Below are 56,754 nucleotides of genomic sequence, written 5' to 3'. Positions count from 1 at the left end.
CTGCACGTCACTTCGCCGTCCGCCAGGAAGGCTACGCGCTCCTGCGAATCGTGAAGCACCAGTCGCGCCGGCCAATGCGTATTATCCGAACCACCGGCTTTATCGGGCAGGCTGACAAGGTCGACCCAAGTTGACAGTCCGACGTAAGTTGCCCGCGCATTGCCCGGAAGTTGCGCGCTTTCCAGCTTCGCGGCGTAGCGCTTGAGGTCGCCCTCGATCCGCATGAAGCCTTCTTCGGCATTGGCAATGAACAGCGGATCGGCATCCCCCTGTTTGCGGAAAGTGCAGCCGGGCTTGTCCAGTCCGTAGCGGTCGATATCGATCCGGGTGATGGGCTTGGGGAGGATCGGCTTGAACGGCTCCTTGCTCATCCGTTCGACCATCGCGATGTCGTGCGCATCCTCGGCGTCCTTGCGGGCCGGGCTTCCCTGACCGCAGGCAGCGAGGGTAGCCAGCAGGCTCAAGGTAAGGCCTATCGCGGGGCCCATGCCGGGGATCGTGCGCGGCGTCATTTTCGTCCGAAAAGCTTCTCGATATCCTGGTTGGCCAGTTTAACCCACGTAGGGCGGCCATGGTTGCATTGGCCCGAACGCGGCGTGCGCTCCATTTCGCGCAGCAGCGCATTCATCTCGGCAACCGAGAGCGAGCGCCCGGCGCGCACCGAGCCGTGGCAGGCCATCGTCGCCAGCACCAGATCGAGCCTTTCGCCCAGCAGCAATGCATCGCCGTTCTTGGCAAGATCGTCGGCCACGTCGCGGACCAGCGCATGTACATCGCTCTTGCCCAGCACCGATGGCACCGCGCGCACCAGCATCGCGGAGGGCCCGAAGCGTTCTAGCGAGAGGCCGTAGCGGGCCAACTCAGCGATCTTGTCTTCCAGCGCGTCGCAGGCGGCTTCTTCCAGTTCGACCACTTCGGGCAGCAACAGGGCCTGGCTGCGCACCATGGCTTCCTCGGCACCGGCCGCCTTGAGCCGTTCGAGCACGAGGCGTTCGTGCGCGGCATGCTGGTCGACGATGACCAGCCCGTCCTCGGCCTCGGCCACGATATAGGTGCCTGCCACCTGCCCGCGTGCAACGCCCAGCGGATAGCTGACCGCCTCATCCGCATCCTCGGGCGCGGGTTCGGCGCGGCCCGAGGGCTCGGCCATCATTTCCGCCTCGTAGGAGCGCCAGACAGCTCCGGCTTCGGCCACACGCGGCGCCATCGGACGACTCGGAGTAGGCGCATATTGCCGCGCGAAGAGCGAGCCCAGCGCCGGTGCGGGCTCGGGCGCCACCGGTTCGACCTGCCACATGTTCATGGCGGCGGCCTGCGGGGGCTGCGCGCTTTTCTGCCCGGCCGATTCGAGCGCATGGCGCAGCGCGCCCACAAGGAAGCCGCGAATAAAGGCGGGATCGCGGAAGCGCACCTCGGTCTTGGCCGGATGGACGTTTACGTCGACTTCCTCAGGTGGAATCTCAAGAAATAGCGCCAGCACCGCATGCCGGTCGCGCGCCAGCATGTCCGAATAGGCACCGCGCACCGCGCCCACCAGCAGGCGGTCCTTCACCGGCCGCCCGTTGACGAAGAGGTACTGGTGATCGGCAACGCCGCGATTGTAGGTCGGCAGGCCCGCGACACCCGTAAGCCGCGCGGAACCACGCTCGGCATCGATCAGCACGCCATCGTCAGCCAGTTCGCGAGCAACGAGCCGCGCGACGCGCGACGCCAGTTCCTCGCGCGGCTGTACCGCCAGAACGCGGCGTCCTTCGTGCTCCAGCGTGAAGCCTATGTCGGGCCGGGCCATGGCAAGGCGGCGAACCACGTCCTGGCAAGCGGCATATTCGGACCGCGGCGAGCGCAGGAACTTGCGGCGCGCGGGCACTTTGCCGAACAGATCCTCGACCCGGATGCGGGTTCCCGGCGGCAGCGCGGCAGGCGAATCCACGGCGACCACGCCATGATCGACCACCCGCTTCCAGCCTTCGGAGGCATCGTGTGGGCGGCTTTCGATGGTCAGCCGCGCCACCGAGCCGATCGAGGGCAAGGCCTCGCCCCGGAAGCCCAGCGTCGTCACCAGCTCGATCGCCTCGTCGGGCAATTTCGATGTCGCGTGGCGTTCCAGCGCCAAGGCGATCTCGTCAGGCCGCATGCCGCAGCCGTCGTCCGTCACCTCGATCATGTCGAGCCCGCCTGAGGCCAGACGCACGGTGATCTCGGTCGATCCCGCGTCAATCGCGTTTTCGACCAGTTCCTTGAGCGCGGAAGCGGGTCGCTCGACCACCTCGCCCGCGGCGATGCGGTTGACGAGGTGCTCGGGAAGGCGGCGGATCGTGGGCATTTTCAGGTCTCTGGTTCGGCAGCGGAGGGGTGCTTCGCAGGGCGGTCCTACCGGGACCGGCGCCGCATTCACGAACTGTTCCAGTCCCTAGCGACGAAGCGCGGGGATTTCGAGACAGGCCCCTGCGGATTCCCCCCAAAAAACGACACAAAATTTTGGCGTTTCGCAAATCGATGGTCTAAGGGGCTCACTCTCCTTCAAACAAGCCGGCCACGCCGTCCCCTGACCGGGCGGCAAGCGGCCTGAAAGACAACGGATTACTGATGGCTTCGCTCGTCTCGCGATTCTTCAAGCTCGGCTCCCAGAACATGGCTATCGACCTGGGTACCGCCAATACGCTCGTCTATGTTCAGGATCGCGGCATCGTGCTGAATGAACCGTCGGTAGTCGCCATCGAGACGCTGAACGGCGTCAAGAAGGTCAAGGCCGTGGGCGATGACGCCAAGATGATGATGGGCAAGACGCCCGACAACATCGAAGCCATCCGTCCGCTGCGCGACGGTGTCATCGCCGACATCGAAATCGCGGAAGAGATGATCAAGCATTTCATCCGCAAGGTGCACGGCAAGAAGAACCTGTTCCGCTATCCGGAAATCGTGATCTGCGTGCCCTCGGGCTCGACCTCGGTCGAACGCCGCGCGATCCGTGACGCCGCGTCGAACGCCGGCGCCAGCCAGGTCTACCTGATCCTCGAACCGATGGCCGCCGCGATCGGCGCCGACATGCCGGTTACCGAACCGGTCGGCTCGATGGTGGTCGACATCGGCGGTGGCACCACCGAAGTCGCCGTGCTGTCGCTGCGCGGTCTGGCCTACACCACTTCGGTGCGCGTCGGCGGCGACAAGATGGACGAAGCGATCGTTTCCTACGTTCGCCGCCACCACAACCTCCTGATCGGAGACGCCACGGCGGAACGCATCAAGAAGGACTACGGCATCGCCACCATCCCGGCGGACGGGATCGGCGAAACGATCCACATCAAGGGCCGCGACCTCGTCAACGGCGTGCCGAAGGAAATCACCATCAGCCAGGCCAATGTTGCCGAGGCTCTGGCGGAACCGATCGGCGCGATCATCGAAGGCGTCCGCATCGCGCTTGAGAACACCGCTCCGGAACTCGCAGCCGACATCGTCGATCAGGGCATCGTGCTCACCGGCGGCGGCGCGCTGATCCAGGGTCTGGACGACTATCTGCGCGAAGAGACCGGCCTGCCGGTTAGCGTCGCCGAAGATCCGCTGTCCTGCGTCGCGCTCGGCACCGGCCGCGCGATGGAAGACCCGGTCTATCGCGGCGTGTTGATGTCCGCATAAGCGTTCGCGCGGGCGGCGCGGCCATGAGGGCTCGCGCCGCCCGCATTTGATTCCGGCGAAGGTTTCGTCGGCAAGGCCATTAACGGCGGTGCATCCGCCCATTGTTCAGGAGTGCATGGCGCATGGCGCCGCCCGCAAACAGGCGCTCCAGCTATTCGCGCAGGGCGCAATATTCCACTTTCCTGAGCTATTCTGCGGGCGTGCTGGGCGCGGTCGTGGGCATCGGCCTCGTGGTGGTCTCGCTGGTCAACCCCGACATGTTTTCCTCGCTGCGCGGTTTTGCCAGCGATGCGACCGAGCCGGCCAGCCAGGCTGCGGCCGGCGGGCGGGAACTCGGCCGCAACACCGTGGCCGAGATTTCCGGATTCCTGCATTCCGGCAGCGAGAACGCGCGCATCCGCCGCGAGCTTGACGAAGCCAAAGTGCGCCTCGTGCAGGCACAGGCCATCAATGCCGAGAACCAGCGCCTGAAAGCCCTGCTTGGCATTCGCGACGGTGATGCGACTCCGGTCGCATTCTCACGCCTGACCGCCTCGACCGGCGCCAGCACCCGTCGCTATGCGACGCTGGGCGCAGGCCGCGACAAGGGCGTGATCACCGGCATGCCGGTACGTTCGCCGATGGGGCTCGTCGGGCGTGTGCTCGAAGTGGGTGCATCCAGCTCGCGCGTGCTGCTGATTACCGACAGCGAGAGCCTTGTCCCCGTCCGCCGGGCGACCGACGGCGTCCCCGCCTTCGCGCAAGGCGCAGCCGACGGTACGCTACGGATCCGCCTGATCAACCTCGGCATCAATCCGCTCAAGAAGGGTGACGTGCTCGTAACCTCGGGCTCGGGCGGTCTGTACCGGCCGGGAACGCCGATGGCGATCGTCACCGACCTGCTGCGCGACGGCGCCATGGCGCGTGTGCTCAGCAATCCCTCGGACACCGACTACGTCATGGTCGAAAGAGCATGGGCACCGCCTCCGCCGCCGCCACCTGCGGTGAGCCCCGATGGCAAACCCTTGGGTAAGCGCTGATGTCGTTCAAGACAGCCCGTAACCACGCGCGGCGGAGCATCAACCGTGCGCCCTGGCCGCTGATGGCGCGCACGGTGCCGTGGCTGACGGTCCTGCTGGGATCGCTGGTCCCGTCCTGGCTGATGATCGCGTCCGCCCCGGTGATGCCGCCGATCGGCTACCTGATCTTCCTGTCCTGGCACCAGCTCCGCCCCGGACTTCTGCCGATCTGGGCGGGTCTGCCACTGGGTCTGTTCGATGACCTGTTCTCCGGCCAGCCCTTCGGCTGCGCGGTCTTGCTCTGGTCGGCCTCGTCGATCGTCCTCGATCTTGTCGAAAACCGTCTTCCCTGGCGCAATTTTGTCATCGAGTGGCTGATGGCAAATGGCCTGATCATCGCGTATATCGTGCTCTGCCTCGCTCTGGCCAATTTCGGCGGCGCGGCTTCCCCCATTCGTGTCATCGTGCCGCAGATCGTGATTGCCGTGCTCGCTTATCCGCTTGTTGGGCGCTTTGTCGCCATTTCCGACCGCTTCCGCCTGACCCCGTTCCTGGTCTCGCGATGAAGATCAACTTCCGGCGCCTCATTCAGCCGCGCCACGTCAGCGCCGGTACGCTGCGCAACAGCTTCGACCGGCGCAGCCTGGTCGTAGGCGGCATTCAGGGCGGCATCGGCGTGCTGCTGGCAAGCCGCATGGCCTACCTCGCGATCGGACAGAACGAGAAGTACAAGCTCGAAGCCGAGAGCAACCGCGTCAACCTCTCGCTGATCCCGCCACGCCGTGGCTGGATTCTCGACCGATTCGGCACCCCCCTCGCCTCCAATCGGGCCGACTTTCGCGTCGACGTGATTCCCGAGCGCATGGTGGACAGCGCTCATACGCTGGCGACGCTGGGCCAATTGCTCAGCCTGACGCCGATCGCGATGCAGGATCTGGAAGACAAGATCGACAAGTCGCGCGGATTCGCGCCTGTCGAAGTTGCCAGCGGCCTCGATTTCGAGCGATTCGCCGCTGTCAGCGTGCGCCTGCCAGATCTGCCCGGCGTCGTCACCCAGCGCGGCTTTTCGCGGTATTATCCTACCGGATCCTCGGTCGGCCACCTCGTCGGCTATGTCGGCCCCGCTTCGGCCGAGGAATACGAGAAAGACCGCGATCCGGTCCTCATCACCCCGGGTTACAAGGTCGGCAAGGACGGGCTCGAAAAGTATTTCGAGAAGGATCTGCGCGGCAAACCGGGCGCCCGCCGAGTCGAAGTGACCGCCTCCGGCCGCATCGTGCGCGACCTCGACACGCGCGAGGACGTTCCCGGCAAGACCATCAAGCTCACGATCGACGCCGGACTGCAGGACTATGCCTCCCGGCGCATCGGCCTCGAATCGGGCTCGGTCGTGGTGATCGACTGCACCAATGGCGACATCCTGGCGATGGCCTCGATGCCCAGCTACGACCCCAACAGCTTCTCGGACGGCATCGGCCGCCTCGAATGGAAGATGCTGTCGGACGACGACCACGTGCCCTTGCGCAACAAGGTGCTGCGCGGCCTCTATCCGCCGGGTTCGACGGTAAAGCCGATGGTGGCGCTCTCGTTCCTCGAAGCCGGGCTCGACCCGAACGAATCGGTCGTCTGCAACGGCGGCCTGCGCGTGGGCAACCGCGTATTCCACTGCTGGAACCACCACGGTCACGGCCAGGTCAACATGCTGAAGGGCATCTACCAGAGCTGCGACGTCTACTTCTACAACTTCGCCCAGCGCATGGGCATGGACCCGATCGCGGCGATGGCGCGCCGGCTTGGGCTCGGGCAGGAATTCCCGCTGCCGGTCAGCGGCCAGTCTTACGGCACCGTGCCCGATCCGGCCTGGAAGGAACGCAAGTACGGCAAGCCCTGGGCCGTGTTCGACACCGTCAACGCGACGATCGGTCAGGGCTACTTCTTGGTCAATCCGCTCCAGCAGGCGATGCAGGTCTCGCGAATCGCCAGCGGCAAGAAGCTGATGCCCCGCCTGATCCATGGCGCGCACGATGCGCCGCCCGAATCGCTCGGCGTCAAGCAAGAGCATCTTGACCTTATTCACTCTGCGATGAACGAAGTGGTCAACGGACGCGGTACGGCTGGCAAGGCACGTATTCCAATTCCCGGCGTGCTGATGGCGGGCAAGACCGGTACGGCGCAAGTGGTTGGTCTCAACTTCGGCAACGGCAAGGGCGGCCAGTGGAAGCACCGCGACCACGGCCACTTCATCTGCTTCGCCCCCTTCGACAATCCGCGTTATGCCATCGCCGTGGCTATCGAACATGGTGGTGGTTCGGGCGCGGCCTACCCCATCGCGCGTGACGTCATGACCTACCTGTGGGACAAGCAGAAGGCCATGGAGGTACTCGAAGGCTTCGAGAAGGACTGGGGCGGCACGGCGCAGCAGCGTCTTGAGGCACGCTACCGCAAGTATGCCAACGAATATGGCGTGGGCGCCCCGGCGGTTTCGCCGGAACAGGAAAACCTGGCTGTCCAGCAGGCAGAATCAACAGCGGAAGCACAGCAGCCGATCGTGCGTGACGCCCAGTCGCCCGCTCCCGAACCGGTGGCGGCTGACAATCCGGCGCCGGCCCCCGCGCCTGCGCCCGCCGCCTCTCCCTCTGCCGCCGCCGGTACCGTGCAAACTCCCGGAACTCCGCAATGAGCCGTACCATCGTCCCCGACACCATCGCCCGCCAGCCCTGGGGCATGCTGGTGCCGCTGATGGGACTGGTTTCGCTGGGCGCGGCAGTGCTCTATTCAGCCGCAGGCGGCAGCCTTCAGCCTTACGCGCTCAGCCATGTGCTGCGATTTATCGTGTTTCTGGGCATGGCCATCGTGATCTCCCGCTTCAGCCGGGATTTCTTCCGTACGGTCGCCTATCCGCTCTACGGCGCCATCGTCATCCTGCTGGTGCTGGTCGAGGCGATCGGTGCTGTCGGCGGCGGTAGCCAGCGGTGGCTCAACCTTGGCTTCATGACGCTCCAGCCTTCGGAACTGATGAAACCGGCCATCGTGCTGGTGCTGGCGCGCTTCTACGAAACCCTGCCGCATGCGATGACGGCAAGCTGGCGCGGCCTCGTCCCGGCGGGCCTGCTCATCGTGCTGCCGGTCGCTTTCGTGGCGATCCAGCCCGACCTTGGCACCGCCCTCGCCATCTGTTTTGGCGGCGCGGTGACGATGTTCCTGGCGGGACTGCCGATGTGGTGGTTCGTCGGCGCGGGCCTCAGCGGACTGATCGCGGGCCCCATCGCGTTCTTCACCCTGCTGCACGACTACCAGCGCAACCGCGTGCTGACCTTCATGGATCCCGAAAGCGATCCGCTGGGCACCGGCTATCACATCACCCAGTCCAAGATCGCGATCGGATCCGGCGGCATTTTCGGCAAGGGATTCGGCAACGGGTCGCAGAGCCACCTGCAATACCTCCCCGAGCCGCATACCGACTTCGTCTTCGCCACCATGGCGGAGGAATGGGGCATGGTCGGCGGCTATTTCGTGCTCTTCGTTTTCGCGGTGGTGCTGACCTGGGGCACGCGAGTCGCCCGCAATGCGCCTGATCGCTTCTCCAGCCTGCTGGCCGCCGGCATGACCGCGACGATCTTCTTCTACGTCGCGATCAACCTGATGATGGTCATGGGCCTTGCACCGGTGGTGGGAATCCCGCTGCCGTTCATGAGCCACGGCGGCACCTCCATGATGACCAATATGATCTGCATCGGCACGCTCATGGCGATCAACCGCTGGAGCAGCCGACCAAAAAGCATTTCCTGAAAAAATCTGAAACTACCCCCTTCCCATCCAAATTTTTGCCGCTATAGGAGCCTCTCCGCCGCCGAGGAGGAGCCCGCAAGGCTCTGAAACGGCAGCCCGGCCAGGGCAAAGTGTGGACGCATAGCTCAGTTGGTAGAGCAGCTGACTCTTAATCAGCGGGTCCTTGGTTCGAGCCCAAGTGCGTCCACCAGTCCTGTCCTTACGCGGAAACGTGTGGACGCATAGCTCAGTTGGTAGAGCAGCTGACTCTTAATCAGCGGGTCCTTGGTTCGAGCCCAAGTGCGTCCACCATTTCCGTACCTTACGCGGCAACGCGTGTGGACGCATAGCTCAGTTGGTAGAGCAGCTGACTCTTAATCAGCGGGTCCTTGGTTCGAGCCCAAGTGCGTCCACCACCGCCTCCCTAAAAAGAACATCATCCCGTTTCGGGTTTGTTTGCGAGGCATTCCGGGTGCCGTTCAGGCCCCGCTCCCTTCGTTGCATTCGAATCGGCATCCGAGCGATTTTTTGCGGCATGTCGTCATGCGTGCACGTGCCACCGCGAGAGTTGAAAGCGCCTGAAGGTGTGCTCAGCGTACGAAGAGCGGCGCTCCTGATCGGGAATTTCCCCTGTCGCAGCCTCCACGCGCCGGATTCGGGGAAACGTCCTTAAAGGCCCGTCCCGCTAAGCCTGCGCCTTCACGGACCGCCTGAGCCCTTATTTCGCGGCCCCGACGTCATCCTCATCCGCCGGTACTGCCGAGCCCGAGGCCTGCGCCTCGATCTCCCGCGCCGTCGTATCGATCTTCGCGCGGGCCGCGGCGTAGCGCTCGTCGAACGTCGGCTCGCGGTGACAACCGGCAAGCGCCGCCAGCGATACGACACAGAGGATCGCCCGCCGCATCAGTAGTCCTTCTTGATCTTCACGCTGAGCGAGTTGACGCCCGAACCGCCAGCCTGGCTCAGCACCGACAACCACCGGGTCACGCTGACTTCCAGCTGGGTCGCGGTAAAGCCGCGCGCGTCAGTGATCAGCTCGACATAGATGTCGTCGGTTATGTACTGGCCCGCTGCCAATGCTGTGCCGCGCCCGCTCGCCTCGTCCGGGCTGAGAATACGCAGGCGGTCGATCCCCGTCGCCGAACGCAGCTTGCCCAGCGGATTGAGCCCGCCGCCACTCGCCCGCAGCGAATTGAGCGACGTGGCAAGCTGAACCGCCTGGATCGCAGAAAGGTTGGCGATCGAACTGCCGAACAGAATGCGCGACAGAATCTCGTCCTCAGGCAGGCTCGGCTCGGAGCTGAATTCGATCTGCGGATTGAACGCGCGTCCGGAGACCGAAACCGTCACGTTGACGTCCTCGATCGACTCGGTTGCCGTGATCGCCACCGAGGGATCGATCGTGCGTCCGCCGTTGAACGTGATCTTGCCCTCGGAAATGCTGAACGAGCGCCCGGCGAAATCGAGGTTGCCGCGGATCAGCGTAACATCGCCGGTCATCGTCGGTGCTGCAGTAGTGCCGCCTACCGTGAAGTCGGCGCTCCATTCGGAATCGAGCCCCATGCCCGAAACGTAGAGCTTGTCCGAGGCGCGGAGGTGCAGGTCCAGACGGAGGGTCGAGAATGCGGATGCGATCTGCTCGGCTTGTTCGTCGCCGGTGACGCGCGTTGGGCCGGACTTCGGCTTGAAGCGGACGCCCGTTAGGCGCGGAATTTCCACCGCCCCCTCGCGAACGATCTCGTAGCGGGTTTCCGGCAGCCTCAGTTCGCCCGAGAGCAACGCCTTTTCGCCGGCATGCTTGGTCAGGTTGAGGGTGCCCGTGGCGCTTGCCGACAGTGACGCGCTGCGCGCCAGCCGGGCCCGATCCAACGTGACCGTCAGGGCCATCGGATAGCCTTCTGCTGCCGAAAGGCTCATCCGGCCGCTGGCGCTCACGGTGCCGTTGCCAGCATTGGCGCTGAGTGACTGAAGCTCGAAACTGTTGCCGGTGAAACGGCCTTCGAGGTTCATGTTGGTCAGTCTGGTACCGAAGGCCTGATATTCGTACGTCAGGTCCCGGCCCTTGATAAGGCCATTTACGCAGGGGTCGGAAAGCTTGCACGAGAAGTCGGCTGCAAGCCCGATCGGCCCGCTCAGCGTCTGGCCCGCCTGCCCGATGAAGGAGAACAAGGTATCGGCCGGGCCGTTGTAGCGAATGCCGCCGCCCAGCGGCGCTTCCAACAGACGTGACATCCATGACCCTTCGCCCGGCGGCAGTGGGCGCAGCGTTGCCGCCAGCCGCCCGATCACGCTGCCACGCCGGCGGATCACCGCGTGCGCCTCTCCGCCATCGGGCACCAGCTTGCCGAGGAAGTTGATGTCGACCGGTTGGCTCACCGTATTGGAACTGGTGCGGGTGAAATCGGTAACTGTCAGGCGCGCATCGGCGCGGGGGAAAGTGCTGCTGCTGGTCTGTTCGAAATCGAGGCTGCCGCTCGCGCTGCCGCCAAGGCCGTAGCCCGGCACGAAAGCGTTGACGGCACCGACGTCGAAGGTCTCCAGCCGGCTTTCCAGTTTGATCCCGCCGTCGCCATAACGGCCGGCAACGCGCGCAGTGCCGCGACCGAACGTGAGCGTGGTCGGCAGCAGTTCATAGCCATCCTTGCCCGGCACGATGCGCGCGGGGCTGAGCGTGCGCAACGATTGGCCGCGCACGCGTCCCTGTAGAGCCACGCGCCACAGATCGGGCGCGAGATCGGCATTGACGCCAAGGCGGAACGGTACGCCGCTCACACCTTCGATCAGCGCCTTGGCCTGTCCGCGACCGTCGCGATAATCTACCAGCACGCGCGCGGCAGCCAGATCGAATGCACCGATCCTGGTTCCCGCAAGCTGCGCGTCGGCCACCACAGTAGGCTTGTCGTAGAGGATCGCGCGGCCATCGATCAGAGCCGAGCCCACCGACAGATTGGCCGGGCCCGGGAATACCGCGTCCTTGGCGCGCAAGTTGAAGTCGACCGCCTGATACTTGCCCTCCGCCGCCAGTCTCAAGGCGCCGCCGATGCCATTGCCCTGCGCCGTCAATTCGCCCGCGAAGGGGCCGGCGGCCGTCTGAGTAAGCTGGCCCGCGAAATCGACGCCCCCGAGATTGGCGCTGTTGATCTGCATCGCCAGTTGCGCGCCCATGTGCAGGGTCACGTCGGCCTTCAGCGGCCCATAGTCGGTGTCGCTGGTCAGGTCGAAGCGGTAGCCGCCATGGACGCCGGTGATACGCGCATCAAGGTTGGCAAGGCCGATGCCCAGGCCGGGATGCTCCGCCGTGACATGCGCGTCGGGATTGGCGATCGTGCCGTCCACCCGCACACCGAGCGCGCCGTAGCGCTGCGATGTCCCGCGTGCATTGAGCGAGATCCGGCCGTCGGGTGACCAACTGCCCTGCCCATCGGCAACCTTGAGGTCAGGCGCGTTCAGGCGCAGCGACGAGAAATGCACAATGCCGTCGGAGCCATAGCGAACCCGCGACGAGGCCGCGAAATTACCGCCGAGGAAGTTTTCGAGGCTGGAATTCAGCAGCTTTCTGGAACGTGCCTGAACCGTGCCTTCAAGCGCGAATCCGCTCCGCTCGCTCTTGAGGTCCATATTCGTACGGATGTCGAAAATGCCGACGCTTTCGAGGCGATAATTGTCGATTCTGCCGTCAATTGCGCCCGTATAGAGGCCCTTAGCGACATCGGCGGCAAGGATCAGCTTCGCATCGATGCGATCGGAGCGGATACGCATGTTGTCGGAGAGGATCCGGGTGCCCTGGATCGCCAGATCGCCGTCGAGCCGGACATTGGCGAGCGTGCCGCCGGCCACCGTATCGAGCCCGACGATGCGCTGAACATGGGCCGCGACCGGGATCATGATCCTGTCGGCATTGACACGCGCCGCACCCTCGGCGGTCAGGCCTTCGAGGCCCATGTCGTTCATTTTCAGGCGCGCGGCGTTGATGCGATAGGCAACCCGCGGCCGGGTGAAGGCCCCGTCAAGCGCAAGCGAGGCTGTCAGCCCCGATCCGCTGAGGTTCTTGGCCATGACCGTAGGCTTGAGCAGCACGAACTGAAGCCGCAGGTTGTCAAAGCTGTTCTTCGACAAATCGACCACACCATCCGGCCGCAGCGTGAAGGCATCGCTGGAAACGAGGCCGGACAGCTTTGCCCGCCGCTGATCCAGCGCGGCCGTGAGATCAAGATTGGTGATCGGCCCCAGCAGTCCTGCCGTCGGCCCCGTGAAGAGGCGTGCGATCTGCGTCGGCCCCTTGATTCCGAAAGTGCCGTTACGGGCCGTCAGCGCCAGCCGCGCCATCTCGCCGCCGGCAAGATCGGCTTCGAACTGGCCGTCCCACGCCTTCCAGTCGCCCTTGCCGTCCAGTCGGAACCGCAAAGGCTGCTTGAACCCGCCCAGCGCGGCGATCACGCCGCCGGTCGGGGCATCGAGATCGGCCTTGAGCGCCAGCCGGTTTTTCGCTGGCACTGCATCGAGCTCAAGGTCGAAGCGGTCGCCGCCTTGCTTGCCCTCGATGGCAATCGTTCCGCCCTTGGCAAAGACTTGCGCGCGCCCGTCGGCGATATGCGCCCGGCCATCGACGGTGAGGATGCGCCGTACCCCGGCGACCGGCGGTTCGGCGATAAAACGACCGATCTTGAGGCGGCCGACATCGATATCGAGATCGGGCAGCAGCGGCTCGTTGCTGGGCGGCGTCGGCAGAAACTTGGGCGTGCGGCGCAGGATCATCCGCTCGGTCGTGGCGCTGCGCACATCGACATGTCGGCGCAGATAGGCGAAGGGCCGCCAGTCGACGTCGATCTGGGGAGAGAACAGGAATTCGCCCTGTGGATCGCTCACCGAAAGGTCGTGCAGCGTCATCCGGCTGTAGAGCGAACCTTCGATGCGGCCGACCTTGATGCGCATGCCGTTTTCGAAGCGCAGTCCGGCGATCTGTTCGGCCACGAAGCGGTGGCCCGGACCGGTATCGATCCCGAAAATCACGGCAGCAGCGAGCACCACGGTACCGAGAAACAGTCCGACAATGGTCTTGAGCGCGCGGATGCGCAGACGGCGGCCGAGCGACGGGCGCGCGGGGCGGCTCTGATCGAGTTCCTCGCCGCCGATCTCGTCTTCGTTCTCGGGCGGCAGGGTGTCGTCGTCTTCGACCATCAGAAGGCCTGCCCGATCGAAACGTAAAGATTGAAGCGAGACTCGCCCGGCTGGCGGTCGATCGGCGTCGCAATATCGATGCGGACCGGGCCAAAGTTGGTGTAATAGCGGCCGCCGATACCGACACCGTAGCGCAAGTTGTTGAACTGCGGCGTCGTTTCCCGATAGGCCTGACCCGCGTCGACGAAGGTCACCACGCCGAAGTTTCCAAAGCGGTAGCGCGCCTCGACCGAGGCTTCGTTCAGGCTGCGACCGCCCACGGCCTTGCCGTCCGGCGCCTGCTCGCCAAGCGCCTGATAGCTGTAACCGCGCACCGAACCGCCGCCGCCGGCATAGAGCCGCCGCGAAGGCGCAATGTCGAACAGTTGCGCGCCCTGGATCGAGCCGAGGCGGAAGCGCCCTGCCAGCACGAGGCTGTCGGTCACGGGATAATAGGCAGAACCGTCGAGCCGGCTCCGGACATAGGGATTGAAACCACCCTTCACCGTAGCCTCGGGCTGAACGAGCGCGGTAAACCGGAAGCCCTTGGTAGGATCGAGCAGGCTATCGGTATGGTCGAAACCGGCCTGACCGTTCACGCCGACGACGTAGTAAAGCTTACGGTCACGTGTGCCGGTGGCGATGTTGTAGTCGGTTTCGCCGGTAATCAGGGCTTCGGCGCCATAGGCATACGTGAACTTCTTCTGCCACAGCGGCGTCGAATCGCGGGCCATGCGGACGGCAATGCGGCCGGTATAGGCGCTGTAAGCGTCGTAATCGTTGTGGAATGCCTCTGCCACGACCTCCAAAGTGCGATCGCGCTTGCCGGCATTGGAGCGGCGGAAGGTCGTGCTCAGGCCCTGCTGCCGGGTACCGGCGGTGCCGTTGACGATCACCGCGCCTTCGGGCGGGAACATGTTGCGGTGGGTCCAGATCGCCTGCGCGCTCAGGCCCTCACCCGTGGCATAACCAATGGTGCCCGCAATCGTGCGCGGCGGACCGGCATCCTGCTGGACGTGCAGCGTGACATATTCCGTACCGTCATCGCCCGCCGATTCGCCGGTCTTGCGTGGTTCAACCGAGACGGTCGAAAACAGGCTGGTCGCCACCAGCGCCTTGCGCAAGTCGTCCACCTTGCGGCTGTCGTAAAGCTGGCCGGGCTTGAAGCGTGCCAGCACGCGAATGTGTTTCTCGTCGAAGGCAAGGTCGCCCGAAGTGGTGAAGCCGCCGAACCGCCCACGCGGGCCGACGTCGATCGGCAAAGTGTAGACGCCGTCGCCGGTGTCCTGATCGAGCAGGATGTCGCGGTCGCCCAGTTGCGCGAAGGCATAGCCGTTTTCGGGCAGCGCGAGCGCCACTTGCGCTTCGGCTCCCTGAACCCGCTGGGCGATGATCGGTTCACCGACCTTGAGGGCGAAATTGTCCGCAATGAGGTTCGGAGGAATCGTCGGATCCGCCTTCACGACGATATCGGAGAAGACATAGCGCTTACCGGGATCGACAGTGATAACGGCGGTGAACGCAGCCCCCCGCTCGGCACCTTGTCCGCGCTCGATCCGGGTGGTGATGACCGGCGAATACCATCCTTCGGCTGCAAGGACGGTCTGCATCAGTGCCGCGTCGTCGTTGAGCCTAGACCGCAGCATCGCGACGTTGGCCGCCTTGCCATCACCCTTCTTCAGCGCCGAGTGTGACCTGAACTCGCCTCTGAGATCGATGTCAGCCGCCTGATCGGCGGCGTCCAGTCCATCGACCCGCATGGCATAGGCGATTTCGCTGTCCTTCGACTGCTGCTCGCTCTCGGCGAACTGGACGGGCGTGACTTCGAACTGGTCTATGGGCGGCAGCGGCGCCATCAATTCGGGATCGCGCACGGGCGCTTCGCCGATGGCTTCGGTTGAAGATGGTGCTGGAGCAGTCGCAGTGACCGTCGCCGTGCTCGCGCCGCCCGCGGCGGTCTGATTCGCCTGCTCCCCGGCTGGCTGATTCGCTTGCTGGGCCTGCTGGGCGGTCAGTCGCTTTTCGAACTCCTCGATCGAATCGAGCGGCTTGTCGAGTTCGGGGTCATCGGTGGCATCGAGTTTGGGGATCGACTTGTTGAACTCGTCATCGGGGATGACCGGCTTCACCTCGGGCAGGGTCACATCGGCCGGAGGCGCGGGCACGTCCAGCTTGCCCGCTTGCAGCGAATCGTCCGCCCGCGCGGGCCGATTTCCAGCGTTCTGAGCGCCGGCCTGAGCCGCGGTATTCTGCGGCGCGGAGCCGGTCGGCGGGCTCGCCGAAGGGTCTGCATCCTGCGCATAAGCAGGCACGCCGGAGGCCGCCAGCATCAGTGCCAGCGTAACCAATCCGACGCTTTCACACCTTAGCCGGGAACCGGCGGCGGCGTGATCGCTTGGCCTGGGTATATGGAACGCGATGGAATACCCCCTGTAGAGTCCGGCCCTGTGGAGTTTGACCTGACGAAGCCAAACCTTGTCGAGTCTGGGCAAGAGCCCCTCTCGTGCTTTACCGTATCGCATTGCAACAGCGAAAGTTCCCACCTGCAAGGGGGTACGTGATGGATACCCACGACGGATCATCGGACCGTGGCCAGATAGAGACAATTTCCGGCACCAATCCGGTCGGTGAGCCCATGTCACACCCCGGTTCCGATGCCAACGCACCCTGGGCGCTTTCCGGAAGGGCTTGGTGGCGCGTCATCCGGCGCGTCTGGGTCATGAGCGGTTTTCACGAACTCGGCCTGCTGGCGGCCGGGCTCGCGTTCTATTGCTTCCTCGCGCTCACCCCGCTGATCGCGGCGACCGTGATGACTTACGGCCTCATCGGAGACGTCGATACGGTGCGCAAGCAGATGCAGAGCATCGTCGAAATCGTGCCGCCCGAAGTGGCTCACATGCTGGAAGAACAACTGATCCAGATCGTTACCACCAGCCGGGGCGTGACCGGCTTTGCGCTGGTGATCGCGCTGTTCTTTGCGGTCTACGGCGGTATGCGCGCGGCCAGCGGGATGATCAGCGCACTCAACGTGATCAACGAAGAGCGCGAAACGCGCGGTATCATCGCCCTCACTTTCCGCGCCGGAGGGCTCACGCTTTCGGCCGTGCTGATCGCGTTGACCGGGATCCTTTCCGGCGGCGTGTTCGCATGGCTGCAAACGCAGGCGAGCGCCTTTCTGGGCGACGCGACGCAAACCCTGTTCAGTTGGCTGAACTGGACGGCAGCAATCCTGCTCGGCAGCCTCGGCTTCGCGCTTATCATGCGTTACGGCCCGGATCGGCGCCCGGCGAAGTGGCGCTGGCTGAGCCCTGGCGCCTTGCTGGCGACGCTGTTGTGGATGGCAGTGTCGTTCGGGTTCTCGCTCTATGTCGCCTATATCAGCGACTATAACGCCACGTACGGCTCGCTTTCAGCCATTGTCGTGTTCCTGATGTGGCTGTTCCTCTCGGCCTATGGCGTGCTGCTAGGCGCGCTGCTCAATGCCGAGATCGAGCGGCAGACCGTATGCGACACGACCCGCGGTCCAGCCCGCCCTCCCGGCGAGCGCGGCGCGGTACTGGCGGATGTCGTCGATGACCACGTGCCCTCGCTCGACGACCTGCAACGCAAGCGCAACCGCCGCGCCGACAAAGTGCGGCGCGAGGCCGGTTAGCGCCGCAGGATTTCGACCGGGCGCCGCGCCTCATCCAGCCGGATCACAAGGTCGGCGCGGGCGGGCATCTCGGCCAGGATCATGCGAGTGATCCGCTCGTAATGGGCAATGAAACGCGCGATTTCGGCTTCGGCCATGACCTTGCTGCCCCGCGCAGGGTGTCCGGCCAGATCGCGTTCCTGCTCGGCGCGCCAGCTGTGCACCACCTCGAAACCGGGCGCGGCAAGCAGCACCAGACGGTCCATCCTTGCAAAGAGCCGCTGATACGAATCGCCCAGCATATCGTTGACCCAGCGGCGCCAGCGGCCGTCCGGGTCCTCTTCCGCTTCCAGCGCATTGACCGGTTCCGCCAGTTCACTCGTCCGCTGCGGAAAGGCGCCCACGCACCAGCCCTCCAGCAACAGGACCTCGCAGCCGGGACCGACGATGGGCCAATCGCGCTCCGGCACGCGGTCGTCCCGCGCCTTGTCGAAACGCGGCAGCGCTGCCGGACCGCCGCTTTCCAGCGCATCGAGAACGTCGAGCCCGAGCGCGATATCGTGTGTACCCGGAACTCCGCGCGTCGCCAGCAGTGGATGAACCTCACGCGAGAGGGCCTGACGCTCGGCATGCGTGAGGTAGAGATCGTCGAGCGAAAGCACTGCACTCGCCAATCCTTCGGCGCCGCATTGCCGCCGAACCGCTTCCGCCAGTGTGGATTTGCCCGATCCTTGCGCACCGCAGATGCCGATGACCACCGGCCGGTGCCGGAACGCAGACAGCGCGCCACGAATTTCCGCCATCAGGGCCTCGACCATTTGGGGGGCGGCTTTACTCATGGCGCGAACGTCGCCGCCTGCCCGTGGCACAGGCCCGCACCGTCCATGAGATTCCAGACCACCGCTGGACCGATGCGAAACCGCCGGCCCTTCGCACTGATCCGCACACCGGCGTAGTCGTCGATGAAGCCCTGCGTGGTCACGCGTTCGAGCAGCCGCTGACGCTCTTCCCGCAAAGGGGCTTCGGCGGAAAGTCTCGACGGCATCCCGACAAATTGGGCAGCGTCGCATTCGAAAGCGGCGAGCGCAGCGGCATTGCCGAAATAGAACAGCGGATCGGGCTCAGTCCCATGCGCCACGACGGCGAAAGGTGCCTGCCAGAGCGCCTCGACCGGATCGCCTCCAATCGCGACGAGCGGCTTGCCCAAAAGCCGCTCAAAGCTCTCAGAAACGAGTGCGATCAGCCCGGCGCAACGGGGCTCGCGATAGACCATCGGCACTGGACCTGCCTCCGCCAACACCGCCTGTTCGTCCATTCCGACCTCCCGCCTTTCGCCTGCTCTCGGGTAGCAGCACAAAGCCCCGTTTGCGACCCGCACGGCACCATCGCGACGGCGATCAGCCCGGCGCAAGGTTGAAGCCCCCGCCCCACTGCGACTAGCTACTTGCCGACAAGACATTGGGGCCGGCGTTTGCCCGCGCCCGTGAGAGGAAGGACAAGCGGGATGACCGATATTCTCGGCTATAAGGGCAAGCGCGTAATCGTCAGCGGATGCTTCTCGGGCATGGGCGAAGCGACGGCGAAGCTGCTCGTCGAACTCGGCGCGGAAGTTCACGGTTTCGACTTCAAGGAAAGCGCGGTGCCGATGGCATCGTTCACCCAGATCGACCTGCGCGATCCGGCCTCCATCGAAGCAGCTGTCGCCAAAGTCGGCGGCAAGGTCGACGCGCTGTTCAACTGCGCGGGCCTCGCCGGTGGCGGCGGCTTCCCGCCGCTCGATGTGATGAAGGTCAACTTCCTCGGCACCCGTCACCTTACCGAGCAGGTCGTGCCGCTGATGAGCGAAGGCGCCGCGATCGTCTCCATCGCCTCGACCGGCGGCCTCGGCTGGAGCCGCCGCATTCCGGTGCACATGCAGCTTCTCGCCACCAAGGGCTTCGAGGCCGGCCTCGCCTGGTGCGAAGCCAACCTTGACCAAGTGGCCGAGGGCTATGCTTTCTCGAAGGAAGCGGTGATCGTCTGGACCCAGTTCATGGGCGCGCAGCTCATCAAGAAGGGCATCCGCATCAACTGCTCGCTGCCCTCACCGACCCAGACGCCGATGATGGCGACCTTCCACGCCACCTCGGGCAAGGCGGTGGTCGATGCCGCTGCCGAGCCGCTCGGCCGCTACACCACCCCCGCCGAACAGGCCGGTCCGCTGGTGCTGATTTGCAGCGACCTTGCAGGCGTGGTCAACGGCATCGTCATGCCAGTGGACGGCGGCTTCATGGGCGGCCTTGCCACTGGTCAGGTGGACATCACCAAGATGATGAGCAAGCAGCCCGCTTGACGTCTTACATCATGTAAAAAATTGGAAGGGGCCCGGACGGCATGCCGTCCGGGCCCTTTTACCTATGCGTCAACCTGCTAAGGCGGACGCAACAACGAGGAGCAGGACCAACAGCATGACCGACGCCGTACTTTACGAGATCGACGCCGAAGGCATCGTCACGATCACGCTCAACCGGCCGGAACTGCGCAATCCGATCTCCGATCCCGAAGTGATCGAGGGCCTACTTGGCGCGCTGGAGCGGCTGGACAGCGATCCCGCCGCACGCGTTGCCATTCTCACCGGCGCCGGCAAGGGCTTTTCCTCGGGCGGCAACATCAACGAGATGAAGCCGGGTGGCAACGTCAACGGCGGCGAGCCGATCCGCACCCGCCTCAATTACAAGCGTGGCATCCAGCGCTTGCCTCTCGCTTTCGCCGCGCTTGAAGTGCCGGTGATCGCCGCCGTCAATGGCGCAGCGGCAGGCGCGGGCTGCGACCTCACTTGCATGTGCGATCTCCGCATAGCCGGTGAAAGTGCGCGCTTTGCCGAAAGCTTCGTGAAGATCGGCCTGATTGCGGGCGATGGTGGCTCATGGCTGCTGCCCCGCGTGGTCGGCTGGTCGAAGGCCGCTGAAATGGCGCTCACCGGCGACATGATCGACGCGGCAGAGGCACTGGCCTGCGGGCTCGTGTCCAAGGTCGTGCCCGATCATCAGTTGATGGACGAAGCCCGCGCCCTCGCCCGCCGCATTGCCGCCAACCCGCCGCACGCCGTGCGCATGACCAAGCGCCTGCTTTGGGAAGGCCGCCGCAGCGATCTGGCCACCCTGCTGGAAATGGCCGCCGCCATGCAGTCTGCCGCCCACGCCACCCACGATCACGCCGAGGCGGTCGATGCTTTCCTCGAAAAACGACGGCCCGAGTTCAAGGGGACTTGAATTTCGATGTGATGAGTTCATATCGCGATCACACCACGATGTGAAAATGGATAGACTCATGGCAGGCAATGTGATCGAACAGGTGCGCAAGCTCGTCGCCGAAGGCGGCATGAGCAAGTCGGGCCTCGCCCGCGCGGCAGGGCTCCACGCCAATACGCTTCGCGACTGCACCGAGCCCGACTGGAACCCCACCGCCGAAACGCTGACCAAGCTGGAACGCGTGCTGTTCTCTAACGACGACCGCCAGATGCTCGTCCCCATTGAAGAGATCATCGACGAGGCGCGCAACGGTCGCATGTTCATCCTGGTCGATGACGAGGACCGCGAGAACGAGGGCGACCTCGTGATCCCGGCCCAGATGGCGACCCCGGCGGCAATCAACTTCATGGCTACCCACGGCCGTGGGTTGATCTGCCTGACGCTCACCAGCCAGCGCGTCGACGAACTCGGCCTCGACCTGATGAGCCGCCACAACGGCACCCGCCACGAAACCGCTTTCACCGTTTCGATCGAGGCGCGCGAAGGCGTGACCACCGGAATCTCCGCCGGCGACCGCGCCCGCACCATCTCGGTCGCCATCGACGGCACCAAGAGCAAGGCCGACATCGTCACCCCTGGCCACGTCTTCCCGCTGCGCGCCCGCGATGGCGGCGTGCTGGTCCGCGCCGGCCATACCGAAGCCGCTGTCGACATTTCGCGCCTTGCCGGCCTCAATCCCTCCGGCGTGATCTGCGAGATCATGAAGGACGACGGCACCATGGCCCGCATGGACGACCTGATCGGCTTCGCGCGCATTCACGACCTGAAGATCGGCACGATCCGCGATCTCATCGCCTATCGCCGCAAGCACGATCGCATGGTCGAAAAGAAGAACGAGATCACGTTCCAGAGCCACCACGGCGGCCAGTGGCTCGCCCGCAGCTATTACAACAAGGCCACTGGCGATGAGACCATGGCCCTCATCAAGGGCCGCGTCGATCCCGCCAAGCCGACGCTGGTGCGCATGCACACGCTCTCGATGTTCACCGACGTGTTCGGCGAGGAATCGACCGAGCGCGGCAACCTGTTGCACCGCGCGATGGAAATGATCGGCGAGGAAGGGACCGGCGTGATCGTCGTGATCAATCGCCAGATCGGCAGTTCGATGTCGAAGGTCATGGACATCAAGCAGCAGATCCGTGCCGGCGAAATGCCTGACATCGAAGAACTTCGCGACTATGGCGTGGGCGCGCAGATTCTCGCGGAGCTTGGCATCCACGACATGATTCTGCTCACCAACACCCATCATTCGCTTGTCGCATTGGAAGGCTATGGCCTGAACATCGTCGACGAACGCCCCATTCCCTGCGCCCCCGAAGGAGCGAACTGACATGGCCCGTTTCCTCATCGTCGAAGCCCGCTTCTACGACCATCTCAACGACCAGTTGATCGCCGGCGCCAAGGCAGCGCTGAAGGTCGCCGGCCACAAGGCCGAAGTCATCACGGTGCCCGGCGCGCTGGAAATCCCGGCCGCCATCTCGCTGGCCGATGCCACCGGCGATTACGATGGCTACGTCGCCATCGGCGTGGTCATTCGCGGTGAGACCTACCACTTCGAAATCGTCGCCGGGGAATCGGCACGCGGCATCATGGCGCTGACGATGGACGGTATTGCCATCGGCAACGGCATCCTTACCGTGGAGAACGAGGAACAGGCGCTCGTCCGCGCCGATCCCGCACAAAAGGACAAGGGCGGTGAAGCCGCCAAGGCCGCGATTGCGCTCTACGACCTCAAGGAGCGTTTCGCCTGACGGAGAGTTGAATGGCTGATACGGTTCCGGTCGCGCACGCGTACATCGACGGCATCCCCCTCGTTCTGGGCGGGAACGTCTTCGGATGGACTATCGACCGGGACCGCAGCTTTGCGGTGCTCGACGCCTTTTACGAGGCGGGCGGCCGCATGATCGACACCGCCGAGGGCTATTCCAACTGGGTTCCCGGCCACAAGGGCGGCGAATCGGAAGCGATCATCGGCGAGTGGCTACAGGCGCGCGGCGTGCGCAGTGAAATGCGCATCGCCACCAAGACCGGTCAGGGCGGCGCGCCCGGCTCGCTGATACCCGAAAAGGTGCGCGCGGCGTTCGACGGCTCGCTTGAACGCCTGCGCACCGATTACGTGGACCTCTTCTACGCCCACCGCGACGACGGCACGACTCCGCTCGATGAAGTCGCGGGCGTCTATGGAGACCTGTTCCACTCCGGCCGGGCCCGCGAACTGGGCGCTTCCAACTATACGGCCGAGCGGCTCGCCGCCGTGATCGATGCCGCCGACGCACTGGGCGTCCAACACTTCACCGTGCTCCAGCCGCTCTACAACCTTGTGGCCCGGGATGAATTTGAAGGTCCGCTCATGGCGCTCTGCCAGAAGCGCGGGATCGCGGCCCTGCCCTATTACGGCCTTGCGGCGGGCTTCCTCACCGGAAAATACGCCAGCGCCGGCGAGTGGGAAGGCACCACGCGCGCCCATTCTCTCGATGCCGCAGCAGCCCATGGCGGATGGGCCATTCTCGACGATCTGCGTGCGATTGCGGCCGATTCCGGCGCCAGCCCCGCACAAGTCGCGCTCGTATGGCTGAATGCGCAGCCGACCATTGCAGCGCCGATCGCCAGCGCCACCAGTCCCGAACAGGTCCACGAACTTGTCGGCGCGGCGCGCCTCATCCTTTCTGATGAGTGTTTCAATGCCCTTAATACGCACAGTTAGACCGCGTATATCTACCTATATTCATCAGATACATTACTGAATTTACACAATCAGTTCACTGCAAGGTCAGATTTGATCGGTTAGTCAATCCCGTATGTCCTGTACCCAACTTGGACATAGCCGAATGACGAGTTCCCAAATCTCCGAAATGATGTAGCGATCATAACAGAAATATCCGTTACCGATCCTATTCGGAGCTAACTTCAAACCTCGACACCTCGACACCTCGACGCAGAGGCGGGTCGCAGCCCCCGGCCCAGGGATATCGGGCCCTGTCGCGCCACCAGCCGCGACCGACGGAGTATATGCCAGTGAACACCGAACGAAAGCGTGCCGCGTTGATCGAAGCCCTCATGGCGAAATTGCCGGATCTTGAGGAGTTCGGCGCCTTCGTCGCGGCGGCGCATCTCCAGGCGGCGATCGACGCCCTGCGCGTGCCCTCCAACGCGGAGCAAGAAGACTCCAATTCGGAATAAGCTGAACAAGACGGCCTGTCTTCCGCATGCCACAACCCCGTTCGGAAAATGAATTGCGATTTTGCCGCGCCCGAACCTTCCTGTCGAACTCAGTCAGGAAGCTAATCGGATCGACAAGCAAGGCCAAAATTCATGATCTGCGGGAGTAATTGCTGCGAATAGTATCGTGTTCGGTACCCCCGATCGGCACGGAACCATTGCAGCCAGGCGTTTGGTGGGCTCTGGCTTATGGAGAAGACCGATCAAGTTATGCGCAACCGAGCCAAGGCCATACGCCTTATCGGTATCGCCAACGAACTTCTCGCCATGGCGCGGGAACTCGAAATCGGACAGACTATCGCTACCGACGCCGTGATCGGGACCGAGCGCGACGGCGGCAAGGGCGCCAGCCAGGACCACCCCATCTGGGTTGAACTGGCCCGCCAGACTTATGACGATCGCCGCAGGCGGACCAAGATATTCGGATCGGAGGAGCTTTTCGGCGAACCGGCCTGGGACATCCTGCTCGATCTGTTCATTGCCGCCAAGGAACGCCGCCGCGTCTCGGTGACGAGTGCCCGCATCGGCTCGGCGGTTCCCTCGACCACGGCACTGCGCTGGATCACCATTCTCGAAAAGCAGGGTCTGCTCGTGCGCGAGGCGGATCCGGGGGATGCCCGGCGCGTCTACGTCAAATTGAGCGCGCGGGGCTATGCCGCGATGCTCGAATATTTCGCCCATCGCGTTCCGTCGTGTTGCTCGATGACACTCGTACGGAGTTCTCGGCAATGCGCCCGGTAGCCAACCCGTTTCGCCCCTGGGGGTGGGGATCCGGGCACGGAACCGATGGAGGCGACCGGGTGGTCGCTCTACTGACCCAGGCCGATCACCCGGTTACAAAGTCAAAGAAAAGGCCCGGCTCCCCATGGGAACCGGGCCTTCCTTTAAACGGAAAGTCCGATCAGCGCGCGAGACGGCCGAACGCCGAAGCGCCGGCGAACTTTGCGGCCTTGCCCAGCTCTTCCTCGATACGGATCAGCTGGTTGTACTTGGCAAGCCGGTCCGAGCGGGCGAGCGAACCGGTCTTGATCTGGCCGCAGTTGGTGGCAACGGCGAGGTCGGCGATGGTCGCGTCCTCGGTTTCGCCCGAACGGTGCGACATGACGGCGGTGTAGCCGGCGCGGTTGGCGATCGAGACGGCTTCCAGCGTCTCGGTCAGCGTGCCGATCTGGTTGACCTTCACCAGCAGCGAGTTGGCCATGCCCTTCTCGATGCCCATGACGAGACGCTTGGGGTTGGTCACGAAGAGATCGTCGCCAACCAACTGGACCTTGTGGCCGATCTTGTCGGTCAGTGCCTTCCAGCCTTCGAAGTCGTCTTCGCCCATGCCGTCTTCAACCGAGATGATCGGGTAGGCTTCGCACAGGTCGACAAGGTAATCCGCGAACTGGATCGGGCTGAGCGAAAGGCCTTCACCGCTGATCTCGTACTTGCCGTTCTTGAAGAACTCGGTCGCGGCGCAGTCGAGCGCAAGCTGGACGTCCACGCCCGGCTTGAAGCCTGCCTTCTCGATCGAGGCCATGATGAAGTCCAGCGCATCGCGGGTGCTGGCAAGGTTCGGCGCAAAACCGCCTTCGTCACCCACTGCGGTAGCCAGGCCCTTCTCGTGCAGGCCCTTCTTCAGCGTGTGGAAGATTTCCGAACCCCAGCGCACGGCTTCGGCGATCGAACCGGCGCCGACCGGCATGACCATGAATTCCTGGAAGTCGATCGGGTTGTCGGCATGCTCGCCGCCATTGATGATGTTCATCATAGGCACCGGCAGCACATGGGCGGAAACGCCGCCGACGTAGGAATAGAGCGGCAGGCCGCGCGCGTTGGCAGCCGCCTTCGCCACGGCGAGGCTGACGCCGAGGATGGCGTTGGCGCCAAGGCGGCCCTTGTTCTCGGTACCGTCGAGTTCGATCATCGCAAGGTCAAGCTCGCGCTGCTCTTCGGCGTCCATGCCCACGAGTTCTTCGGCGATTTCGGTGTTTACCGAATCAACCGCCTTGAGCACGCCCTTGCCAAGATAAACGTTCTTGTCACCATCGCGCAGTTCGACCGCCTCGTGCGCGCCGGTCGATGCACCCGAGGGGACCGCAGCGCGGCCAAAGCTGCCGTCTTCGAGGAGCACGTCGACTTCGACGGTCGGGTTGCCGCGGCTGTCGAGAATCTGGCGGCCGTGGATATCGATGATCGCGGTCATTCTGGGATTTCCTCCTGAACGGCGCCACTGGAAGAGGCCCTGGCGCTCTCGAGGGCGTCTTAGCAGGGGAACTTGAGGTTACAAGTTGCGTTGCAGCAGCGCGGACAAGTTGTGTTACTCTGTCGGCACATCGCATATAGGCGAAAGACCGGGGTTACCCCGAAACAAGGAGGACAACGCCATGGCCGAACCCACCAGCGGCACGGGAAACGGAACCGAAAACGCCAAGAGCCACTTCAGCAAAGCCGTTGAAGAAGCCCGCGCGGGCGCTCTGGCCCTCGGCAAGGAAGCGCAGACCGTGGCGGAAGGTTATCTTGGCAAACTGAACCAGGCCAAGGGCGAATGGTCGAACGAGGCCAAGAGCCGCTCGGAAGACGCCAAGACCAAGGCCAGTGCCTTTGCGGACGACGCCAAGGTGAAGGCGACCGACCTTGCCAACCAGAGCAAGGCCAAGACCAGCCAGGCGATGGTGGGCCTTTCCAAGCTGATCGACGACAATGTGAGCGTGATCGACGAGAAGGCCGGCCCCAAGTACGGTGACTATGCCCGTACGGCCTCCAAGTCCGTGGCAGATGCCGCAGCCCGGCTTGACGAGAAGACGCTGGACGAACTGGGTGAGGATGCGCGCGAATTCGTGCGCAAGAGCCCGGGCATGGCAATCGGCGTCGCAGTGGCGGCCGGCTTCCTGTTCGGCCGACTGTTCAAGAAGAGTAGCTGATCCGGCCCCCGGCGCGATCTGCAGCAATGCTCGATCCTGACACGTCCCTTCGCTATGACAGCGATATAGAGGACATTTCGCTCGCCCAGGACCTCAAGCTTCTGGCCGAGGAAGCGCGCACGCTGGCGCAGGCGGAACTGGCTTTCCAGAAAACCCGGGCCGCCTACGTCGGTGCGGAAGCCCGCACGATCGCGCTGCTTGGCGTGCTGGCGGCGGTTGTCGTGTTCTTCGCACTGATGGCGCTGGTGTTCGGGCTGGTGCTTTCGCTGGCCTCGGTCCTTGGGCCCTGGCTGGCGACGGCGGTGGCGACGCTGGCCTTGCTTGTGATCGCCGCAATCCTCGGGTTGAGCGCGCGCGGGCGGGTCAAACGGGTGCGGTCCGTGCTGTCGAACGGAGGTACTGACTAATGGCATCGCTCGCCGCCCGCCTGGCCGAACACCGCGCCGTACGCGACGAGGCAAAGGCCACGTTCGATGCCCATTACGCCGCACTCAAGGCCGACATGGAAGAACGCGGGATTGCCGGACGCCTTGCCGACGAAGCGATCGACAAGGCGCTCGACGTTCTCGACGAGGCTGTCGCCGTGGTGGAGACACACCCCGCCGTGGTGGGCGGAACTTTCACCGCGCTGGTGCTTTGGATTTTGCGAAACCCGATCATCGCCTGGATCACCGACATATTCGGTGCCCTGTCGAACCGCGGATCGGATGAACATGAAAGCGAAAAAGGAGCCTGACGTGAGCGACGTTGAACAGAAAACGCCCGCCCAGTCCGCAACCGACGTCAACTTCGGAGCCGTCGTGCCGATCCGGCCGGCGACCGATGCCGACAGTCCGTCGCGAAAGGTCATCGCTTTCGTGAAGAAACACCCGGTGCTGGTCATCGCAGGCGGGCTGGCTGCCGGGGCGGTCGTCAGTGCCCTGCTGCCACGCCGGGTGACCGACAAGGCTATGTCGCGCACGCTGGAACTCGCCGAAGCGGCGGGCGGCGCGGCGCTGCTTCTGGGCCGCAATGCCTCCAGCAAGGCGCAAAGCCTTGGCATCGGCGCCAAGCGTGAGGCCGGACAGATCGCCGACCGTGCCGAAAAAGTCGGCGGCAATGCAGCTGAACGGCTTGAGCGTTACGGACTTGCCGCTCTTGCAGCAGCCAGCGCACTGGGCCGCGCTACGGCGGAGCGCGCGGAAAAAGTCGGCGGCCCTGCCGCACAAAAGGTCAGCAAGCTTGGCCACGACGCGGCGGAGAGCGCCAGCGAGAAGTCGCATCGTTTCATGGAACGCATGCAGGATTTCGCGCAGCGCATGACTCACTGAATTAATATTGCTATTGATTTGCAGGAGCGCAAAGGGCCGTATCGCGCATGCGATCGGCTCTTGCCCTGCAGACCGCCAAGACTTATGGGGACCTCATCTCTCTCCCACAGGAAAGCGGTCCCTCCCCATGCAGAAACTTCACCTCGTGATGGGTGGCCGGGTCAAAGATCCGCGCAGCCTTGAATACGCAAATCTCGAAGAAATGGACCTGGTCGGCGTCTATCCCGATTACGCCTCGGCCGAAGACGCCTGGCGTTCGGCTGCCCACCGTACGGTCGACGACGCGGAAATGAAGTACGTGATCGTCCATCTTCACCGCCTGCTCCAGCCGGACCAGCCGGAAGCCTGAACGGGCTTTCCGCTACCGAACGGCAGCGGATACGAAAAAGGCCGGCTTTCGCCGGCCTTTTCTTTTGCTCTCGTCCGGCGAAGTCCGGTTCAGATGAACTCGATCTTCTGCACCAGGTAGAACTTGTCGCCCGAAGGCACGGTCACTTCAACCTCTTCCTCGACCCGGCGACCGATCAGCGCCTTGCCCAGCGGCGAGTTGTAGCTGATGCGGCCAACACGGGCATCCGCCTCGTAAGGACCGACGATCTGGTACTTCACCGGCTTGTCGTCCTCATCGAGCAACGTGACCGTGGCGCCGAAGATGATCTTGTCGCTGGTCAGCGTGGCCGGATCGACGATCTGGGCGCGCGTGATCTTGTCTTCGAGGTCGGCAATCGTGGCTTCGACCTGGCCCTGACGCTCCTTGGCGGCGTGATACTCGGCATTTTCCGAGAGATCGCCGTGCGCGCGCGCTTCCTCGATCGCATCGACGATCCGGGGGCGCTCTTCACGCAGCGCCTTGATCTCGGCGGTAAGCTTCTCATACCCTTCAGCGAGCATGGGGAGCTTTTCGATACTGGCCATCAAACACTTCCTTCCTGCTGCCTCCCCGCTCCGCGAAACCAGTCGAGGGAGACTAGTTTCCTGTCCCGTCCCTCAGGTCATTCCCGAGGACTGGGCCGATCCGCAGCGATGTGGGGAGGCTAGATCGATTTCAGCTATAATAATCCTGCAACGAACGCACTTCAAGCTGGGTCCCGCGCAGTGCGGAAATTGCCTGTGCAGCAGCGACGCTGGCGGTGGCCGTGGTGAAGTACGGAACCTTGCCGGTCAGCGCCGAAGCGCGGATCGATTGCGAGTCCTTCAGGCTCTGCCACCCTTCGGTGGTATTGAAGATCAGCGCGATTTCGCCATCGACGATCTTGTCGACGATGTGCGGACGGCCTTCCGCCACCTTGTTGACGAGTTCCACCGGAACGCCGGCTTCGCTGAGGTACTTGTGGGTGCCGGCCGTGGCGACGATCTTGAAGCCTTCCTTCACCAGCGTCTGCACGCCGGGCAGGATCACGGCCTTGTCGCTGTCCTTCACCGAGACGAACACGGTGCCGCTGTCGGGCAGGCGCATGCTGGCGCCGAGCTGGGCCTTGAGGAAGGCGCGCGGGAAGTCGGCATCGAGGCCCATGACTTCGCCGGTCGACTTCATTTCGGGGCTGAGCACCGGATCGACGCCGGGGAAGCGCGCAAACGGGAACACCGCTTCCTTGACCGCCATGTAGGGCAGATCACGCTTGAACGGCGGGAAGTCGGCCAGCTTTTCACCCGCCATCACGCGCGAGGCGATCTTGGCGACCGGCTGCCCGAGCGCCTTGGCGACGAAGGGCACGGTGCGCGAGGCACGCGGGTTGACCTCGATCAGGTAGACCTCGCCGTCCTTCACCGCGAACTGGATGTTCATCAGGCCGCGCACGTTGAGACCAAAGGCCAGTGCTTCGGCCTGACGCTCCATCTCGGCGATGATCTCGGCCGAGAGGCTGTAGGGCGGCAGGGTGCAGGCGCTGTCGCCCGAGTGGATGCCCGCTTCCTCGATGTGCTGCATGACACCGGCAACGACGACCTGATCGCCATCGCAAAGCGCATCGACGTCGCACTCAATGGCGTCGCGCAAGTACTGGTCGATCAGCACCGGGCTGTCGCCGGAAACCTGAACGGCGGTGGCAATGTAGTTGTCGAGCTGCTGTTCGCTGTCGACGATTTCCATCGCGCGGCCGCCGAGCACGTAGCTGGGGCGCATCAGCACGGGGTAGCCGATGCGGTTGGCGACGTTCACTGCCTCGTCACGGCTGCGGGCAATGCCGTTGGCCGGCTGCTTTAGGCCAAGCTTTTCGACCAGCGCCGAGAAACGCTCGCGGTCTTCGGCAAGGTCGATGGCGTCGGGCGACGTACCAAGGATCGGGATCCCGGCGTCTTCCAGCGTCTGTGCCAGCTTGAGCGGGGTCTGGCCGCCGAATTGCACGATCACGCCGACAAGCTCACCCTTCGACTGCTCGACGCGCAGGATTTCCAGCACGTCCTCGCCGGTCAGCGGCTCGAAGTAGAGGCGGTCCGAGGTGTCGTAGTCGGTCGAGACGGTCTCGGGGTTGCAGTTGACCATGATGGTTTCATAGCCGGCTTCGGAAAGCGCGAAGCAGGCGTGGACGCAGCAATAGTCGAACTCGATGCCCTGACCGATGCGGTTGGGACCGCCGCCGAGGATCACGATCTTCTTACGGTCGGACGGATTTGCCTCGTTCTCGGGCTCACCGAAGATCGGGGCTTCGTAGGTCGAGTACATGTAAGGCGTCACCGCCTCGAACTCGGCCGCGCAGGAGTCGATGCGCTTGAACACCGGGTGCACGCCCAGCTTCGTGCGCAGCTTGCGCACTTCCTCTTCACTGGTGGCGCCGGTCATGGCGAGCAGGGTGTCGTGCAGCAGGCCCGAGCGCTTGGCCTGAGTCTCGCCCATGCCGCCGGCAACGCCGACCGAACGCACGGCCAGCGTGGCAAGGCGCTTGTCCGAGAAGCCCATGGCCTTCAGGCGGCGCAGACCCTGCGCATCCACCGGCAGGCCGTGCTTCATGATCTGCGCCTCTTCGGCGATGATCTCTTCGATGTGGCGCAGGAACCACTTGTCGTAGTGGGCGATGGCGTGGACTTCATCCACCGTGAAGCCTTCGCGGAAGGCCTGCGCGACATGCAGCAGACGCTCCGGCGTCGCGCGCGACAGCGCGGCGGTGATGACGTCGCGGCCGGCACCTTCCAGCTCGACCACGCGGTTGAAGCCGTCGAGACCGGTTTCAAGGCCGCGCAGGGCCTTCTGCATCGATTCCTTGATGTTACGGCCGATAGCCATGACTTCGCCCACCGACTTCATCGCGGTGGTCAGGTCGTTCTTGGCGCCCTTGAACTTCTCGAAAGCGAAGCGCGGGATCTTGGTGACGACGTAGTCGATGGTCGGCTCGAACGCGGCCGGCGTGGCGCCGGTGATCTCGTTCATGATCTCGTCGAGCGTGTAGCCCACGGCCAGCTTCGCCGCGACGCGCGCGATCGGGAAGCCCGTGGCCTTCGAAGCCAGCGCCGAGGAGCGCGAAACGCGCGGGTTCATCTCGATGACGATCAGGCGACCGTCCTTCGGATTGACCGCGAACTGCACGTTCGAACCGCCAGTTTCGACGCCGATCTCGCGCAGCACCTCGATCGAGGCGTTGCGCATGATCTGGTATTCCTTGTCGGTCAGCGTCAGCGCCGGCGCGACAGTGATAGAGTCGCCCGTGTGGACGCCCATCGGATCGACGTTCTCGATCGAGCAGATGATGATGCAGTTGTCGTGCTTGTCGCGCACGACCTCCATCTCATACTCCTTCCAGCCGAGCAGCGATTCCTCGATCAGCACTTCGGTGGTGGGAGAGGCATCGAGACCCGAGCGGACGATCGCCTCGAACTCGGCCTTGTTGTAGGCGATGCCGCCACCGGTGCCGCCCATCGTGAAGCTGGGGCGGATGATCGAAGGCAGGCCCGTGCGTTCGAGCACGGCGAAAGCTTCGTCCATGGTGTGGGCCACGCCCGAACGGGCCGAATTGAGGCCGATCTTGTCCATCGCGTCGCGGAAGCGCTGGCGATCCTCGGCCTTGTCGATGGCATCGGCGTCGGCGCCGATCATCTGCACGCCGAACTTCTCCAGCGTGCCGTCGTTGAACAGCGCCAGCGCGCAGTTCAACGCGGTCTGGCCGCCCATCGTCGGGAGCACCGCATCCGGGCGCTCCTTCTCGATGATCTTGGCGACCACTTCCGGCGTGATCGGCTCGACATAAGTGGCGTCGGCCATGTCCGGATCGGTCATGATCGTCGCCGGGTTGGAGTTCACCAGGATGACCCGGTAGCCCTCTTCCTTCAGCGCCTTGATCGCCTGCGTCCCCGAATAGTCGAATTCGCAGGCCTGGCCGATGATGATCGGGCCGGCGCCGATGACGAGGATCGAGGAGATGTCTGTGCGCTTGGGCATGGGCTGTCCTGGGGTGTCCTGTGTGTCTTGTATGTCGGACTGGCGGCCTAGGCCACCAGTTCGCCAAACGCCTTGTCCCAGTAATCCGGGCCTTCGGCTTTGGCTTTGAGAATGATCGGGTTGCTGTCCTGTTCCTCGCGGATCACCGCCTTGAACCGGTCAGCCTGAAACTGATGCATCGAACCGCCGTACTCGCCTTCGGTGGTCGACCAGGCGCCCGTTTCGAGCATCCGGTCGATGAAGGCCTGGCCGGCTTCCTTCGAATGCTTGCGCACCTTGGGGCCGAACTTGCGGACGGCTACCGAGATCTTGTCCTCGAAGATGAGCTGCAATTCACCGTAAGGGTAAAAACGCGGCGCAACCGAGAGTTCGGCAGCCTGTCCGGCAATATAGTAAGCGATCATGTGGTCGATAAGAGCGGTCATTATATGGCACCTTGCTTTGCACGGGTTGCCGGCGCGAACGCCGGGAACCCCAGTGCATAGGCAAAGCGACATGCCGGGTCGAAATCTCGCTGATCCGCACCGGCAATGATCGCCGATGCGGGATACGGCGCTAGCGCCGCAGCAAGAAACCGACCCGTGACGCCCATCAGGCCAGCATCCCCACGAACTTTTCGAAGAGATAGAAGCTGTCCTGCGGTCCGGGGCTGGCTTCGGGGTGATACTGCACACCGAAGGCCTTCTTGCCCTTGATCGCAATGCCGCAGTTCGAACCGTCGAACAGCGAGACGTGCGTCTCCTCGACGTTCTCGGGCAGCGACTGGTTATCGACCGCGAAACCGTGGTTCATCGAGGTGATCTCGACGACGGAGTCGTCCAGGCGCTTCACCGGGTGGTTGGCGCCGCGATGGCCCTGGTGCATCTTCGAGGTCTTGGCGCCGGCCGCAAGGCCGAGCATCTGGTGACCAAGGCAGATGCCGAAGATCGGCACGTCACGGTCGAGCAGCGACTTGATGACGGGCACGGCATATTCGCCGGTCGCCGCCGGATCGCCCGGACCATTCGAGAGGAACACGCCCGCCGGCTCCAGCGCGAGGATCGCGTCGAGCGACGTTTCGGCGGGAACCACCGTCACGCGCGCACCGGCCTTCACCAGATTGCGGAAGATGTTGTCCTTGGCGCCGTAGTCGATGGCGACCACATGCGGGCGCGCATCGCCCTCGCCGTTACCGAAGCCCTGGCCGAGTTCCCAGGTCGAGCCTTCCCAGCCCTCCTGGATTTCGCGGCTGACGATCTTGGCAAGGTCCATGCCTTCAAGGCCCGGCCATTCCTGCGCCCGCTTGATCAGTGCGGGAATGTCGAATTCGCCTTCCGGGTTATGGGCGATCACCGCATTGGGCGCGCCCTGCAGGCGGATGCGGCGGGTCAGCGCGCGGGTATCGACCCCGGCGAGACCGACCTTGCCCTTGGCTGCAAGCCAATCGCCGAACTCACCGGCAGAGCGGAAGTTCGAAGGCAGCGTCACGTCCTCGCGGACGACGCAGCCGACAGCGCCATCGACCTTGGATTCGAGATCCTCGTCGTTGACACCGACATTGCCGATGTGGGGGAAAGTGAAAGTGACGATCTGGCCCGCGTAGGACGGATCAGTCATCACTTCCTGATATCCGGTCATCGCGGTGTTGAAGCAGACTTCGCCGACTGCTTCGCCGACGGCTCCAAAGCCGCGGCCCCAGACCACGTGTCCATCGCTCAGGACGAGAACGCCTGTCGCCCCTTCAGGTTTGGGCGCAAGCGTATATGCGGCGTCGGCCATGGTGGGTCGCTCCGTTTACGGCGTTTCTGACTATGTGTGCTAAGGCCCGCCCGCTAGACAGGGTTGTGCACCGCGTCAAGGCGCGAGAGGTGCAATTTGGCGCGCGACTTGCTACTTTTGCGCCACGACAATTCCCCAAACCTATCAGAACAGCAGGAAACCAATGCTTCGTGATTCGATCAAGGCCGCCCAGATCACTGCGATGAAAGCCGGCGACAAGCCGCGCCTGGCCGCAGTCCGACTCATCCTTGCCAAGATCAAGGACCGCGACATCGAACTGCGCACGGCCGATTCTCTGCCGGACGACGATGCCATGGTAATCGACGTGCTCCAGAAGATGGTGAAGCAGCGCCGCGAATCGATCCAGCTCTTCGAGGAAGGTGGCCGTCCCGAGAAGGCCGCCGAAGAGAAGGCCGAAATGACCGTGATCGAAACCTTCCTGCCCGCGCAGCTGTCCGAGGAAGAGACCAAGGCCATTATCGAGGCCATCAAGGTCGAAGTCGGTGCCGAGAACATGAAGGACATGGGCAAGGTCGTCGCCGCACTGAAGGCGCGCCACGGCGCCGAACTCGACATGGGCAAGGCTTCGGGCTGGGTGAAGGCGGCGCTGGCCTGAACCTGACGGAACGGCGGCAGGACCGTGCTTACCCCTCAATGGCTTGACCAGCTTCGCGCCCGCACCACGCTGTCGGCGCTGATTGGTCGCTCCACCCGCCTCCAGAAGGCGGGGCGCGAGTTCAAGGCCTGCTGCCCGTTCCACAACGAGAAGTCTCCCAGCTTCACCGTCAACGATGAAAAGGGCTTCTATCACTGCTTTGGCTGCGGCGCACATGGAGATGCGATCCGCTGGATGACCGACCATCAGGGCCTGTCCTTCATGGATGCGGTCAAGGAACTGGCAGCCGAAGCAGGGATGGACGTCCCTGCCCACGATCCGCGCGCGGCCAAGGCGGCGGAAAAGCGCGATACGCTTCACGACGTCATGGCCGATGCGCAAGCATGGTTCGTGAACAACCTATCCTCGCCCGGCGGCGAAGCGGCGCGCGGCTATCTGGCAACGCGCGGGTTCGACGCTCATACCCTCCAGCGCTTCGGCTTCGGCTATGCGCCGGAGGGCCGGCAGGCGATGAAAGAGGCGCTCAGCAAGTTCCCCGAGGCCATGCTGATCGAGGCGGGCCTCAGGATCGAGGTCGAGAACCGCGATCCCTACGACCGCTTTCGCGGCCGCCTCATGCTACCGATCGAGGATGCGCGCGGCCGGGTCATCGCTTTTGGCGGCCGCATCCTCACAAAGGATAAAACTGAGGCCCCCAAGTATCTGAATTCTCCGGATACGCCGCTGTTCGACAAGGGACGCACGCTCTACAACCTTCATCGCGCCGCACCTGCCGCACGCCAGTCCGGCCGGATGGTGGTGGTCGAAGGCTACATGGACGTCGTCGCCATGGCCGCAGCGGGAATCGGCGAATGCGTTGCCCCGCTCGGCACCGCGCTGACCGAGCACCAGATCGAGATGCTGTGGCGTCATGTCGAAATGCCGGTTCTCTGCTTCGATGGTGACGCCGCCGGTCAGCGCGCCGCCATGCGTGCGGTCACGCGGGCACTTCCGCTGCTGCGCCCTGCCCACTCCCTGCGAATCGTGCGCCTGCCGGAAGGGATGGACCCCGACGACCTCATCAAGGCCAAGGGCGCGCGGGCCATGGAGGACATCCTCGGCACCGCGAAAAGCCTTGTCGACGTGCTCTGGGAAGTCGAACGCGATGCCCAGCCGCTCACGACGCCTGAGGACAAGGCCGGGTTGAAGGCCCGCCTGATGGAGCATGTCGACGCGATCCAGCATCCGGATATCGCCAGCCTCTATCGCCGCGAGCTTCAGGACCGCTATTCGGAGTTCGCCTTTCCCAAGCGCGAAAGCCGCTGGCAACAAGGGGATCGCGGCCAGTCTCGCCCCGGCCAATGGAACCAGCGTGGCGGCGGCGGTGGGCGGGGCAACTTCCAGAAAGGCCGCTGGAGCCCCCTGCCCGAATCGGATCCCGAATCGCTTGAACGCCTGCGCAAGGCCGCCTCGGGCGGCGCGCGGGATGGTCTTTCCGCCGCCGTCCTTGCCGGCCTGATCCGATGGCCCGACCAGATCGCGCGCCATGCCGAAGCGTTGGCCCGCACCCCCGGCCTCGATCCGCGCTTTTCCTTGCTGCTCGATTGCTACGACGTGAACCATCATGCGAAGGAACCGCTTGTAAGCGAGGCTCTTGCCACCATATTGTCGAACAGTGGCCTGGAGATCCCCGGCACCGCAGAATACTCCGGATTGCGCTTCGGGTTCTTAAATCCTGACGCAAGCGCGGATCAGGCGGCAGAGGATCTTGTGCAGGCCGTCGATCTCTTGGTGGAGCGTCCGGTACTGGAAGCGGCTTTGGCGCAGGCAACATCCCGCTTCGAAAGCGAACTATCGGATGAGGCTTTTGCCGAACAGCAACGTCTTCTCAAGAGAAAGCTGGAATTCGATAGTCGCCTAAGGCAAATGGCTACTAGGCAGGCGGCTTCGTCATGATTGTTTAGAATCAGGGCGTAGGCACGGGGAAAACGGCGGATAGATGAGCAAAAACGACAACACCGGCGATACCAACGACGATGCGCCGCTGATCGACCTCAACGAGGCCTCGATCAAGAAGCTGATCGCCCGCGCCAAGCGCCGGGGTGTCATCACCGTTGACGAGCTGAACGAGGCCCTCCCGCAGGACCAGATGTCCACCGACCAGATCGAGGACATTATGGCCGCGATCTCGGAAATGGGCGTCAATATCGTCGAGAGTGACGAAGACGCCGACAATAGCCAGGACGACGACCGCGAGTCGGAAGAGGCCGATGGCGACGAGATTTCGCCGCGCATGGTGGTCGACGCCAAGAAGAAAGAAACGGTTGAGCGCACCGATGATCCGGTGCGCATGTATTTGCGCGAGATGGGCGCGGTCGAACTGCTCAGCCGCGAGGGCGAAATCGCCATCGCCAAGCGGATCGAAGCCGGCCGCGACATGATGATCCTGGGCCTCTGCGAGAGCCCGATTACTTTCCACGCCATCATCCAGTGGTCCGAAGCGCTCAACAACGGCGAGATGCAGCTGCGCGAGATCCTCGATCTCGACGCGATGCTCTCGAAGGAGCCTGCGCCCGAAAGCCTGTCGGAAGACGGTGAAGGCGACGACGACGGCGAGATCAGCGAAAAGACCGCCGGCCCCTCGTTCAAGGAGGACGACGAGGCCGAGGAAGAGGAAACCGTCGACGAACTGGACGAGGATGGCGAGCCCCGTGCCAAGCGTCCGGTCGAAGAGGAGGAGGAAGACAACACCCTCAGCCTCGCGCAGATGGAAGCGGCCCTCAAGCCGGAAGCGCTTGAAAAGTTCATCCTCATCACCGAGCTGTTCCGGGCCTTCGAACGCCTCCAGTCCGAGCGCCTCGACGCGCTTGCATTGGGCATCGACTTCCCCGCCGCCAAGGAAGAGCAGTACCAGTCGCTGCGCGAGGAACTGACCGCGCAAGTCGAATCGGTGAAGTTCCACGCGACGAAGATCGAATACCTCGTCGACAATCTCTACGCCTTCAACCGCCGCCTGACCGCCCTTGGCGGCCAGATGCTGCGTCTGGCCGAGCGCCACAAGGTGAAGCGCGCGGACTTCCTTGAGACCTACGTGGGTCGCGAGCTGGACGACGCGTGGCTGTCGGACATGTCGAAGAAGGACAAGAAGTGGGCCGCCTTCGCCGAGGCAGAGGCCGATCCGGTCGAGCGCATCCGCGCCGAAGTTTCGGACATCGCCGCTGCCACCGGCATGGCGCTTCCCGAGTTCCGCCGCATCGTCAACATGGTCCAGAAGGGTGAGCGCGAGGCGCGCATCGCCAAGAAGGAAATGGTCGAGGCGAACCTGCGCCTGGTGATCTCGATCGCCAAGAAGTACACGAACCGCGGCCTGCAGTTCCTGGACCTCATTCAGGAAGGCAACATCGGCCTGATGAAGGCGGTCGACAAGTTCGAGTACCGCCGCGGCTACAAGTTCTCGACTTATGCCACCTGGTGGATCCGTCAGGCGATCACGCGCTCGATCGCGGATCAGGCGCGCACGATCCGTATCCCGGTCCACATGATCGAAACGATCAACAAGCTAGTCCGCACCAGCCGCCAGTTCCTTCACGAGCAGGGCCGCGAGCCGACGCCGGAAGAAATGGCCGAGCGCCTGTCGATGCCGCTCGAAAAAGTGCGCAAAGTGATGAAGATCGCCAAGGAGCCGATCTCGCTCGAAACGCCGATCGGCGACGAGGAAGATTCGCATCTGGGCGACTTCATCGAGGACAAGAACGCGATCATCCCGGTCGACGCAGCGATTCAGGCGAACCTCAAGGAAACGGTCACCCGCGTCCTTGCCTCGCTCACGCCGCGTGAAGAGCGCGTGCTGCGCATGCGCTTCGGCATCGGCATGAACACCGACCATACGCTTGAGGAAGTGGGCCAGCAGTTCTCGGTCACCCGCGAACGTATCCGTCAGATCGAAGCCAAGGCGCTGCGCAAACTCAAGCACCCGAGCCGCAGCCGCAAGATGCGCTCGTTCCTCGACCAGTAACGGTCGAAAGCCGGACACTTCAGAAACGCCCGCAACTCCGGTTGCGGGCGTTTTTCTTTGCCTGCGCGGGTTTTCTTACCTCGGCGCGTAGACCGGGATGCTCAGCGCCGGGGCGTCAAGCCGAACCCAGAGCGCAACACCCACGGCCGCCAGCAGGAGGAGAACGGTCAATACCTGCGATCCCCGCAGCGAAACCGGCGCACGCAGCGGCACCAGCGCGCAAACGGTGACCGCAAGCGGCAGTACCGCCACCATCGGCATGGTCGGGCCCACCGCCTGCATCAGCAAATAGCCGAGCATCAACATATAGCCCGTGACCACGCCGGCCACGATCACTTCGGCCGTACGAACCACGCTGCCGAACTCGAACGCTCTCAGCAGAGCGACAACGCCGCCCAGCAGCAGCGGTATCGTCAGCACATAGGCGGCCGTCGGCGCGAAAATCTGGAACGCCGCGCCGGCCAGCCACAGTGGCAGGACAAGACCAGCCTCTCCGGCGGGCCTATCCGGCTTCCGCCCAACCACCAGCAGCGCCGCGGCAAGGCTGGCGCAGAAGGTCATGATCTGGAGGCGGGGGATCGCCGCGAGCCGGTCATAATAGTTCACCGGCCCATCCGCGCCCGACAGCAGATTGAGCAAGTAAAGCGCAGCGCCGGTCACGATGACGAGCCCAAGCATGCGCCCCAGCCCGCCCACGAACGCCCGCCCCTCGAAACGCCGCAAAGCATGCACCGCATAGCCGGCGAAACCGACCGCCAGCATCACCCAACCCCACCACGCCGCGTAGTGGACCGCGAAAAGTCCGAACACGTCGAAGAACACGATGTCGGGTGACTTGCCGGGCAGTTCCGGCGCATTTGCCATCGCCCGCGCCAGCCCCAGCGCCTGTTCGCCCATCTGCTGGAGCGAGCCCCGATCGAGATTGGCGGCGGTCGACAGCGGTGAATGATAGAACGCCGGCCTGCCGATAAACGCGAAGTTCCACGCCGGATAACCGTGCGGCAGCGCCACGGTGAGATCGGTGTCGTTGGGCAGCACGCTGTAGATGAAGGTCGCCAGCGACGTCCCCGCCGGGTGCGGCACGGACGAGGCCCAGAGCCGCGCCACATCGCCATTCATGGCCGAAGTCTGGAACAAGTTGGCCTTGCCCCCGCCCCCGCGCGTCTCAAGATTGATGATTGCGCCGATCTGCCGCGCTTCCGGCGCCTGACCGAAGAACAGCCTCGCACCATTGAGGTTCGCTTCCTCGCCATCGGTGAGGATCACCATCACGTCGCGGCGACGTTCGCGATCCTGTGCAAGCGCCCGAACGGTTTCCAGTATCGAGGCAACGCCCGCCCCGTCGTCGGCTGCGGCGGGAGAACCCCAGACGCTGTCGTAATGCGCCATCAGCGCCACCGCCGGCAGATCGCGATCCTTGCCGGGCAGCACGGCCACGATGTTGACGAGCGGGATTTCCGCCCGGTTTTCGCCGCTGCGCCGGTTCAGCTGGTCGCGCACGTCTGCGGGAAACAGGCCCTGCTGCGTGCGCACTGTCATGCCGAAGGCACCGAGCCGGTTCATCAGATAGCCGCGCAGAGCCGCATGCTCCTGCGATCCGCTGGGGTGCGGCGCGCGGGCGATGCGCGTGATGTCCGTCATCGCCCGTCCGGCGGAGAACGTTTCGGCAGGCGCCTCGACAGACGCAGAGCGAGGCGGCGTCGTCCCCAACACGGCCAGGATCACCGCAAGAAGGAGCGCAAGAACAAATGGCTTTGCCGACTTCACCGCTAACCCCTTTCGAGAAACGGAGAACATCCTTCCCGCCGCCATCCCTGTCAATCGCGCCGGACAAGAGGCTTTCGGCACTATAAATCGGCGCTATTATGCCCATTCCCGTTAATTGCGCCCCATGGGGCGGACAATGGTGGCATTGCGACGAAGTCACGACTAAGGGGATGCGCAAACGAATCCCCGCATCAGGACAGGCACACCGCTCCCATGCGCATTGCGATTGCATCTGACCACGCCGCCGTCGACCTCAAGGCCGAACTGCGCGAATACCTCATCGAACTCGGCCACGAAGTTGCCGATCTCGGCCCCGAAACCGCCGACCGTGTCGATTACCCCGACTACGGCTACAAGCTGGCCTCGGTCGTCGCCGACGGCACCGCCCAGTTCGGCGTCGCTCTTTGCGGCTCCGGCATCGGCATTTCGATCGCCGTGAACCGCGATCCGGCCTGCCGCTGCGCGCTCGTTTCCGAGCCGCTCTCGGCCGCGCTCGCGCGTGAGCACAACGACGCCAATGTCATTGCCATGGGCGCCCGCCTGACCGGCATCGACATGGCCAAGGCCTGCCTCGACGCTTTCCTCTCGACCGAATTCGGTGGCGGACGCCACGCGGGCCGCGTCGAAAAGCTTTCCAATCCGTCCTTCTGAAGGGGCTTTCAGAACATGACCGTCGAAACCGCCATCCGTTCCCCGGGCTTCTTCACTGACAGCGTGGCCCAGAGCGACCCCGCCGTCGCCAAGGCCATCGGCCACGAACTCAAGCGTGAGCGCAAGCAGATCGAGCTGATCGCATCGGAGAACATCGTCTCCAAGGCCGTGCTTGAAGCACAGGGCTCGGTGCTGACCAACAAGTACGCCGAAGGCTACCCCGGCAAGCGCTACTACCAGGGCTGCGAGCCTTCGGACGAAGTCGAAACGCTCGCCATCGAACGCGCCAAGCAGCTGTTCGACTGCCAGTTCGCCAATGTGCAGCCCCACTCGGGCGCGCAGGCCAACGGCGCCGTGCTGCTCGCCACCGTGAAGCCCGGCGACACCATCATGGGCATGAGCCTCGATGCCGGCGGCCACCTTACGCACGGCGCCCGCGCCGCGCTTTCGGGCAAGTGGTTCAAGGCCGTGCAGTACGGCGTGACCAAGGACACCCACCTGATCGACTACGATGAGGTTGAGGCCCTTGCCAAGGAGCACCAGCCCAAGCTGATCATTGCCGGCGGCTCCGCCTATCCGCGCGTGATCGACTTCAAGCGCATGCGCGAAATCGCAGACGCCGTGGGCGCGCTGTTCCAGGTCGACATGGCGCACTTCGCCGGCCTCGTGGCTGCGGGCCTGCACCCCTCGCCCTTCCCGCACGCGCACATCGCCACCACCACCACGCACAAGACGCTGCGCGGCCCGCGTGGCGGCATGATCCTCACCAATGACGAGGCGCTGGCCAAGAAGATCAACTCGGCGGTGTTCCCCGGCCTTCAGGGCGGCCCGCTGATGCACGTCGTCGCCGCCAAGGCCGTCGCTTTCGGTGAAGCGCTGCGTCCCGAATTCAAGGACTACGCCGCGCGCGTGATCGAGAACGCCAAGGTCCTCGCCGACACGCTCAAGGAGCGCGGCGCCGCGATCGTTTCGGGCGGCACCGACACCCACCTCGCGCTGATCGACCTCTCGCCGCTGGGCGTGACCGGGAAGGACGCGGACGAGGCGCTGGAACGTGCGGGCATCACCTGCAACAAGAACGGCATCCCCTTCGATCCGCTGCCGCCGATGAAGACCAGCGGCATCCGCGTCGGTTCGCCCGCCGGCACCACCCGCGGTTTCGGCCCGGCTGAATTCCGCGAAATCGGCAACATGGTCGCCGACGTGCTCGACGGCCTTGCCAAGTGCGGCGAAGCAGGCGACGCTCAGGTGGAGCAGAACGTGCGCGCGCGCGTTGAAGCGCTGTGCGATCGTTTCCCGATCTACGAGGACTGATCCAGGAGCCCCAGTGCCATGACCGACCCCGAACGCCCCAACGACACCGGTGATTTCATCTCGGACGCTCGCCACGAGCTTGCCGGAATGTTGCAGGATGGCCTCGACCATCCGTCTACCAAGCCCGTGTTGCTCTGGGGCGCGGCGGGGGCGGTCGCCGGTGCCGTGCTGCCGTTTGTCTCGATCCCGCTCGGCCTTGCGGTCGGTGCGGGATACCAGTTCTACAAGCGCGTGCGGCCCTGAGGCCATCCTTGGAAATTGAAAGTAACTGACTGAATGCGCTGTCCTTTCTGCGCCCACGATGATTCCCAGGTCAAGGACAGTCGCCCGACCGAGGACAACACGTCGATCCGCCGCCGCCGCCAGTGCTCAAGCTGCGGCGCGCGCTTCACCACGTTCGAACGCGTCCAGCTTCGCGAAATCACCGTGGTGAAGAGCGACGATGCCCGCGAGCCGTTCGACCGGGCCAAGATCGAGCAATCGGTCACCCTCGCCTGCCGCAAGCGCGGGATCGAGCGCGAGAAGATCGACCAGCTCGTCTCCGGCGTGCAGCGTCAGGTCGAAACGCTGGGCGAATCCGAAGTCCCCTCGCGCGAGATCGGCGAGATGGTGATGGAGGGCCTGCGCCAGCTCGATTCGGTCGCTTACATCCGCTTTGCCTCGGTCTACCGCGCGTTCAACGAAGCGCGCGATTTCGAGGCATTCGCCGGCACCGTACGCGATGTGGCCGGGCAAGGTGCCACCAAGGGCGCAGCAAAGGACGGCGACAATGGCTGACATGAACAAGCCGGTCATCGTGCTGGTCCGCCCGCAACTGGGCGAAAACATCGGCAAGGCCGCGCGCGCCATGCTCAACTTCGGCCTGACCGAGATGCGCCTCGTCGCTCCGCGCGATGGCTGGCCCAATCCCTCAGCCGGTCCCGCCGCCGCCGGCGCCGACACGGTGCTGGAACACGCGAAAGTTTACGAGACGCTGGCCGAAGCCGTTGCCGATTGCGCCAACGTCTACGCCACCACCGTCCGCAAGCGCGGCGTAACCAAGCCGGTTGTCACGCCGGAACAGGCCGCGCGCGAAGTGCATGAGGCACAAGGTCGTTCGGCCTACGTGTTCGGCCCCGAGCGTTCGGGTCTGGAAACCGAGGATGTCGCGCTTGCCCGCGCGATCCTGACGGTGCCGATCAACCCGGAGTTCGCCTCGCTCAATCTGGCGCAGGCCGTGATCCTCTGCTCCTACGAGTGGTCGAAGGGCGTCACCGCCTCTGGCGAACTGGCGCAGCCGACCGTGGAGGACCTGCTCCCCCCTGCCCCGCAGGAAGAATTGGAAGGCCTTATCGGCCACTTCGAGCAATTGCTCGAACCCAAAAACTATTTCTGGCCCGAAACGCGTGCGGCGGCCAATCGGCTGACCTTGCGCAACCTTCTCACGAAGCCGGGCTGGAATCACCTCGAAGTGCGCACCCTTCGCGGTGTGCTCTCTGCCCTCGGAAACGAGCGTCGCCCGCGTAGTTGAGCCGTTTTTCGGCTTATCCGCTTGACTTTCACCCCCGAGCCCGTATGGGGCACCCCTTCACATGGCGCCTGCCTTCTTGACAGGTCTGTCCATTCGGCCCCGCACCCCGGTGAAGCGGCGGCCGCATCCAGCGCATTAGGCTGGATGGTGCGCCCCGGGAAAACATGGACCGTTTCCACAGTGGAAGCGGCAGCAGAAAAGGAGACGACTTATGTCGAAGCGTAAAAGCGCCAAGTATAAACTCGACCGCCGCATGGGCGAGAACATCTGGGGCCGTCCCAAGAGCTCGGTCAACCGCCGCAGCTACGGCCCGGGCCAGCACGGCCAGCGCCGCAAGGGCAAGCTGTCGGACTACGGTCTGCAGCTGCGCGCCAAGCAGAAGCTCAAGGGCTACTACGGCGACGTGACCGAGAAGCAGTTCAAGGCCACCTACCAGGAAGCCGCCCGCATGAAGGGTGACACCGGCCAGAACCTGATCGGCCTGCTTGAACAGCGTCTGGACATGGTTGTGTACCGTTCCAAGTTCGCGCCCACCATCTTCGCGGCTCGCCAGATCGTTTCGCACGGCCACATCCGCGTCAACGGCGTGAAGTGCAACATCGCTTCGCGTCGCGTGAAGGTCGGTGACATTGTCAGCCTCGGCAACAAGGCCAAGGAAATGGCCCTGATCGTCGAAGCGCAGGCTCTTCCCGAGCGTGACGTTCCTGACTACGTCGCTCAGGACGGCACCGACAAGGTGACTTTCGTTCGCGTTCCGACGCTGGACGAAGTGCCTTACCCGGTGAAGATGGAACCGAACCTGGTCGTCGAGTTCTACTCGCGCTAAGAGTTTCGGGTCTCCGGACCAGGATTAGGAAGGGCGGCTCTTCGGAGCCGCCCTTTTCTTTTGCCCTGCATCGTCGCGAGGCGACGAAGTGCCGGAAAACGCGGTGAATCGACGGACTTGTCAGGGAACCGACATGGTTCGCGGGCATTGAACCAGCACTATGTCTCGATTCCGTTTCATCACCCCCCATCGCACCGGCAAATGGTACACGACCCTCGATCTCGCCCAGCGCTTCGCAAGCAAGATCGGCGCCGGATTCCTGGATCTGCGAAGCGGCCGCTTCGTCGCCTACCCCGGAACCCGGCTGGAAGTTTCCTGCTGCTAGAGCGTTTTTCGGGTTATCAGGCGAAGTCACCTGATAACCCGGAAAAACGCGACTAACCGCACTAGTTACTGGCTACGGTAGTCGGCAGGGCCAATGCCTTGCGCAGGAAACCGTCGCTCTGCTCCAGGACCTTCGTGCGCGCCGCGCTGTCGTCCAGCGAGTGGGCAAGCCCCGGGAACGTCACCAGTTCCACTTGTTTGCCGGCATCGCGCAAGCGCCGTTCCATGATCTGCGACTGATGAACATTGACGTTCAGATCCCAATCGCCGTGGAACATCAGCACCGGCACCTGGATCGCGCCGACGTTCTGCGCAGGCGAACCTTGCGCTACGTGGGGGCCGTTGCCGATTTGCTGATCGACCAGCCGATAGTCGGTGCGATTAAGGTGGTCCTGCCGCAAAACGCTGAGATCGGTTACCGGCGCGATCGCCACGATCGCCTTGAAGAGCCCCGGATCGAGCACGCCTGACTGGAGCGCGGCATAGCCGCCATAGGACCAGCCGACGATCGCCAGCTTGTCCTTTGCGGCGACCCCGCTCGAAACCAGCCAGCGGCCCGCGTCGTCGACATCACCGATGGCCGTCCGCCATGACTGGAAGCCGTTCTTCTCGAACCAGGCTTCCCCGAAGCCTGCCGAGCCACGGAAATTCGGCTGAAGCACCGCAAAGCCGCGCGCCGCGAAGAACTGCACCAGCCAGTCGAAACCCCACTCGTCACGCGACGAAGGACCGCCGTGCGGCATGACGATCGCCGGAAGGTTCTTGCCATCGCTGCCCGGCGGCAGAGTCAGATAGCCGGGGATCATCGTCCCGTCGGCGGCCGGGAACTGGACCGGCTTCATCTCGGCCAGCTTGCGCCCCGCAAGCGCCGGCCGCAGCGGCAGGATTTCTTCGAGATGGCGGGTTGCCTTGTCATAAAGATAGTAACGCCCCGGATCGACATCGCTACCCGCGAACATCACCAGCTTGCTCTCATCCTCGCTGGACGAGACGAAATCCACCAGGGGCGATCCCGGCAAAGCCTTGCCCAGGGCGCTGCGCAGTTTCGCCAGTTCGGGGTCGAAATACTCGGCTTTTCGATAGTCGCCGGCATAGGACACGCCGACCACCCGCTGCGTGCGCCCCAGACGGACGAGATCGTCCACCTCTATCCCGGGCTTGCTGAACACCAGCTCGCGCGCCTTGCTGCCGTCCAGCTTCTCTCGATAGAGCGCCAGATAGCCGTCCTTGCGCTCGAAGCCATAGGCTGCATCCAGCGTGGGATCGACCGCCACCGGCTGGAAACCGCTGTCCGAACCGGAAGCATTGAGGGTGACCCGGCTCAACAGATCCCACGAATGCGAATCCTTCGTTCGGTAGAAGTAGTTGATGACATTGGTGTCGTACCCGCCGCTGGTGGTGGGATTCAGACCTCTGATCCGCACTGAGCCCCGACCGTCGGTGATGTAATCCGTCGCATCGGTGTTGGGCTTCTCGATCGTGGTGCGGCGCAGCGTTCGCACGTCCACGCTCTCGACGCCCAGCCCCTCAAGGGAACTGGCAAGGTGAGTTCCGATCTGCTGCTCGGGCACGAACTGGCGCAGCATCAGCACTTCGCCCGGCCGCGCACCGGTCCAGTCGATGATGTCGCCGCCGTACCATGCGAAGCCGACAGCGCGCGAACTCTCGGCCGGGGTAACTACCTTGAGCGGCTTACCGTCCAGATAGAGCGCCACGAGCCGCGTGAACGAAGTCAGGTCGCTGGTCGCCACCGAGACGCTGCAAACCAGTTCATTGTCGGACGGCCAGGAGCAATGCCGAATTCTTTCGGCCGCGGTGTTGGAAACCACCAGCGTACGCAGCTTCGCATCCTTGTCGTATTCGGCCACGGCAACCGCGGTACCGTTCCGACCGATCGACTGGATCATCGCGATCTTCATGCCGCTTGGCGACATGCTGACGCCGTCCACCGCTTCACGCGTACCGAAGAGCGCCGCCACGGCCTCCACGCTCTCAGCCTGTGCCGTCGGTGCCGCCTGCGCGGTCGTCGCAAGACCGGCCCAGGCAAGCGCCGCCAGCGATGCCGAGGCAACAAACCTTTTCATTAAATCCCCCAAATCAAAACCTGACCGTTAAAGCCGGCCCAATCGGGGGAGGAAGTTAAAATGCCGACATATCAGCCGAAATAATCGCGCCGGAAATCGGCCGCGAAAGCCGCGAACCGGCTCTCGGCGATAGCATCGCGCATACCCTGCATAAGTTGCTGATAGAAATAGATATTATGCTCCGTCATCAACATCGCACCGAGCATCTCTCCCGATTTCACGAGATGGTGCAGATAGGCGCGGCTATAAGTGCCGCAAGTCGGGCACTTGCAGCGCTCGTCAATGGGGGCACTGTCCTCGGCATGGCGGGCATTGCGCATGTTGAGCGGGCCATTCCAGGTGAAGGCCTGCCCGTTGCGGCCCGAGCGGGTGGGCAGAACGCAATCGAACATGTCGACCCCGCGCTCCACCGCGCCCACCAGGTCGTCGGGCTTGCCGACGCCCATCAGGTAGCGCGGACGATCCGCGGGAAGCTGCTGCGGCGCGAATTCCAGCGTGGCGAACATCGCCTCCTGCCCCTCACCCACGGCGAGGCCGCCGATCGCGTAGCCGTCGAAGCCGATCTCGCTCAGCGCATCGGCTGAAGTCTTGCGCAGCCCCTCGTCAAGCGCGCCCTGCTGGATGCCGAACAGCGCCGAGTTGGCGGCATGCTCGCCGCCGCTGTCGAAAGCGTCGCGGCTGCGCTTCGCCCAGCGCATCGACATCTCCATCGAACGCGCGATCACGTCGCGCGGCTGATCGATCTTCGGGCATTCGTCGAAGCACATGACGATGTCCGAGCCGAGCAGCCGCTGGATCTCCATCGAGCGTTCCGGCGTCAGCAGATGGCGCGAACCGTCAAGGTGGCTGGCGAACGTCACGCCTTCCTCGGTGATCTTGCGCAAGTCCGACAGGCTCATGACCTGATAGCCGCCGCTGTCCGTCAGGATCGGGCGGTCCCAGTTCATGAACTTGTGCAACCCGCCCAACCGCGCGACGCGCTCGGCGCCCGGGCGCAGCATCAGGTGATAAGTGTTGCCCAGCAGGATGTCGGCGCCGGTGGCGCGCACATCCTGCGGCTTCATCGCCTTCACCGTGGCGGCGGTACCGACCGGCATGAAGGCGGGCGTGCGGATTTCGCCGCGACGCATCTTGATGACGCCGGTGCGGGCCTTGCCGTCGGTGGCGTGGATGGAGAATTCGAAACGGGGGTTCATGCCCCGCCCGTTATCCAATTCAGAAGCCGTAGACCAGCGAGAACCGCGAAATGGTATCCGTCCTGAGCGTACCGTCGGGCGGCGAGGACTCGTGGGAGAACGAATAGGACAGCTTGGCCTTCAGGCTTTTCGACATCCCGGCCTCGATACCGGTATTCGTGGTGAAGGTGCTGTTGCCGGTCTCGATATACGAAGACGCGGTCTGCGTGAGCTTCAGGGTGTTGTCGACCTTCCAGCTGAAATCGAGCGAGGTCAGCGTCGACCATGTCGTCTCGGAAGGATCCACCACAAACCGCGTGCGGCGCACCGCCGGTCCGACTTCCACCGACAGCGCCAGATCGCTGCGCTTGATAACCCGGTAACCAAGGCCGCCCGACAGCGAGTAACGATCGCGGAAGCCCTGGATTTCGTTGCTTTCCCACTGGGTACGACCGAACGTGAACAGGCCGTCGTTCAGCGTGTAGCGGGCCTGATAGCTGGCAAGGTACTGCTCACGCGTAACCGTGCCCGAATCCTTCTGGTAGTCCGCCGTCAGCTGTACCGTGTGCTGCCAGTCGATCCCCTTGCGATCGAGATTGAGCGCGCCGGAGAAGCCGAAGTTGCTGGTGTTGCCGGTGGCGCGGAATGCGCCCAGTTCGACCTTGCCGGTCCACAGCTCAAGGATAGCCGATTGGCGGATGCGCTGCGTTTCCGCATTGGCCTTGGCGGCGAGCTGGCGGGCAGCCTCGTCGTCGTAGCTCTTCTTCATCGCCCGGATCTCGTCCTTGTCGTAAGGCTCGGTATCCAGCGCAACTCTGACGACGGCGGCAACCGTAGCCGAATCGCCGGTGCGGATCGCCGATTCGAGCATGGCGCGCACGTTTTCGGGCAGGCGCGGCGGGCCACATGGGACGAACGGCGTGGGCCACGGATAAGCCGGCAATGCGAGCGCAAGCGGCTCCACCGGCACTATGACCGGGGCCGCTTCCGCCGGGTTTCCGGGGGCTACAGGCAAAGTAACGGGAGTCTGTGCCTGTGCAGGAATTGCAACAAGCAGCAGCGGCAGACCCAACAAACGCATCGACATACCAGAAAGTTAGCGGCCCAAGAAGTTAACGACCAAAGCGTTAACGCCTTAGGCGCGCAGGCGCCAGCCGGTGCGGAAGATCCATGCGATGAGCGCAATGCAGATCGCGAGGAATGCCAGCGTCATGATCAGGGAAATGCCGATCGGGAAGTCCGACTTGCCATAGAAGCACCAGCGCAGACCGTTCACCAGATAGACCACCGGATTGACCATCGCCACCGAACGCCACGGCTCGGGCAGCATGCCGATCGAATAGAACGTGCCGCCCAGGAACGTCAGCGGCACAACGAAGAGCACCGGCACGATCCCCAACTTCTCGAAACTGTCCGCCCAGATGCCGAGGATAAATCCGAACAGCGAGAATGTCGCGGATACCAGCAGGATGAAGCCCAGCGTGTAGACCGGGTGGACGATCCTGTAGTCGACGAAGAACGTCGCCGTGGTGAGGATGATGGCAGCAAGGATGAGCGACTTGGTCGCCGCCGCGCCGACGAAGCCGATCAGCGTTTCGGCCACGCCCACCGGCGCGGAAAGCAATTCGTAGATCGCACCGGTGAAGCGCGGCATGTAGATGCCGAAACTGCCGTTCGACACGCTCTCCGCAATGAGCGTCAGCAGCAGCAGGCCGGGCACGATGAAGGCACCGTAGCTGACACCCTCCTGCCCCGAATGCATCCGGCCACCGATCGCCGCGCCGAAGACGACGAAGTAAAGCACCGTCGTCAGCACCGGTCCGAGGATCGATTGCATCGCGGTGCGCATGGCCCGCATGACCTCGCGCTTGTAGATGGTCCAGGTGCTGCGCGCGTTGAAGGCGATCATGCCGCCGCTCCTTCCAGAAGATCGACGAAGATGTCTTCAAGGCTCGATTCGCGGATGTCGATCGACGTGTAGTCGATACCCGCCGTCACAAGACGCTTGGTGAGTTCGGCCACTTCGGCCTTGCCCCGTCCCGAACCGTCGCCGCCGCGATAGACAAGTTCCATCCCGTCTTCGGACAGGCTGACATTGAGCCCCTCCAACACCGCCGGCACCGCCGTGAGCGGCGAAGATAGGGGGAAATGCGCTTCCGTCCGCCCCAGCCGCTTCATCAGCGCGCGCGTTTCATCGACCATGCGGATGCGGCCGGCCTGGATTATTCCCACGCGGTCGGCCATTTCCTCGGCCTCTTCGATGTAGTGGGTGGTGAGGATGATCGTCGTGCCCCGGTCGCGCAGAAGCGAGATCTGCGCCCACATGTCGCGCCGCAGCTCGACATCGACACCGGCAGTCGGCTCATCGAGGAACAGCAGTTCGGGCTCGTGCGCCAGGGCCTTGGCGATCAGCACGCGACGCTTCATGCCGCCGGAGAGAGCACGGATCTGGTCGTTGCGCTTTTCCCAGAGGCTCAGCGCACGCAGGATCTCTTCCACCCGCGCCGCATCGGGCGCGAGGCCGAACAGCCCGCGCGAATAATTGACCGAGTGGATCACGGTCTCGAACATGTCGGTAGCCAGTTCCTGCGGCACCAGACCGATACGCGCGCGCAGGCGGCGCCAATGGCGGTCCATGTTCTCGCCGAACGCATGGATCGTGCCGCCGGTCGGCCGCACCAGCCCGCAGACCGCGCCGATCAGCGTGGTCTTGCCCGCCCCGTTGGGACCGAGCAGGGCAAATATCTCGCCCTTGTTGATCGAAAGGTCGACCCCGTCCAGCGCCGTAAGGCCGCTGTCGTAGGTCTTTGTGAGACCGCTGATTTCGAGAATGCCTTGCATCAGCGCGTGATGCGCGAAACCGATGACGGTTCCAAGTCCTTTAAGGCAAAAGAATGCTGGAATCTCCGTAGGAATAGAAGCGGTAGCCTTCGCCGATGGCATGGGCATAGACCGCCTGCATCCGCTCCAGCCCCATGAGGGCGGAGACGAGCATGAACAGCGTGGACTTGGGCAAGTGGAAGTTCGTCATCAGGCCGTCGATCGCCTTGAAGCGATAGCCGGGTGTGATGAAGATCGCCGTATCACCCTCGAAGGGGCGGATCACGCCGTCCTCGCCGGTCGCGCTTTCGAGCAGGCGCAGGCTGGTGGTGCCAACCGCGATCACGCGATTACCGGCTGCGCGCGCCGCGTTGAGGCGATCTGCGGTCGCCGCGTCGATGCTGCCCCATTCGGCGTGCATCTTGTGGTCCTGCGTATCGTCCGCCTTGACCGGGAGGAACGTGCCCGCGCCGACGTGCAGCGTCAGCGTCTCGCGTAGGACCCCCGCCGTTTCGAGCCTTGCCATCAGTTCCGGCGTGAAATGGAGGGAAGCCGTAGGCGCGGCGACGGCGCCGTCCTTCTCGGCGAACATGGTCTGGTAATCGCGGCGGTCGGCCTCGTCGGTCTCGCGCTTGCCGGCGATGTATGGGGGCAGCGGCATGCGCCCTGCCCGCTCCAGCAGCACTTCGACCGGCTCTTCGCCTTCGAACATCAGGACCCAGCTGCCATCGTCCAGCCGTTCTTCGGCGATAGCCGTGACATCGGCCGGAAATTCCACGCGGTCGCCGGGACGCAAGCGCTTGGCATTGCGCACGAAGGCCTGCCAGCGGCGGAGGTCGACGCGCTTGTGCAGCGTGGCGCCGATCCGCGCCTCGCCCCGGCGGCCCTCAAGCTGGGCCGGGATCACGCGCGTATCATTGAAGACCAGCACGTCGCCCGCACGCAGGATGTCCGGCAGATCGTGGACGTGCCGGTCGACGAGCGGGCCTTCGCCAGTCTCGTTACCGCGGCCATCCACGATCAGCATCCGTGCCGAATCGCGCGGACGCGCCGGTCTCAGGGCGATGTTTTCGGGCGGCAGATCGAAGTCGAAAAGGTCAACGCGCATGGCGCGCCTCTAGGCGCGCGCCGTGGCCCCGTCATCCCCTTTCGGAGAAATTCAGTTCGACTTCGAGTTGCTGAGCTGATCCGCCGTGATCTTGGCAGGGGCCGCCGTCGCAGGCGCTGCCGGCGGCGGTGCCTTGTTGTCCGAGGCGAGCGAGGCCTGGACGATCTTGGTCGGGTTCGCGGGCGGCTCGCCGCGCTGGATCGCGTCCACGTACTGCATACCCGAGATCACGCGCCCGAACACCGTGTACTTGTGATCGAGCGAGAAGCGCGGATAGAGCACGATGAAGAACTGGCTGTTCGCGCTGTTCGGATCGTTGGTGCGCGCCATCGAGACCATGCCGCGCAAGTGCGGCATCGAGTTGAACTCGGCTTGGAGGTCGGGAAGCTTCGAACCGCCCTGCCCGGTGCCCGTCGGATCGCCCGTCTGAGCCATGAAGCCGTCGATCACGCGGTGGAAGATGATGCCGTTGTAGAAGCCCTGCGCGGCCAGCGTCTTGATCCGCTCGACATGGTGCGGCGCCCACTTCGGCATGAGACGAATGGCAACGCGGCCGCCGTCCGACAGGTCAAGCAGCAGCACGTTTTCGGGATCGTGCGTCACGTCGGGATCGACGACGACGGAGAGCGGCGGCGCGGCAGGCTCAGCCGCCGGAGCCGGTGCAGGCGCTTCCTTCTTCTTGGCCATCGCAGGCGTGGCGACAAGCGCGAGGCCGATCATAGTCGCAGTAAGGTTCAGGCGAAACTTCATCGAATACTCACAAGGAAGCCGTTCAGGCGTGGGGCGATAGAGCCCCGGTGCTGACGTGACAATGAATGATTTTGTCGCAGATAGGCTCAGTAGTCGCCCTGAAGGCCTTTCGCGGCGATCCGGCTGACAACATCGTCACGCACCGCGGGGCTGACGAAGCGGGAAATGTCGCCCCCGAAGGTGGCGATTTCCTTGACCAGCTTGGAAGCGATCGGCTGAAGGCCGACATCGGCCATCAAGAAAATCGTCTCGATGCTCGGGTTGAGCTGCTGGTTCATGCCCGCCATCTGATATTCGTATTCGAAATCGGCGACAGCGCGCAGGCCCCGCACGATGACGTTGGCCCCCTGCTTCTGCGCAAACTTCATCAGCAGTGCATTGAATCCGACGACGGTGACATTGTCGATGCCCAGGGCCGCTGCTTCACGCTCCACCATGGCCATGCGCTCTTCGGGCGTGAACAGCGGGTCCTTGGAAGGGTTGGTCGTCACCCCGATGATCAGCCGATCCACCAGCTTGGCACCGCGCCGGATGATATCGGCATGCCCCAGCGTGATCGGATCGAAAGTGCCGGGATAGACCCCGATACGCTCTCCCAGACTCATCAATGATCCCTCTCGATGATGTAGCGCGCGACCGCGCGCAGCAGGTCGGCTTCCTTGCCGTGCTGCGAAAGGTGTCCGATGGCCTGCTCAACCAGCATGCGCGCCTGTTCGCGCGCGCGGTCCGGGCCAAGCAGGGACACGAACGTTTCCTTGCCGGCCGCCGCGTCCTTGCCCACGGCCTTGCCGGCGACTTCGGCATTGCCCTCATGATCGATGAGGTCGTCCGCGATCTGGAAGGCAAGACCGATGTCGCGCGCATAGCCGCGCAAGTGGGCGCGGCCTTCGGGCTGAACACGCCCGAGAATCGCGCCCATCTCCACCGCCGCACCGAGCAGGGCGCCGGTCTTGAGCTGCTGGAGGCGCGTGACGGTCTGCAGATCGAACTCGCTGGTCTCGGCCACGAGGTCCATCATCTGCCCCCCCGCCATGCCCTGTGCGCCGCTGGCATGGCCAAGCGCCTGCACCAGTTCGATGCGCGTGAAGGGATCGGCACTGACGGCCGGATCGCCCAGCACTTCGAACGCGAAGGACAGCAGCGAATCGCCCGCGAGTACGGCCGTCGCCTCATCGAAAGCCTTATGAACGGTCGGCTTGCCGTGACGCAGGGAATCGTCATCCATGCACGGCAGATCGTCGTGGATCAGCGAGTAGACATGGATCGATTCGATGGCGATGGCCGCGCGGATCGCCGCCTCGCGAACGACGCCGTACATCTCGGCCACGGCTGTCAGCAGCAGCGGGCGCAGGCGCTTGCCGCCGCCGATCGCCGCATAGCGCATCGCCTCGATCAAGCGCGCGCGCGCGTCTTCGGGCACCGGCAACAGCGCGTCAAAGGCGCGGTCGACCTCATCGGCGATCTTCGCCAGCCCTTCGGCAAGCAGCGGATCGCTCACCCCGACCTCAGTCATCTTATCAGCGGTCCGCGTCGAACGGCTGGGTGCCGGTGGGCACCCCGTCCGGTCCGGCGACGATTCGCTCGATCCGGGCCTGCGCGGCATCGAGCCGCTTCTGGCAATGCTGGCGCAGACGCTCACCCTTCTCGTAAAGCGTGATGGAATCCTCAAGCGGCACATCGCCGCTCTCAAGCCTTCGCACGATGCCTTCGAGTTCGCGCAGCGCGTCTTCGAAGCTCAGGCTTTCGATGGTTTCTGTCTCATCTACCATGGTGCAGCAATGGCCTTGCGGCACCAGCCGGTCAAGGGAGCAATCCGCGCTTCCCCGGTTTCGTCATGCCTGCACGGCATGTGCTGCCGACGATCCGCACCGAAGCCGCTGCAAGAGCGCAATTCTCCGTCATTCCTGATAGATATAGTCCTTGAAGGTGGCCATCGTATCGGTCCAGAATTCCAGCGTGTCGAGGAACAGTTCCTTGCTCATCCCGCCCTTGTCGAGATCGAGATCGTACTGGATCACGCAGTCCTTGTCGTCGTCCACCTGCGGCGTGACGAAGCGGTACTTCTGCGCGAAGGTGTTCATCGCCTCCAGACTGCAATGCGTCGCTTCGGTCCAGCCGGCATAGAACTGGACGCTCGAACAATCGGCGCCATCGGTGCAGCCATAGAAGGTGATCGTGAAACGCGATCCCGAGGAAGCGCTCCGGATCAGCGGGTCTCCCACCGAATCCTTGGACAGCTCCGCGCGGTAGCCCGCGTCCTGCAAGGCCGAGACGATAGTGGCCGGCGATTTTGCCGTCACCATCTGCGCCTGCGCGGAACCAGCCACCATCAGCCCCATGACAATGGCCAAAGCTGCAACGATTTTACGCATAAACCCCCTGAATTATTCGGACAATCGCAGCATGATCGTGTGGCACATCGGCCCGGGCCTCGAAAGCGAAAGTTCATCTCAGGGCGCGTGCCGTCTAGCGCACAGCGACGGACATGGCTAAGGCGCCTCGCATGACCGGAATCACCCCTGACGTCGTCGAGGCGCATGGCCTCAATCCCGCGGAATACGAGCGCGTCCTGCACGCCCTTGGCCGAGAGCCGAACCTAGTCGAACTCGGCATATTCTCGGTCATGTGGTCTGAGCACTGCTCGTACAAGTCGAGCCGCTTCCACCTGAAGAAGCTGCCGACCAAGGCCCCCTGGGTCATCTGCGGCCCCGGCGAGAACGCCGGCGTGATCGACATCGGCGATGGACAGGCCGCCATCTTCAAGATGGAAAGCCACAACCACCCCAGCTACATCGAGCCTTTCCAGGGCGCAGCCACCGGCGTCGGCGGCATTCTGCGCGACGTCTTCACCATGGGCGCACGCCCGGTTGCCAACATGAACGCGCTGCGTTTCGGCCGTCCCGATCATCCGAAGATGAAGCACCTCGTGCAAGGCGTGGTCGAGGGCATCGGCTCCTACGGCAACTGCGTGGGCGTGCCCACCGTCGGCGGCGAGACCAACTTCCACAAGGCGTACGACGGCAACATCCTCGTCAACGCCATGACCGTGGGCGTCGCCGATACCGACAAGATCTTCTACTCGGCCGCAACCGGCCTCGGTAACCCGATCGTCTACGTCGGCTCCAAGACCGGCCGCGACGGCATCCACGGCGCCACCATGGCATCGGCGGACTTCGACGAGCATTCGGACGAGAAGCGCCCGACCGTGCAGGTGGGCGATCCCTTCACCGAAAAGCTGCTGATCGAGGCCTGCCTCGAACTCATGGCCACCGACGCCATCGTCGCGATCCAGGACATGGGCGCAGCGGGCCTCACCTCCTCGTCGGTCGAAATGGCCAGCAAGGGCGGCGCCGGCATCCGTCTCGACATGAACAAGGTGCCTTGCCGCGAAGAGGCGATGACGCCTTACGAGATGATGCTCTCGGAAAGCCAGGAGCGCATGCTCATGGTGCTTCAGCCCGGCAAGGAAGCCATGGCCGAGGCGATCTTCAAGAAGTGGGAACTCGATTTCGCGGTGATCGGCGAAGTGACCGACACCGGCCACATGGTTCTCGAATTCAATGGCGAAGTCGTCTGCGACATTCCGCTCGGCCCGCTCGCCGACGACGCGCCGGAATACGAGCGTCCTTACGTCACGCCTGAGGAATACAAGGCCTGGGCCAAGGTTCCAGCCATGGGCGACGTGGCGGAAAGCGCCGATGTGGGCGCGGACCTGCTCAAGCTGATGGGCACGGTCGACCTCGCCTCGCGCAAGTGGATCTGGGAACAGTACGACA

At 63.9% G+C, this 56,754-nt stretch carries 52 protein-coding genes and 3 tRNA genes (2 of these 55 running past the window's edge); 31 read left to right on the top strand and 24 right to left on the bottom strand.

Annotated elements, in window-relative coordinates:
* Positions 1-512 carry the 5' portion of a hypothetical protein gene (locus AC1VVM_RS11755; RefSeq protein WP_482904062.1) on the bottom strand. It extends 43 nt beyond the left edge of the window, so only the first 512 of its 555 coding nucleotides appear in the window; it begins with the start codon at positions 510-512; its stop codon lies beyond the left edge, outside the window.
* On the bottom strand, positions 509-2,323 hold the full coding sequence (mutL, locus tag AC1VVM_RS11750) for a DNA mismatch repair endonuclease MutL (protein WP_132385299.1): 1,815 nt from the start codon (positions 2,321-2,323) through the stop codon (positions 509-511). The genes AC1VVM_RS11755 and mutL overlap by 4 nt, the downstream gene beginning before the upstream one ends.
* A gap of 263 nt (positions 2,324-2,586) precedes the next feature.
* Here mutL and AC1VVM_RS11745 point away from each other — a divergent pair, with 263 nt between their 5' ends.
* The 8 genes from AC1VVM_RS11745 (at position 2,587) to AC1VVM_RS11710 (ending at position 8,815) form a co-directional block, all read left to right on the top strand.
* A complete protein-coding gene (locus tag AC1VVM_RS11745; RefSeq protein ID WP_132385298.1) occupies positions 2,587-3,633 on the top strand; it encodes a rod shape-determining protein in 1,047 nt (348 codons plus the stop codon).
* Between the two features lie 122 nt (positions 3,634-3,755).
* Entirely contained in the window at positions 3,756-4,652 is an 897-nt protein-coding gene (locus AC1VVM_RS11740; protein ID WP_482904061.1) for a rod shape-determining protein MreC, read from the top strand.
* Positions 4,652-5,197, top strand: coding sequence for a rod shape-determining protein MreD (locus AC1VVM_RS11735; protein ID WP_243652360.1), 546 nt, complete (start codon positions 4,652-4,654; stop codon positions 5,195-5,197). The genes AC1VVM_RS11740 and AC1VVM_RS11735 overlap by 1 nt, the downstream gene beginning before the upstream one ends.
* Entirely contained in the window at positions 5,194-7,311 is a 2,118-nt protein-coding gene (gene mrdA, locus AC1VVM_RS11730) for a penicillin-binding protein 2 (protein ID WP_482955082.1), read from the top strand. The genes AC1VVM_RS11735 and mrdA overlap by 4 nt, the downstream gene beginning before the upstream one ends.
* The gene (rodA, locus tag AC1VVM_RS11725; RefSeq protein WP_132385295.1) at positions 7,308-8,420 is read left to right on the top strand and encodes a rod shape-determining protein RodA; all 1,113 of its coding nucleotides are present in this window, start codon (positions 7,308-7,310) and stop codon (positions 8,418-8,420) included. The genes mrdA and rodA overlap by 4 nt, the downstream gene beginning before the upstream one ends.
* 114 nt (positions 8,421-8,534) lie before the next feature.
* Positions 8,535-8,610: transfer RNA gene (locus AC1VVM_RS11720), tRNA-Lys, on the top strand.
* Positions 8,611-8,635: 25 nt separating this feature from the next.
* Positions 8,636-8,711 (top strand) — tRNA-Lys (locus AC1VVM_RS11715).
* A 28-nt stretch (positions 8,712-8,739) separates the two neighbouring features.
* Positions 8,740-8,815 (top strand) — tRNA-Lys (locus tag AC1VVM_RS11710).
* 302 nt (positions 8,816-9,117) lie between these two features.
* On the opposite strand, the gene AC1VVM_RS11705 is transcribed toward AC1VVM_RS11710, so the two are convergent.
* The 3 genes from AC1VVM_RS11705 to AC1VVM_RS11695 are packed head-to-tail and all read right to left on the bottom strand — an operon-like array spanning position 9,118 to position 15,904.
* Positions 9,118-9,303 carry a hypothetical protein gene (locus AC1VVM_RS11705; protein WP_482904059.1) on the bottom strand — a complete coding sequence of 62 codons (186 nt, stop codon included), beginning with the start codon at positions 9,301-9,303 and terminating at the stop codon, positions 9,118-9,120.
* Entirely contained in the window at positions 9,303-13,577 is a 4,275-nt protein-coding gene (locus AC1VVM_RS11700; RefSeq protein ID WP_482955081.1) for a translocation/assembly module TamB domain-containing protein, read from the bottom strand. Before AC1VVM_RS11700 ends, AC1VVM_RS11705 begins: the two co-directional genes overlap by 1 nt.
* The gene (locus AC1VVM_RS11695) at positions 13,577-15,904 is read right to left on the bottom strand and encodes an autotransporter assembly complex protein TamA (protein ID WP_482904057.1); all 2,328 of its coding nucleotides are present in this window, start codon (positions 15,902-15,904) and stop codon (positions 13,577-13,579) included. The genes AC1VVM_RS11700 and AC1VVM_RS11695 overlap by 1 nt, the downstream gene beginning before the upstream one ends.
* A gap of 212 nt (positions 15,905-16,116) precedes the next feature.
* On the opposite strand from AC1VVM_RS11695, the gene AC1VVM_RS11690 reads away from it, so the two are divergent.
* Positions 16,117-17,208 carry a YihY/virulence factor BrkB family protein gene (locus tag AC1VVM_RS11690; protein WP_482904056.1) on the top strand — a complete coding sequence of 364 codons (1,092 nt, stop codon included), beginning with the start codon at positions 16,117-16,119 and terminating at the stop codon, positions 17,206-17,208.
* Here the strand turns inward: AC1VVM_RS11690 and AC1VVM_RS11685 are convergent.
* Both AC1VVM_RS11685 and AC1VVM_RS11680 read right to left on the bottom strand, forming a co-directional pair.
* Positions 17,205-18,026: a kinase gene (locus AC1VVM_RS11685; protein WP_482904055.1), complete on the bottom strand. Its 822-nt coding sequence runs from the start codon at positions 18,024-18,026 to the stop codon at positions 17,205-17,207. The two genes, AC1VVM_RS11690 and AC1VVM_RS11685, sit on opposite strands and share 4 nt — an antisense overlap.
* Positions 18,023-18,502, bottom strand: coding sequence for an MEKHLA domain-containing protein (locus AC1VVM_RS11680; protein WP_482904054.1), 480 nt, complete (start codon positions 18,500-18,502; stop codon positions 18,023-18,025). Before AC1VVM_RS11680 ends, AC1VVM_RS11685 begins: the two co-directional genes overlap by 4 nt.
* A gap of 189 nt (positions 18,503-18,691) precedes the next feature.
* Here AC1VVM_RS11680 and AC1VVM_RS11675 point away from each other — a divergent pair, with 189 nt between their 5' ends.
* The 7 genes from AC1VVM_RS11675 (at position 18,692) to AC1VVM_RS11645 (ending at position 24,437) form a co-directional block, all read left to right on the top strand.
* The gene (locus tag AC1VVM_RS11675) at positions 18,692-19,519 is read left to right on the top strand and encodes a coniferyl-alcohol dehydrogenase (RefSeq protein ID WP_132385292.1); all 828 of its coding nucleotides are present in this window, start codon (positions 18,692-18,694) and stop codon (positions 19,517-19,519) included.
* A gap of 115 nt (positions 19,520-19,634) precedes the next feature.
* Positions 19,635-20,438 (top strand): crotonase/enoyl-CoA hydratase family protein, encoded by an 804-nt coding sequence (locus AC1VVM_RS11670; protein WP_482904053.1) that lies wholly within the window; start codon positions 19,635-19,637, stop codon positions 20,436-20,438.
* Positions 20,439-20,496: 58 nt separating this feature from the next.
* Positions 20,497-21,807, top strand: a complete 1,311-nt coding sequence (gene ribB, locus AC1VVM_RS11665) for a 3,4-dihydroxy-2-butanone-4-phosphate synthase (RefSeq protein WP_482905090.1) — start codon at positions 20,497-20,499, stop codon at positions 21,805-21,807.
* Position 21,808: 1 nt separating this feature from the next.
* Positions 21,809-22,228 carry a 6,7-dimethyl-8-ribityllumazine synthase gene (gene ribH / locus AC1VVM_RS11660; RefSeq protein WP_482904052.1) on the top strand — a complete coding sequence of 140 codons (420 nt, stop codon included), beginning with the start codon at positions 21,809-21,811 and terminating at the stop codon, positions 22,226-22,228.
* A gap of 11 nt (positions 22,229-22,239) precedes the next feature.
* Positions 22,240-23,181 (top strand): aldo/keto reductase, encoded by a 942-nt coding sequence (locus AC1VVM_RS11655; protein WP_482904051.1) that lies wholly within the window; start codon positions 22,240-22,242, stop codon positions 23,179-23,181.
* Between the two features lie 338 nt (positions 23,182-23,519).
* Positions 23,520-23,657, top strand: coding sequence for a hypothetical protein (locus AC1VVM_RS11650; RefSeq protein WP_165912026.1), 138 nt, complete (start codon positions 23,520-23,522; stop codon positions 23,655-23,657).
* A gap of 249 nt (positions 23,658-23,906) precedes the next feature.
* The gene (locus AC1VVM_RS11645; RefSeq protein ID WP_482955080.1) at positions 23,907-24,437 is read left to right on the top strand and encodes a MarR family transcriptional regulator; all 531 of its coding nucleotides are present in this window, start codon (positions 23,907-23,909) and stop codon (positions 24,435-24,437) included.
* 160 nt (positions 24,438-24,597) lie between these two features.
* Here AC1VVM_RS11645 and eno read toward each other — a convergent pair whose 3' ends face one another.
* Positions 24,598-25,884, bottom strand: a complete 1,287-nt coding sequence (gene eno, locus AC1VVM_RS11640; protein WP_132385286.1) for a phosphopyruvate hydratase — start codon at positions 25,882-25,884, stop codon at positions 24,598-24,600.
* A gap of 181 nt (positions 25,885-26,065) precedes the next feature.
* Between eno and AC1VVM_RS11635 the strand changes: the two genes are divergently transcribed.
* From AC1VVM_RS11635 to AC1VVM_RS11615, 5 genes are all read left to right on the top strand, one after another.
* Entirely contained in the window at positions 26,066-26,602 is a 537-nt protein-coding gene (locus tag AC1VVM_RS11635; protein WP_132385285.1) for a hypothetical protein, read from the top strand.
* A gap of 26 nt (positions 26,603-26,628) precedes the next feature.
* Complete coding sequence (locus AC1VVM_RS11630) at positions 26,629-27,009, top strand: phage holin family protein (RefSeq protein ID WP_482904049.1); 381 nt, start codon at positions 26,629-26,631, stop codon at positions 27,007-27,009.
* Positions 27,009-27,338 (top strand): hypothetical protein, encoded by a 330-nt coding sequence (locus tag AC1VVM_RS11625; RefSeq protein ID WP_482904048.1) that lies wholly within the window; start codon positions 27,009-27,011, stop codon positions 27,336-27,338. The genes AC1VVM_RS11630 and AC1VVM_RS11625 overlap by 1 nt, the downstream gene beginning before the upstream one ends.
* A 1-nt stretch (position 27,339) precedes the next feature.
* On the top strand, positions 27,340-27,912 hold the full coding sequence (locus AC1VVM_RS11620) for a hypothetical protein (RefSeq protein WP_207904607.1): 573 nt from the start codon (positions 27,340-27,342) through the stop codon (positions 27,910-27,912).
* Between the two features lie 127 nt (positions 27,913-28,039).
* Entirely contained in the window at positions 28,040-28,261 is a 222-nt protein-coding gene (locus tag AC1VVM_RS11615) for a DUF4170 domain-containing protein (protein WP_132385282.1), read from the top strand.
* 89 nt (positions 28,262-28,350) lie between these two features.
* Here the strand turns inward: AC1VVM_RS11615 and greA are convergent, their stop codons facing one another.
* From greA to carA, 4 genes are all read right to left on the bottom strand, one after another.
* On the bottom strand, positions 28,351-28,827 hold the full coding sequence (gene greA, locus AC1VVM_RS11610) for a transcription elongation factor GreA (protein WP_132385281.1): 477 nt from the start codon (positions 28,825-28,827) through the stop codon (positions 28,351-28,353).
* Positions 28,828-28,957: 130 nt separating this feature from the next.
* Positions 28,958-32,281 carry a carbamoyl-phosphate synthase large subunit gene (gene carB / locus AC1VVM_RS11605; protein WP_132385280.1) on the bottom strand — a complete coding sequence of 1,108 codons (3,324 nt, stop codon included), beginning with the start codon at positions 32,279-32,281 and terminating at the stop codon, positions 28,958-28,960.
* 47 nt (positions 32,282-32,328) lie between these two features.
* Positions 32,329-32,706: a hypothetical protein gene (locus tag AC1VVM_RS11600; protein WP_132385279.1), complete on the bottom strand. Its 378-nt coding sequence runs from the start codon at positions 32,704-32,706 to the stop codon at positions 32,329-32,331.
* A 166-nt stretch (positions 32,707-32,872) separates the two neighbouring features.
* Entirely contained in the window at positions 32,873-34,039 is a 1,167-nt protein-coding gene (carA, locus tag AC1VVM_RS11595) for a glutamine-hydrolyzing carbamoyl-phosphate synthase small subunit (RefSeq protein ID WP_482904047.1), read from the bottom strand.
* 163 nt (positions 34,040-34,202) lie between these two features.
* Between carA and AC1VVM_RS11590 the strand changes: the two genes are divergently transcribed.
* Genes AC1VVM_RS11590 through rpoD form a run of 3 tightly spaced genes read left to right on the top strand, consistent with a single transcriptional unit; the run spans position 34,203 to position 38,649 of the window.
* Positions 34,203-34,655: a GatB/YqeY domain-containing protein gene (locus AC1VVM_RS11590; RefSeq protein ID WP_482955079.1), complete on the top strand. Its 453-nt coding sequence runs from the start codon at positions 34,203-34,205 to the stop codon at positions 34,653-34,655.
* 24 nt (positions 34,656-34,679) lie between these two features.
* Positions 34,680-36,590, top strand: a complete 1,911-nt coding sequence (gene dnaG / locus AC1VVM_RS11585; RefSeq protein ID WP_482955078.1) for a DNA primase — start codon at positions 34,680-34,682, stop codon at positions 36,588-36,590.
* Positions 36,591-36,633: 43 nt separating this feature from the next.
* Positions 36,634-38,649, top strand: a complete 2,016-nt coding sequence (gene rpoD, locus AC1VVM_RS11580; protein WP_132385275.1) for an RNA polymerase sigma factor RpoD — start codon at positions 36,634-36,636, stop codon at positions 38,647-38,649.
* Positions 38,650-38,724: 75 nt separating this feature from the next.
* Here rpoD and AC1VVM_RS11575 read toward each other — a convergent pair whose 3' ends face one another.
* Positions 38,725-40,416 carry a M28 family peptidase gene (locus AC1VVM_RS11575; RefSeq protein ID WP_482955077.1) on the bottom strand — a complete coding sequence of 564 codons (1,692 nt, stop codon included), beginning with the start codon at positions 40,414-40,416 and terminating at the stop codon, positions 38,725-38,727.
* 213 nt (positions 40,417-40,629) lie between these two features.
* Between AC1VVM_RS11575 and rpiB the strand changes: the two genes are divergently transcribed.
* The 6 genes from rpiB (at position 40,630) to rpsD (ending at position 44,717) form a co-directional block, all read left to right on the top strand.
* Positions 40,630-41,067 (top strand): ribose 5-phosphate isomerase B, encoded by a 438-nt coding sequence (gene rpiB / locus AC1VVM_RS11570; RefSeq protein WP_482904043.1) that lies wholly within the window; start codon positions 40,630-40,632, stop codon positions 41,065-41,067.
* A gap of 15 nt (positions 41,068-41,082) precedes the next feature.
* Positions 41,083-42,381 (top strand): serine hydroxymethyltransferase, encoded by a 1,299-nt coding sequence (glyA, locus tag AC1VVM_RS11565; RefSeq protein WP_482904042.1) that lies wholly within the window; start codon positions 41,083-41,085, stop codon positions 42,379-42,381.
* Between the two features lie 18 nt (positions 42,382-42,399).
* On the top strand, positions 42,400-42,624 hold the full coding sequence (locus AC1VVM_RS11560; protein WP_132385271.1) for a hypothetical protein: 225 nt from the start codon (positions 42,400-42,402) through the stop codon (positions 42,622-42,624).
* Positions 42,625-42,657: 33 nt separating this feature from the next.
* Entirely contained in the window at positions 42,658-43,158 is a 501-nt protein-coding gene (gene nrdR / locus AC1VVM_RS11555; RefSeq protein WP_132385270.1) for a transcriptional regulator NrdR, read from the top strand.
* Positions 43,151-43,891, top strand: a complete 741-nt coding sequence (locus tag AC1VVM_RS11550; RefSeq protein ID WP_482904041.1) for an RNA methyltransferase — start codon at positions 43,151-43,153, stop codon at positions 43,889-43,891. Before nrdR ends, AC1VVM_RS11550 begins: the two co-directional genes overlap by 8 nt.
* Before the next feature lie 211 nt (positions 43,892-44,102).
* Positions 44,103-44,717: a 30S ribosomal protein S4 gene (rpsD, locus tag AC1VVM_RS11545; protein WP_132385268.1), complete on the top strand. Its 615-nt coding sequence runs from the start codon at positions 44,103-44,105 to the stop codon at positions 44,715-44,717.
* Between the two features lie 386 nt (positions 44,718-45,103).
* Here rpsD and AC1VVM_RS11540 read toward each other — a convergent pair whose 3' ends face one another.
* From AC1VVM_RS11540 to AC1VVM_RS11490, 11 genes are all read right to left on the bottom strand, one after another.
* A complete protein-coding gene (locus tag AC1VVM_RS11540) occupies positions 45,104-47,125 on the bottom strand; it encodes an alpha/beta hydrolase family protein (protein ID WP_482904040.1) in 2,022 nt (673 codons plus the stop codon).
* 71 nt (positions 47,126-47,196) lie between these two features.
* Positions 47,197-48,321, bottom strand: a complete 1,125-nt coding sequence (tgt, locus tag AC1VVM_RS11535; protein ID WP_482955076.1) for a tRNA guanosine(34) transglycosylase Tgt — start codon at positions 48,319-48,321, stop codon at positions 47,197-47,199.
* A gap of 19 nt (positions 48,322-48,340) precedes the next feature.
* Positions 48,341-49,381 carry a DUF481 domain-containing protein gene (locus AC1VVM_RS11530; protein ID WP_482904038.1) on the bottom strand — a complete coding sequence of 347 codons (1,041 nt, stop codon included), beginning with the start codon at positions 49,379-49,381 and terminating at the stop codon, positions 48,341-48,343.
* Positions 49,382-49,435: 54 nt separating this feature from the next.
* Positions 49,436-50,209, bottom strand: coding sequence for an ABC transporter permease (locus AC1VVM_RS11525; RefSeq protein WP_482904037.1), 774 nt, complete (start codon positions 50,207-50,209; stop codon positions 49,436-49,438).
* A complete protein-coding gene (locus tag AC1VVM_RS11520; RefSeq protein ID WP_482904036.1) occupies positions 50,206-51,141 on the bottom strand; it encodes an ABC transporter ATP-binding protein in 936 nt (311 codons plus the stop codon). The genes AC1VVM_RS11525 and AC1VVM_RS11520 overlap by 4 nt, the downstream gene beginning before the upstream one ends.
* 40 nt (positions 51,142-51,181) lie before the next feature.
* Complete coding sequence (queA, locus tag AC1VVM_RS11515) at positions 51,182-52,228, bottom strand: tRNA preQ1(34) S-adenosylmethionine ribosyltransferase-isomerase QueA (protein WP_482904035.1); 1,047 nt, start codon at positions 52,226-52,228, stop codon at positions 51,182-51,184.
* A 51-nt stretch (positions 52,229-52,279) separates the two neighbouring features.
* Positions 52,280-52,978 carry a peptidylprolyl isomerase gene (locus tag AC1VVM_RS11510; protein WP_482904034.1) on the bottom strand — a complete coding sequence of 233 codons (699 nt, stop codon included), beginning with the start codon at positions 52,976-52,978 and terminating at the stop codon, positions 52,280-52,282.
* An 86-nt stretch (positions 52,979-53,064) separates the two neighbouring features.
* On the bottom strand, positions 53,065-53,583 hold the full coding sequence (gene coaD / locus AC1VVM_RS11505) for a pantetheine-phosphate adenylyltransferase (RefSeq protein WP_207904606.1): 519 nt from the start codon (positions 53,581-53,583) through the stop codon (positions 53,065-53,067).
* Positions 53,583-54,491: a polyprenyl synthetase family protein gene (locus tag AC1VVM_RS11500; RefSeq protein ID WP_132385259.1), complete on the bottom strand. Its 909-nt coding sequence runs from the start codon at positions 54,489-54,491 to the stop codon at positions 53,583-53,585. The genes coaD and AC1VVM_RS11500 overlap by 1 nt, the downstream gene beginning before the upstream one ends.
* Positions 54,492-54,495: 4 nt before the next feature.
* On the bottom strand, positions 54,496-54,747 hold the full coding sequence (locus tag AC1VVM_RS11495; protein ID WP_132385258.1) for an exodeoxyribonuclease VII small subunit: 252 nt from the start codon (positions 54,745-54,747) through the stop codon (positions 54,496-54,498).
* A gap of 129 nt (positions 54,748-54,876) precedes the next feature.
* The gene (locus AC1VVM_RS11490) at positions 54,877-55,350 is read right to left on the bottom strand and encodes a YbjN domain-containing protein (RefSeq protein ID WP_132385257.1); all 474 of its coding nucleotides are present in this window, start codon (positions 55,348-55,350) and stop codon (positions 54,877-54,879) included.
* 131 nt (positions 55,351-55,481) lie between these two features.
* On the opposite strand from AC1VVM_RS11490, the gene purL reads away from it, so the two are divergent.
* Positions 55,482-56,754, top strand: the 5' portion of a protein-coding gene (gene purL / locus AC1VVM_RS11485; RefSeq protein WP_482904033.1) for a phosphoribosylformylglycinamidine synthase subunit PurL. Its footprint extends 887 nt past the window's final position; the window shows 1,273 of its 2,160 coding nt (coding positions 1-1,273); its start codon is at positions 55,482-55,484; its stop codon lies off the right edge, out of view.

The organism is Novosphingobium sp. BL-S-33 (genome assembly GCF_056857025.1).
Note: the sequence above shows the minus strand (reverse complement) of the source record. Positions and strands in the feature narration are given on the sequence as shown.

Coding starts and splice junctions, on each gene's coding strand:
- mutL (WP_132385299.1), bottom strand. CDS start 2,323: ATGCCCACGATCCGCCGCCTTCCCGAGCACCTCGTCAACCGCATCGCC.
- AC1VVM_RS11745 (WP_132385298.1), top strand. CDS start 2,587: ATGGCTTCGCTCGTCTCGCGATTCTTCAAGCTCGGCTCCCAGAACATG.
- AC1VVM_RS11740 (WP_482904061.1), top strand. CDS start 3,756: ATGGCGCCGCCCGCAAACAGGCGCTCCAGCTATTCGCGCAGGGCGCAA.
- AC1VVM_RS11735 (WP_243652360.1), top strand. CDS start 4,652: ATGTCGTTCAAGACAGCCCGTAACCACGCGCGGCGGAGCATCAACCGT.
- mrdA (WP_482955082.1), top strand. CDS start 5,194: ATGAAGATCAACTTCCGGCGCCTCATTCAGCCGCGCCACGTCAGCGCC.
- rodA (WP_132385295.1), top strand. CDS start 7,308: ATGAGCCGTACCATCGTCCCCGACACCATCGCCCGCCAGCCCTGGGGC.
- AC1VVM_RS11705 (WP_482904059.1), bottom strand. CDS start 9,303: ATGCGGCGGGCGATCCTCTGTGTCGTATCGCTGGCGGCGCTTGCCGGT.
- AC1VVM_RS11700 (WP_482955081.1), bottom strand. CDS start 13,577: ATGGTCGAAGACGACGACACCCTGCCGCCCGAGAACGAAGACGAGATC.
- AC1VVM_RS11690 (WP_482904056.1), top strand. CDS start 16,117: ATGGATACCCACGACGGATCATCGGACCGTGGCCAGATAGAGACAATT.
- AC1VVM_RS11685 (WP_482904055.1), bottom strand. CDS start 18,026: ATGAGTAAAGCCGCCCCCCAAATGGTCGAGGCCCTGATGGCGGAAATT.
- AC1VVM_RS11680 (WP_482904054.1), bottom strand. CDS start 18,502: ATGGACGAACAGGCGGTGTTGGCGGAGGCAGGTCCAGTGCCGATGGTC.
- AC1VVM_RS11675 (WP_132385292.1), top strand. CDS start 18,692: ATGACCGATATTCTCGGCTATAAGGGCAAGCGCGTAATCGTCAGCGGA.
- AC1VVM_RS11670 (WP_482904053.1), top strand. CDS start 19,635: ATGACCGACGCCGTACTTTACGAGATCGACGCCGAAGGCATCGTCACG.
- ribB (WP_482905090.1), top strand. CDS start 20,497: ATGGCAGGCAATGTGATCGAACAGGTGCGCAAGCTCGTCGCCGAAGGC.
- ribH (WP_482904052.1), top strand. CDS start 21,809: ATGGCCCGTTTCCTCATCGTCGAAGCCCGCTTCTACGACCATCTCAAC.
- AC1VVM_RS11655 (WP_482904051.1), top strand. CDS start 22,240: ATGGCTGATACGGTTCCGGTCGCGCACGCGTACATCGACGGCATCCCC.
- AC1VVM_RS11645 (WP_482955080.1), top strand. CDS start 23,907: ATGCGCAACCGAGCCAAGGCCATACGCCTTATCGGTATCGCCAACGAA.
- eno (WP_132385286.1), bottom strand. CDS start 25,884: ATGACCGCGATCATCGATATCCACGGCCGCCAGATTCTCGACAGCCGC.
- AC1VVM_RS11635 (WP_132385285.1), top strand. CDS start 26,066: ATGGCCGAACCCACCAGCGGCACGGGAAACGGAACCGAAAACGCCAAG.
- AC1VVM_RS11630 (WP_482904049.1), top strand. CDS start 26,629: ATGCTCGATCCTGACACGTCCCTTCGCTATGACAGCGATATAGAGGAC.
- AC1VVM_RS11625 (WP_482904048.1), top strand. CDS start 27,009: ATGGCATCGCTCGCCGCCCGCCTGGCCGAACACCGCGCCGTACGCGAC.
- AC1VVM_RS11615 (WP_132385282.1), top strand. CDS start 28,040: ATGCAGAAACTTCACCTCGTGATGGGTGGCCGGGTCAAAGATCCGCGC.
- greA (WP_132385281.1), bottom strand. CDS start 28,827: ATGGCCAGTATCGAAAAGCTCCCCATGCTCGCTGAAGGGTATGAGAAG.
- carB (WP_132385280.1), bottom strand. CDS start 32,281: ATGCCCAAGCGCACAGACATCTCCTCGATCCTCGTCATCGGCGCCGGC.
- AC1VVM_RS11600 (WP_132385279.1), bottom strand. CDS start 32,706: ATGACCGCTCTTATCGACCACATGATCGCTTACTATATTGCCGGACAG.
- carA (WP_482904047.1), bottom strand. CDS start 34,039: ATGGCCGACGCCGCATATACGCTTGCGCCCAAACCTGAAGGGGCGACA.
- AC1VVM_RS11590 (WP_482955079.1), top strand. CDS start 34,203: ATGCTTCGTGATTCGATCAAGGCCGCCCAGATCACTGCGATGAAAGCC.
- rpoD (WP_132385275.1), top strand. CDS start 36,634: ATGAGCAAAAACGACAACACCGGCGATACCAACGACGATGCGCCGCTG.
- rpiB (WP_482904043.1), top strand. CDS start 40,630: ATGCGCATTGCGATTGCATCTGACCACGCCGCCGTCGACCTCAAGGCC.
- glyA (WP_482904042.1), top strand. CDS start 41,083: ATGACCGTCGAAACCGCCATCCGTTCCCCGGGCTTCTTCACTGACAGC.
- AC1VVM_RS11560 (WP_132385271.1), top strand. CDS start 42,400: ATGACCGACCCCGAACGCCCCAACGACACCGGTGATTTCATCTCGGAC.
- nrdR (WP_132385270.1), top strand. CDS start 42,658: ATGCGCTGTCCTTTCTGCGCCCACGATGATTCCCAGGTCAAGGACAGT.
- AC1VVM_RS11550 (WP_482904041.1), top strand. CDS start 43,151: ATGGCTGACATGAACAAGCCGGTCATCGTGCTGGTCCGCCCGCAACTG.
- rpsD (WP_132385268.1), top strand. CDS start 44,103: ATGTCGAAGCGTAAAAGCGCCAAGTATAAACTCGACCGCCGCATGGGC.
- AC1VVM_RS11540 (WP_482904040.1), bottom strand. CDS start 47,125: ATGAAAAGGTTTGTTGCCTCGGCATCGCTGGCGGCGCTTGCCTGGGCC.
- tgt (WP_482955076.1), bottom strand. CDS start 48,321: ATGAACCCCCGTTTCGAATTCTCCATCCACGCCACCGACGGCAAGGCC.
- AC1VVM_RS11530 (WP_482904038.1), bottom strand. CDS start 49,381: ATGCGTTTGTTGGGTCTGCCGCTGCTGCTTGTTGCAATTCCTGCACAG.
- AC1VVM_RS11525 (WP_482904037.1), bottom strand. CDS start 50,209: ATGATCGCCTTCAACGCGCGCAGCACCTGGACCATCTACAAGCGCGAG.
- AC1VVM_RS11520 (WP_482904036.1), bottom strand. CDS start 51,141: ATGCAAGGCATTCTCGAAATCAGCGGTCTCACAAAGACCTACGACAGC.
- queA (WP_482904035.1), bottom strand. CDS start 52,228: ATGCGCGTTGACCTTTTCGACTTCGATCTGCCGCCCGAAAACATCGCC.
- AC1VVM_RS11510 (WP_482904034.1), bottom strand. CDS start 52,978: ATGAAGTTTCGCCTGAACCTTACTGCGACTATGATCGGCCTCGCGCTT.
- coaD (WP_207904606.1), bottom strand. CDS start 53,583: ATGAGTCTGGGAGAGCGTATCGGGGTCTATCCCGGCACTTTCGATCCG.
- AC1VVM_RS11500 (WP_132385259.1), bottom strand. CDS start 54,491: ATGACTGAGGTCGGGGTGAGCGATCCGCTGCTTGCCGAAGGGCTGGCG.
- AC1VVM_RS11495 (WP_132385258.1), bottom strand. CDS start 54,747: ATGGTAGATGAGACAGAAACCATCGAAAGCCTGAGCTTCGAAGACGCG.
- AC1VVM_RS11490 (WP_132385257.1), bottom strand. CDS start 55,350: ATGCGTAAAATCGTTGCAGCTTTGGCCATTGTCATGGGGCTGATGGTG.